Source organism: Streptomyces zagrosensis, assembly GCF_014203645.1.
Classification (GTDB): Bacteria; Actinomycetota; Actinomycetes; order Streptomycetales; family Streptomycetaceae; genus Streptomyces; species Streptomyces zagrosensis.
In genome coordinates this window covers 56,502-113,205 of record NZ_JACHJL010000020.1, presented here as the reverse complement: position 1 = coordinate 113,205, position 56,704 = coordinate 56,502, and the positions used below count along the sequence as shown (strand labels likewise).

General features: G+C 67.2%; 52 protein-coding genes and 7 pseudogenes (1 of these 59 running past the window's edge). 23 read left to right on the top strand and 36 right to left on the bottom strand.

Annotation, left to right across the window (positions count from 1 at the left end; genetic code table 11):
• Positions 1-677: 677 nt before the first annotated feature.
• The 3 genes from FHS42_RS29350 to FHS42_RS29340 form a co-directional block, all read right to left on the bottom strand.
• On the bottom strand, positions 678-1,247 hold the full coding sequence (locus FHS42_RS29350; protein ID WP_184577498.1) for a DinB family protein: 570 nt from the start codon (positions 1,245-1,247) through the stop codon (positions 678-680).
• A 236-nt stretch (positions 1,248-1,483) separates the two neighbouring features.
• Positions 1,484-1,957, bottom strand: a complete 474-nt coding sequence (locus tag FHS42_RS29345) for a hypothetical protein (RefSeq protein WP_184577495.1) — start codon at positions 1,955-1,957, stop codon at positions 1,484-1,486.
• A gap of 656 nt (positions 1,958-2,613) precedes the next feature.
• Positions 2,614-4,011, bottom strand: a complete 1,398-nt coding sequence (locus FHS42_RS29340; protein WP_184577492.1) for a M20/M25/M40 family metallo-hydrolase — start codon at positions 4,009-4,011, stop codon at positions 2,614-2,616.
• Positions 4,012-4,416: 405 nt separating this feature from the next.
• Here FHS42_RS29340 and FHS42_RS29335 point away from each other — a divergent pair.
• Positions 4,417-4,524, top strand: a pseudogene (locus tag FHS42_RS29335) (IS982 family transposase); the annotation flags it as partial.
• A 188-nt stretch (positions 4,525-4,712) separates the two neighbouring features.
• Here the strand turns inward: FHS42_RS29335 and FHS42_RS29330 are convergent.
• Positions 4,713-5,210, bottom strand: a complete 498-nt coding sequence (locus FHS42_RS29330) for a nuclear transport factor 2 family protein (RefSeq protein WP_376772735.1) — start codon at positions 5,208-5,210, stop codon at positions 4,713-4,715.
• A 548-nt stretch (positions 5,211-5,758) separates the two neighbouring features.
• On the opposite strand from FHS42_RS29330, the pseudogene FHS42_RS39265 reads away from it, so the two are divergent.
• Positions 5,759-6,066, top strand: a pseudogene (locus FHS42_RS39265) (hypothetical protein).
• 189 nt (positions 6,067-6,255) lie between these two features.
• The gene (locus FHS42_RS29320) at positions 6,256-8,616 is read left to right on the top strand and encodes an excinuclease ABC subunit UvrA (RefSeq protein ID WP_184577489.1); all 2,361 of its coding nucleotides are present in this window, start codon (positions 6,256-6,258) and stop codon (positions 8,614-8,616) included.
• On the opposite strand, the gene FHS42_RS29315 is transcribed toward FHS42_RS29320, so the two are convergent.
• From FHS42_RS29315 to FHS42_RS39260, 3 genes and pseudogenes are all read right to left on the bottom strand, one after another.
• On the bottom strand, positions 8,541-8,987 hold the full coding sequence (locus FHS42_RS29315) for a hypothetical protein (RefSeq protein WP_184577486.1): 447 nt from the start codon (positions 8,985-8,987) through the stop codon (positions 8,541-8,543). The two genes, FHS42_RS29320 and FHS42_RS29315, sit on opposite strands and share 76 nt — an antisense overlap.
• A 745-nt stretch (positions 8,988-9,732) precedes the next feature.
• On the bottom strand, positions 9,733-10,185 hold the full coding sequence (locus FHS42_RS29310) for a hypothetical protein (protein WP_184577483.1): 453 nt from the start codon (positions 10,183-10,185) through the stop codon (positions 9,733-9,735).
• Between the two features lie 46 nt (positions 10,186-10,231).
• Positions 10,232-10,417 (bottom strand): annotated as a pseudogene (locus FHS42_RS39260) (hypothetical protein); the annotation flags it as partial.
• 661 nt (positions 10,418-11,078) lie between these two features.
• Here FHS42_RS39260 and FHS42_RS29305 point away from each other — a divergent pair.
• A complete protein-coding gene (locus FHS42_RS29305; protein ID WP_184577529.1) occupies positions 11,079-12,107 on the top strand; it encodes a YdcF family protein in 1,029 nt (342 codons plus the stop codon).
• Between the two features lie 213 nt (positions 12,108-12,320).
• Here FHS42_RS29305 and FHS42_RS29300 read toward each other — a convergent pair.
• Positions 12,321-12,548, bottom strand: a pseudogene (locus tag FHS42_RS29300) (hypothetical protein); the annotation flags it as partial.
• Between the two features lie 275 nt (positions 12,549-12,823).
• On the opposite strand from FHS42_RS29300, the gene FHS42_RS29295 reads away from it, so the two are divergent.
• The 4 genes from FHS42_RS29295 to FHS42_RS37660 all read left to right on the top strand — a co-directional run bounded on the left by FHS42_RS29295 (position 12,824) and on the right by FHS42_RS37660 (position 14,451).
• Positions 12,824-13,108 carry a hypothetical protein gene (locus tag FHS42_RS29295; protein ID WP_184577480.1) on the top strand — a complete coding sequence of 95 codons (285 nt, stop codon included), beginning with the start codon at positions 12,824-12,826 and terminating at the stop codon, positions 13,106-13,108.
• Between the two features lie 455 nt (positions 13,109-13,563).
• Complete coding sequence (locus FHS42_RS29290; RefSeq protein WP_184577477.1) at positions 13,564-13,803, top strand: hypothetical protein; 240 nt, start codon at positions 13,564-13,566, stop codon at positions 13,801-13,803.
• A gap of 77 nt (positions 13,804-13,880) precedes the next feature.
• Complete coding sequence (locus tag FHS42_RS37665) at positions 13,881-14,288, top strand: Orn/Lys/Arg family decarboxylase (protein ID WP_246495571.1); 408 nt, start codon at positions 13,881-13,883, stop codon at positions 14,286-14,288.
• Positions 14,266-14,451 (top strand): hypothetical protein, encoded by a 186-nt coding sequence (locus tag FHS42_RS37660; RefSeq protein WP_246495569.1) that lies wholly within the window; start codon positions 14,266-14,268, stop codon positions 14,449-14,451. The genes FHS42_RS37665 and FHS42_RS37660 overlap by 23 nt, the downstream gene beginning before the upstream one ends.
• Here FHS42_RS37660 and FHS42_RS29280 read toward each other — a convergent pair.
• From FHS42_RS29280 to FHS42_RS29240, 9 genes are all read right to left on the bottom strand, one after another.
• Complete coding sequence (locus FHS42_RS29280) at positions 14,414-15,301, bottom strand: MBL fold metallo-hydrolase (protein WP_376772734.1); 888 nt, start codon at positions 15,299-15,301, stop codon at positions 14,414-14,416. The two genes, FHS42_RS37660 and FHS42_RS29280, sit on opposite strands and share 38 nt — an antisense overlap.
• A gap of 53 nt (positions 15,302-15,354) precedes the next feature.
• Positions 15,355-17,076, bottom strand: coding sequence for a RecQ family ATP-dependent DNA helicase (locus FHS42_RS29275; RefSeq protein ID WP_184577474.1), 1,722 nt, complete (start codon positions 17,074-17,076; stop codon positions 15,355-15,357).
• A 41-nt stretch (positions 17,077-17,117) separates the two neighbouring features.
• Positions 17,118-17,426: a hypothetical protein gene (locus FHS42_RS29270; protein WP_184577471.1), complete on the bottom strand. Its 309-nt coding sequence runs from the start codon at positions 17,424-17,426 to the stop codon at positions 17,118-17,120.
• Between the two features lie 93 nt (positions 17,427-17,519).
• Complete coding sequence (locus FHS42_RS38795; protein ID WP_184577468.1) at positions 17,520-18,092, bottom strand: zinc ribbon domain-containing protein; 573 nt, start codon at positions 18,090-18,092, stop codon at positions 17,520-17,522.
• Between the two features lie 117 nt (positions 18,093-18,209).
• The gene (locus tag FHS42_RS29260) at positions 18,210-18,905 is read right to left on the bottom strand and encodes a hemerythrin domain-containing protein (protein WP_246495567.1); all 696 of its coding nucleotides are present in this window, start codon (positions 18,903-18,905) and stop codon (positions 18,210-18,212) included.
• Positions 18,906-18,922: 17 nt separating this feature from the next.
• Positions 18,923-19,087: a hypothetical protein gene (locus FHS42_RS29255; protein WP_184577466.1), complete on the bottom strand. Its 165-nt coding sequence runs from the start codon at positions 19,085-19,087 to the stop codon at positions 18,923-18,925.
• Positions 19,088-19,155: 68 nt separating this feature from the next.
• Positions 19,156-19,548 carry a hypothetical protein gene (locus FHS42_RS29250; RefSeq protein WP_184577463.1) on the bottom strand — a complete coding sequence of 131 codons (393 nt, stop codon included), beginning with the start codon at positions 19,546-19,548 and terminating at the stop codon, positions 19,156-19,158.
• 446 nt (positions 19,549-19,994) lie between these two features.
• Entirely contained in the window at positions 19,995-20,231 is a 237-nt protein-coding gene (locus tag FHS42_RS29245) for a hypothetical protein (protein WP_184577461.1), read from the bottom strand.
• Between the two features lie 180 nt (positions 20,232-20,411).
• Complete coding sequence (locus tag FHS42_RS29240) at positions 20,412-21,629, bottom strand: PP2C family protein-serine/threonine phosphatase (RefSeq protein ID WP_184577520.1); 1,218 nt, start codon at positions 21,627-21,629, stop codon at positions 20,412-20,414.
• Positions 21,630-21,995: 366 nt separating this feature from the next.
• Between FHS42_RS29240 and ctaD the strand changes: the two genes are divergently transcribed.
• Complete coding sequence (gene ctaD / locus FHS42_RS29235) at positions 21,996-23,708, top strand: aa3-type cytochrome oxidase subunit I (protein ID WP_184577458.1); 1,713 nt, start codon at positions 21,996-21,998, stop codon at positions 23,706-23,708.
• 213 nt (positions 23,709-23,921) lie between these two features.
• Here the strand turns inward: ctaD and FHS42_RS29230 are convergent.
• Positions 23,922-24,350 (bottom strand): annotated as a pseudogene (locus tag FHS42_RS29230) (integrase core domain-containing protein); the annotation flags it as partial.
• A gap of 124 nt (positions 24,351-24,474) precedes the next feature.
• Here FHS42_RS29230 and FHS42_RS29225 point away from each other — a divergent pair.
• Positions 24,475-24,810, top strand: coding sequence for a hypothetical protein (locus FHS42_RS29225; RefSeq protein ID WP_184577455.1), 336 nt, complete (start codon positions 24,475-24,477; stop codon positions 24,808-24,810).
• 67 nt (positions 24,811-24,877) lie between these two features.
• Here FHS42_RS29225 and FHS42_RS38790 read toward each other — a convergent pair whose 3' ends face one another.
• Complete coding sequence (locus FHS42_RS38790) at positions 24,878-25,357, bottom strand: hypothetical protein (protein WP_312867087.1); 480 nt, start codon at positions 25,355-25,357, stop codon at positions 24,878-24,880.
• Between the two features lie 45 nt (positions 25,358-25,402).
• On the opposite strand from FHS42_RS38790, the gene FHS42_RS29215 reads away from it, so the two are divergent.
• From FHS42_RS29215 to FHS42_RS29205, 3 genes are read left to right on the top strand one after another with little or no spacing between them, the layout of a single operon-like run.
• Complete coding sequence (locus FHS42_RS29215; RefSeq protein ID WP_246495566.1) at positions 25,403-25,615, top strand: Tn3 family transposase; 213 nt, start codon at positions 25,403-25,405, stop codon at positions 25,613-25,615.
• 5 nt (positions 25,616-25,620) lie between these two features.
• The gene (locus tag FHS42_RS29210; RefSeq protein ID WP_184577449.1) at positions 25,621-25,791 is read left to right on the top strand and encodes a hypothetical protein; all 171 of its coding nucleotides are present in this window, start codon (positions 25,621-25,623) and stop codon (positions 25,789-25,791) included.
• 2 nt (positions 25,792-25,793) lie between these two features.
• Positions 25,794-26,378, top strand: a complete 585-nt coding sequence (locus tag FHS42_RS29205; protein ID WP_184577445.1) for a TIGR03086 family metal-binding protein — start codon at positions 25,794-25,796, stop codon at positions 26,376-26,378.
• 84 nt (positions 26,379-26,462) lie between these two features.
• Here FHS42_RS29205 and FHS42_RS39440 read toward each other — a convergent pair.
• The 9 genes and pseudogenes from FHS42_RS39440 to FHS42_RS29165 all read right to left on the bottom strand — a co-directional run.
• A pseudogene (locus FHS42_RS39440) lies at positions 26,463-26,659 on the bottom strand (IS630 family transposase); the annotation flags it as partial.
• 91 nt (positions 26,660-26,750) lie between these two features.
• Positions 26,751-27,380 (bottom strand): hypothetical protein, encoded by a 630-nt coding sequence (locus tag FHS42_RS29200; RefSeq protein ID WP_184577442.1) that lies wholly within the window; start codon positions 27,378-27,380, stop codon positions 26,751-26,753.
• Positions 27,381-28,239: 859 nt separating this feature from the next.
• Positions 28,240-28,896 carry a hypothetical protein gene (locus FHS42_RS29195; protein WP_184577439.1) on the bottom strand — a complete coding sequence of 219 codons (657 nt, stop codon included), beginning with the start codon at positions 28,894-28,896 and terminating at the stop codon, positions 28,240-28,242.
• 34 nt (positions 28,897-28,930) lie between these two features.
• Positions 28,931-29,071: a hypothetical protein gene (locus FHS42_RS37650; protein ID WP_246495595.1), complete on the bottom strand. Its 141-nt coding sequence runs from the start codon at positions 29,069-29,071 to the stop codon at positions 28,931-28,933.
• A gap of 12 nt (positions 29,072-29,083) precedes the next feature.
• Entirely contained in the window at positions 29,084-29,356 is a 273-nt protein-coding gene (locus tag FHS42_RS37645) for a hypothetical protein (RefSeq protein ID WP_246495593.1), read from the bottom strand.
• Between the two features lie 467 nt (positions 29,357-29,823).
• Positions 29,824-30,825, bottom strand: a complete 1,002-nt coding sequence (locus FHS42_RS29180) for an aldo/keto reductase (protein WP_184577436.1) — start codon at positions 30,823-30,825, stop codon at positions 29,824-29,826.
• 795 nt (positions 30,826-31,620) lie between these two features.
• Positions 31,621-32,625, bottom strand: a complete 1,005-nt coding sequence (locus FHS42_RS29175; protein WP_184577433.1) for an ABC-2 membrane transporter-related protein — start codon at positions 32,623-32,625, stop codon at positions 31,621-31,623.
• Positions 32,622-33,518, bottom strand: a complete 897-nt coding sequence (locus tag FHS42_RS29170; RefSeq protein ID WP_184577430.1) for an ABC transporter ATP-binding protein — start codon at positions 33,516-33,518, stop codon at positions 32,622-32,624. The genes FHS42_RS29175 and FHS42_RS29170 overlap by 4 nt, the downstream gene beginning before the upstream one ends.
• Positions 33,515-33,919, bottom strand: a complete 405-nt coding sequence (locus tag FHS42_RS29165; protein ID WP_184577427.1) for a GntR family transcriptional regulator — start codon at positions 33,917-33,919, stop codon at positions 33,515-33,517. The genes FHS42_RS29170 and FHS42_RS29165 overlap by 4 nt, the downstream gene beginning before the upstream one ends.
• Positions 33,920-35,402: 1,483 nt before the next feature.
• Here FHS42_RS29165 and FHS42_RS29155 point away from each other — a divergent pair.
• The 5 genes and pseudogenes from FHS42_RS29155 (at position 35,403) to FHS42_RS38775 (ending at position 40,666) form a co-directional block, all read left to right on the top strand.
• Positions 35,403-37,217, top strand: a complete 1,815-nt coding sequence (locus tag FHS42_RS29155) for a reverse transcriptase/maturase family protein (protein ID WP_184577423.1) — start codon at positions 35,403-35,405, stop codon at positions 37,215-37,217.
• 128 nt (positions 37,218-37,345) lie between these two features.
• Positions 37,346-38,600, top strand: a pseudogene (locus FHS42_RS29150) (IS110 family RNA-guided transposase).
• Between the two features lie 600 nt (positions 38,601-39,200).
• A complete protein-coding gene (locus FHS42_RS38785; protein WP_312867086.1) occupies positions 39,201-39,524 on the top strand; it encodes a hypothetical protein in 324 nt (107 codons plus the stop codon).
• Positions 39,517-40,104, top strand: a complete 588-nt coding sequence (locus FHS42_RS38780) for a reverse transcriptase domain-containing protein (protein WP_312867085.1) — start codon at positions 39,517-39,519, stop codon at positions 40,102-40,104. Before FHS42_RS38785 ends, FHS42_RS38780 begins: the two co-directional genes overlap by 8 nt.
• A 94-nt stretch (positions 40,105-40,198) precedes the next feature.
• Positions 40,199-40,666: a group II intron maturase-specific domain-containing protein gene (locus tag FHS42_RS38775; RefSeq protein ID WP_312867084.1), complete on the top strand. Its 468-nt coding sequence runs from the start codon at positions 40,199-40,201 to the stop codon at positions 40,664-40,666.
• Between the two features lie 199 nt (positions 40,667-40,865).
• Here the strand turns inward: FHS42_RS38775 and FHS42_RS29140 are convergent, their stop codons facing one another.
• The 3 genes from FHS42_RS29140 to FHS42_RS29130 all read right to left on the bottom strand — a co-directional run bounded on the left by FHS42_RS29140 (position 40,866) and on the right by FHS42_RS29130 (position 45,196).
• The gene (locus FHS42_RS29140) at positions 40,866-42,599 is read right to left on the bottom strand and encodes an amidase (protein ID WP_184577420.1); all 1,734 of its coding nucleotides are present in this window, start codon (positions 42,597-42,599) and stop codon (positions 40,866-40,868) included.
• Positions 42,600-42,758: 159 nt separating this feature from the next.
• Positions 42,759-44,129, bottom strand: coding sequence for a M20/M25/M40 family metallo-hydrolase (locus FHS42_RS29135; protein ID WP_184577417.1), 1,371 nt, complete (start codon positions 44,127-44,129; stop codon positions 42,759-42,761).
• Positions 44,126-45,196: an agmatine deiminase family protein gene (locus FHS42_RS29130; protein WP_184577414.1), complete on the bottom strand. Its 1,071-nt coding sequence runs from the start codon at positions 45,194-45,196 to the stop codon at positions 44,126-44,128. The genes FHS42_RS29135 and FHS42_RS29130 overlap by 4 nt, the downstream gene beginning before the upstream one ends.
• A gap of 973 nt (positions 45,197-46,169) precedes the next feature.
• Between FHS42_RS29130 and FHS42_RS29125 the strand changes: the two genes are divergently transcribed.
• Positions 46,170-46,505 (top strand): hypothetical protein, encoded by a 336-nt coding sequence (locus FHS42_RS29125; protein WP_184577411.1) that lies wholly within the window; start codon positions 46,170-46,172, stop codon positions 46,503-46,505.
• 410 nt (positions 46,506-46,915) lie between these two features.
• On the opposite strand, the gene FHS42_RS29120 is transcribed toward FHS42_RS29125, so the two are convergent.
• From FHS42_RS29120 to FHS42_RS29110, 3 genes are all read right to left on the bottom strand, one after another.
• Complete coding sequence (locus FHS42_RS29120) at positions 46,916-47,284, bottom strand: DUF6508 domain-containing protein (protein ID WP_184577408.1); 369 nt, start codon at positions 47,282-47,284, stop codon at positions 46,916-46,918.
• Positions 47,277-48,449, bottom strand: a complete 1,173-nt coding sequence (locus FHS42_RS29115) for an ADP-ribosyltransferase domain-containing protein (RefSeq protein WP_184577405.1) — start codon at positions 48,447-48,449, stop codon at positions 47,277-47,279. Before FHS42_RS29115 ends, FHS42_RS29120 begins: the two co-directional genes overlap by 8 nt.
• 219 nt (positions 48,450-48,668) lie before the next feature.
• Positions 48,669-49,925, bottom strand: a complete 1,257-nt coding sequence (locus tag FHS42_RS29110) for a phosphatidylserine decarboxylase family protein (RefSeq protein ID WP_184577402.1) — start codon at positions 49,923-49,925, stop codon at positions 48,669-48,671.
• Positions 49,926-52,088: 2,163 nt separating this feature from the next.
• Here FHS42_RS29110 and FHS42_RS29105 point away from each other — a divergent pair.
• The 4 genes from FHS42_RS29105 (at position 52,089) to FHS42_RS29090 (ending at position 56,036) form a co-directional block, all read left to right on the top strand.
• A complete protein-coding gene (locus FHS42_RS29105) occupies positions 52,089-53,210 on the top strand; it encodes a helix-turn-helix transcriptional regulator (RefSeq protein ID WP_246495565.1) in 1,122 nt (373 codons plus the stop codon).
• A 162-nt stretch (positions 53,211-53,372) separates the two neighbouring features.
• Positions 53,373-53,900 (top strand): hypothetical protein, encoded by a 528-nt coding sequence (locus FHS42_RS29100; RefSeq protein WP_184577399.1) that lies wholly within the window; start codon positions 53,373-53,375, stop codon positions 53,898-53,900.
• A 569-nt stretch (positions 53,901-54,469) separates the two neighbouring features.
• A complete protein-coding gene (locus FHS42_RS29095) occupies positions 54,470-54,877 on the top strand; it encodes a winged helix-turn-helix transcriptional regulator (RefSeq protein ID WP_184577396.1) in 408 nt (135 codons plus the stop codon).
• 208 nt (positions 54,878-55,085) lie between these two features.
• Positions 55,086-56,036, top strand: coding sequence for an aminotransferase class IV (locus FHS42_RS29090; RefSeq protein WP_184577393.1), 951 nt, complete (start codon positions 55,086-55,088; stop codon positions 56,034-56,036).
• A 41-nt stretch (positions 56,037-56,077) separates the two neighbouring features.
• Here FHS42_RS29090 and FHS42_RS29085 read toward each other — a convergent pair whose 3' ends face one another.
• Together FHS42_RS29085 and FHS42_RS29080 are read right to left on the bottom strand one after the other, a co-directional pair.
• Complete coding sequence (locus tag FHS42_RS29085; protein WP_184577390.1) at positions 56,078-56,392, bottom strand: hypothetical protein; 315 nt, start codon at positions 56,390-56,392, stop codon at positions 56,078-56,080.
• A gap of 5 nt (positions 56,393-56,397) precedes the next feature.
• On the bottom strand, positions 56,398-56,704 hold the final stretch of the coding sequence (locus FHS42_RS29080) for a DODA-type extradiol aromatic ring-opening family dioxygenase (RefSeq protein WP_184577387.1). The gene runs 512 nt beyond the window's last position; the window shows 307 of its 819 coding nt (coding positions 513-819); its start codon lies off the right edge, out of view; the stop codon is at positions 56,398-56,400.

The following is a 56,704-nucleotide window of genomic DNA, read 5'->3' as shown; positions in this document are numbered from 1 at the left end:
CGGACGCGAAGCTACCCGAGCCGCAAGGGCCTGGGCAACCACGGATTAGTCTTCGAAATAGAGGTAGTTGCGGACAAAAGGGGTGCCCGGCGGCGCGCGGCCCTGACCCCGGGTTATTGGGTACCAGAAAGATTTGGATCTTGATGGTCCGGGAGATTGGAGTCCCTGTGGGGATGAAGCACTGCTCCGCCGGGTTCAAGGCGGACGCGGTCGCGCTGTACCGGGCGCGTCCGGGCACGCAAGTCCGATTGACGGCGCTACCGTGCGGAGCGCGGTTCTCTAGCCATTTCCCGCGTTTTCGTTCCCGGTCCGGTACGGCAGGATCGGCGCTGTCGGGTGTATCGGCGACGGCGAACGAGCGGGGCGCGCGACGCTCGGCGCCCACCGTTTTGCACCCCGTACGGTGTCCCGAGTCCCGGCCGGGGGGTGCGTGATGAGCGAAGATCTCGGTTACGGCAGTTCTTCCCGGCACCTGGCGCTTCCGTGCGGGTGGTATCTCTGCCCCACTCCGGAGGGTCGGCGACCTTCCGCTCGCCCGTGAGCTTGCCCCGCTGGCGGACGTGTACGCCGTGCAGTGCAGTACCCCGGCCGCCAGGACCCTCGTGACGAGGAGTCGGTACGAACCGCGTATCCCTGCGCTAGTGCTGTGACCGGGAGGGTCCGCCGGGGAGGCTCGGTCAGTCCGATCGTGCTGCTTCCCATCTCCATGAGGTTTGGCGAGGGAAGCCGTCGAGTTCCCCGCGGCCGGTGCACCAAAGAAGTACCTGGGTGGGGTCCGCGGGTGGGGCGGCGGGGAAGAGCCGGTTGAGTACGGCTGCGCTCAGCGGTGCTGGTGGTAGCCAGTCCACGGACAGTCCCTGCGTGATGTCGTGGGTGTGCAGCAGAGTTTCGGCGACGCCCATCGCGGCGAACCCCTCGGGGTCGCACGGCCCCCAGTGCCAGGCACGCAGGGCCGGGCTGGCCGTGGCCAACGCGCTGCTGAGCAGCCTGCCGCAGGCGGTGATGGCCTGGAGTACCTCAGCCGGTGAGGCGGTGGGGCGTACGTGCAGGTCAAAGGGAAGGTAGACGTCGGCGGGCTGTGCTGCCAGCTGCCCTGCGTAGGCCAGCAGGTCGTGGCCGATGTGCGCTGCGGTTTGCCAGCAGGTCCATTCAAGCGGTCCCGCCGGCACCGTCCAGTCCTCGGCGGTATGAGGACTGAGCACGTGCAGCATCTGTGCCACGGCGGCGTCAACGTCCCGGTGATCCATGCGGCACTCTCCTTGCGGTCCATGCTGTGCGACTGGGCTGTGCCGGTTGACGTTCCAGGGCCAGTGACGGGCGAGGCGGAACCGCATCAAGATACTCAAGCGCTAGGTGTTGGATCGCGCAGGCTTCGAACTCCTGCGCAAACGAAACCTGTTGGCGTGACCGGGTGTCACCACTTCATAGGAAACGGGCAAGAGCCGTAGATCCATGGCAAAGCCACGAAGCGTGAGTCGGCGCGTCACTGTTCATGTAGGGATGCCTGCCGGGCAAGGAACTCCTCGAACGCTGCCCTCTGCTTCGGGTCCATGAAGCCTTGGCGGACATTGCGGGCCTTGTCCTGGAGCCAGTGAGCCTCGTCGGGGTCTAGTAGCTCGGCGACCACCACGCCTTTGCGAGCAACCGCCGTACGCCCTCCTACGCGACGACGAAAGAGCGTGAACGCGCCGAATTCCTTTGGATGGGCCAGTTCCGGCTCCTGCGCCACAGCCGGGTTCTCGCCCCCAGCTCCACCCGTCGGGTAGGCGGTGGGCGCCCAATGCTCCCAGAGCGCCAGCGTGGCCGCGGGCACCAGCACCGCGCGTTCCGACTCTTCATGCCCCTCCCACATGAACGTGACAGAGACGGGCTCGCCGACCGCCTCGGCCAAGCCGAGCACCCTCTCCATCTCATCGTTGATCGGATAACCCGCCACTACATCAATCTGAATGCCCATGGCGCCTGAGGCTACTGGCCGCTTCCGACATGCCAGGCCGACAGCTCCTGTGGCTCGCGACCACGGCCCACCACGTGGACCGTCCGGAACTGGTGATGTCACCGACGGAGCGCCTGTCCGTGGCAGCACTGTGACGGAGAGCAACCGCTCCACACGATGCGGGCCAGAGCCGGAACCCACGTGCTGTTACTAGACATCAACGAAGCCAACTCGGTCGTGTTTCTTGAGGGCGCCGGCGCCGCCGACCCCGAGGGCATCTCAGACGATCCGCGTGGGTGGAGTAACGCGGCAGCCACGCCCATGAGTTCTACGCTGCCTGACGTCCGAGAGAGAGGCAGCGGACACGTATGTGTCGTAGAGGAACACCAGCCCGCCATGACGAGGTCGATGATGACGGCCGCCAGGCACACCACGGCGGCGTGCACCGACAGCCGGTAGGGCCTGTGACGGCAGCCCCGTGCTGCGCGGGCCGGGCGGCTCGGGCCAAGGCGGGCCGGGGGCGGGGTCATCATCATGCCGAACGGCGCGCGGTCGTCGCGCCGTGGGGCGTGCCCGTGGGGCGTGCCCGTGGGGCGTGCCCGTGGGGTGTGCCACGTCACCGTCTTGGTGGGGACGCCGTTCTTGGGTTGATGGTGTGCGGGGAGCGCGTGGGTTGGTCAGCGCTGTGGGGCCGGGAAGGCCACCGGGCTGCGCAGGCCTGCGCGGTTTACCGCGCGGACGCCGAAGAACACGTTGTCCTTGGACAGGTCGACGGTGTGGCGGGTGGTGTCGCCCACTGGTGTCGTGTGGGTCCACTCCTCTGCGGTGGTCTCGCGCCAGACCACCTCGTAGCCCGCCAGGTCCGGCTCAGGGCCCCGCTCCCACACCAGTTCCGTCTCGTTGGTCAGGGCTGCGGTGAGGATCTTCGCGCCGCGCGGTGTGCCGGGGGCCTGGGCCAGGCTCCACAGGGTCGCGGCGTTGACGCGGGCTACGCGCGCGACGAACGGGAAGTCGCAGAACTCGGGCAGGTCCCCGTACTGCTTGCCGTCGACGACGCGCACGTCCTGGTGCTGGTGGGCGTAGTCCTCGGCGGGCTCGGTGAACCGGGCCGCGGGGTAGGCGCGCTCGAGGAACGGGATGTGGTCGCCACCGCGCAGATAGCGGTCACGGCGGTAGATGACGCGGACCTTCATGCCGCTCACCCCGGGCCCCGCGACGTCCTGGACGAATCGGGCGAGCTGGCGCGAGGGCGAGTCGTTCTCGCCGCCGACGGAGCGTCGTGCCTCGGCCTCCTGGGGGGTCTCGGAGGTGGGCACACCTTCGGCGAACAGCCTGATGGTGTGCGGGTCGCGGCTGCCGTCGTCGGCGGTTGAGCTGCCGATGATGTCATTGGTGAACATCCCCTGCACGTCGGCCCGCCGTTCCCGGTAGCTCTGGGCGAGGTGGGCCGCGCCGTACAGGCCCTGCTCCTCGCCCGCCACGGCGGCGAAGACCAGCGTGGCGCCGGTGCGCCGGGTGGCCATGACGCGGGCCAGCTCCATCACGACGGCTACCCCGGAGGCGTCGTCGTCAGCTCCTGGGGCGTCGCTGGTGTGGTCCATGACGTCACTGGCGCGGGAATCGTAGTGCCCACAGACGACGTAGACGCGGTCGGGTGACGTCGTGCCGCGCACGGTGGCGACGATATTGGAGATCCGCGTCGGGGCCGGAATACGGGGGGCCGGCTGCTGCACGTACGACTGGAGCTCAACCGTCATCCGGCCGCCGGACGCCCGTGCGTACTCGCGCATCCGCGCCATGATCCAGTCGCGGGCCGCGCCGATGCCGCGCTCGGGGTCGTCCTGAGCAGACAGGGTGTGCCGGGTACCGAAGGCGACCAGGCGCCGCACGGTCGCCTCGATGCGGCGGTGGTCGATCTCCCGGAGCAGGGCCCGCAGCTCCGGCGGGGGCGGCTGCGGGGCGAGTTGGACCCGTTCGCCCGCAGCCTCAGCGCCGGTGGAGGTGACAGCCACGGCAGCCGTGGCTGCGGAGGCAGCGAGCAGGGCGCGCCGGGAAGTGCCCGTTGGATTCACCATGCAGGTATCGTCATGCACGCAACAACCGACCCGCAAGACGCGTGCGGCCCTCAGATACCCGAGTGCCAAGATCCACGCGTGCGCCGTTGGAACCCTGGACGCAGCTGCCGGGCGCCACCGAACGCCGGGCCGCGCCGCGCCGCGTGCCGTATCGCTCGCCGAGCTGCTCGCCGCCAACGACGCGACACCCGGAGCTGAATCCGGGGCCGACCGGCGACCACCGCCCCCGCCCCGCGCCCGGGGCCCCACGACGTCCCGGCCGCCCGGGACGCCCTGGTGCTGCGGTGGGCTCAGCGGCCAGCGTCGTTCGGTGCTTTATCAGGTCACGAGTGTGATGTGGGTCTAGGAACGTGAGGCATGTATGTGGTGCGTCAGGCCGGGTCCGTGAGGTTTACGGGCTCCGGCCTCGTGGACTCCACTGCTGTGGAATGCGGACGCTCACGGGAGACCGTCAAGCGCTGCGACCTGGCCAAGTGGGCCGAGTACGGCTACTGCGCCAGCCACAGCCGCTTCTCTTGAGGGGCTTCGACTGCACCTGCTCTGGCACGCTCCAGGGTCTGCCGATCAGAACTCGGGTACTCATCACCCTCATGACTCGCAGGCTCACTCGCCAAGGGCCTCAGTCCAAGTGGACCAGGAAGACCTGACATCTTCCCCATGTCCTGCGGCTAACTGCCGACTTCGGACATCCAGCGCGGCACTCACTCCTTGGCTGTTTCGAGGCGCTCGGTCGGTCCAGCGAAGGCCAGATACAGGGAACGAGGCTTGAGCAGCCAGCAGCCAGCAGCCAGCAGCCAGCAGCCAGCAGCCTTCGGCCTTGAGGAACGTGTCCTCGTAGTGGCCGACCTGCGTCGGGGCCCGCGGGGGGATGAGACCACTGGTATAGCCGCGACACGATAGGTCGTGAAGTAGGTGGTCGCGGTGGCTGTTGCCTCGGATGTGAGGGTGACCAGGACATTCGTGCATATCCGGCGTGAGAGCCGGTCCGCTGGTCGGCCGGCAAAGTACGACCGAAGGGCGTCACGGCCTTGGAGCCGGCGGTCGCCTTCCGCCCACTCCCAGATCCCGGAGTCGATGAACAGATCGGCCACATCACCCGGCTCACCGAGGTCGAGCTTGTGGACAAACTCGACGATGAGGCGCTCGCAAGCTCGCTCAGCAATCAGACGTTCTGTGGGATCCAGTGCTTCAGTGACCATCCCCATGTCGTATCAACGTGTCAGGGGCACCGCTACAGCTTTTGAGGCCGCACCCATCCGCGAACGTGACTCAGCTGGCTGACGGCCCACTCGGGCCTCCTATCCCAACGGGCCGGGATGTCAGACAGGCACTGAGCTTGTTCTTCTTCCGGTTCTCGAACGGTGTCTCGAACTGGGTCGCTCACCAAGGGGTTCGCCGGACATGGGGGCGGCCTTCGTTTGATCATGTGCTCCGACCACGGTGCACGAGCGGTGGAGAGCGGTCGAACACATCCACGGCCCCGAGTGGGCGCAAGCACCTGTGCGAGGACTGCCAAAGCCGGGCCGTCGCAGCAGAGCAGCAGGCAAAAACCGACGAACGTGAGCGCCAGGAGTAGGAGCGACTCCGTCAGCAGGCGAAGGAAGCGGCCCCCGCGCAGAAAGCCAGCCGATGGCGGCCCCGCTTCCGCACCTGCCCCACACGCCGCGGCAACCAGGATGCGCGGGTGAGCCTGGAGGCGGGCACGGGACAAGAGCGCGCTGTCGGTGGTGGCTGGGAGGCTGGTGGGATGAACGACGGTGACGAGCAGCTGCTGCGCGGCCGGGTGTACGACTACGGCTACGGCTACGACCACCCCAACCCGGGCCCGCTCCCGCACCGGACGTACGCCGTGCTCGTCGGCGGGCCACTGGACGGGCCACTGCTCGACATCAGCGGCTGGCGGCCGGAGGAGATCGAGGACCGCGTCGCCCTGACGACCGAGCTGGGGCGGTGGCCCGGCGGCCGGGCGCTGTACGACCCGCCCCCGGCGCACCGCGCCCGCCGGGCGGCCCGGGAGTGGTGTGCCGCTTCCACTACTCCGGCGACACACCCTGATCGCCGCGCACACCGGGCCCGGCCCTCCTCGGAGGAGTTTCTGGTGGGCCTGGTCACCCGGGGCGGCCAGATCTCGATGGGGGATCTGGCCACCGATGCCGCCGGGGCGGGTGGGGCAGGCCCAGTGTGAGTGGTTGACGCAGCACGAGAGCAGCACGAGATCGGCGAGTGAGGGAGACGAGGACGCCCATGCGCAAGGACAGGCAGCACATCGTGGTGACGGGGGCCCGTGCCAACAATCTGAAGGGAGTGGACCTTCGCATTCCGCTGGGGCTTCTGACCGTGGTCACTGGAGTTTCCGGTTCCGGCAAGTCGTCCATCGTCTTCGGCACCATCGCGGTGGAGTCGCAGCGGCAGCTCAACGAGGTCTTCCCCGCGTTCATCCGCAACCGGCTGCCCCGTTACGAGCGCCCCGAGTTCGACCTGATCGAGAACCTGGCCCCGGCGATCGTGGTGGACCAGAAGCCGGTGGGCGGCGGCTCACGCTCGACCGTCGGCACGATGACCGAAGTCAACCCGGTCCTACGGGTGCTGTTCTCTCGGTACGGGGAGCCCAGTGCCGGGCCGTCCAACTTCTACTCCTTCAACGACCCGCAGGGCATGTGCCCGCACTGCGACGGTCTCGGCGCCACCCTCCAGCTCGACGTCGCCAAGCTGCTGGACCTGGACAAGTCCCTGAACGACGGCGCGATCCGGCACGCCAACTTCGCGGTGGGCACCAACTACTGGAAGCGGTACGCGCAGATCAGCCGGTACGAGAAGGGCCGGGCCCGGGAGCAGAGCAGGGAGCTGGTGTTCGACCCGGACAAGCCGCTGTCGCAGTACACGAAGAAGGAGATGGACCTCCTGCTGTACGGGGAGGGCTTCCAGACGATCCGCCCCGACCACTTCGACAACGTGGCCATCAACGACTACGAGGGCATCGTGCCGCGCGTCACCCGGCGGTTCGTGAAGCCGGGTCTGGAGGCGCTCAAGGACAAGGAGCGCAAGTCCACCGAACAGGTCGTCACCGAGCGAACCTGCCCGGAGTGCCGGGGCGCCCGGCTCTCGCAGGCGGCATTGGAGTCGCGAATCGACGGCCGCAACATCGCCGACTACTGCGCGATGGAGATCGGTGACCTGGTCGCCACCCTGGAGGAGGCGGAGCACCGGTGGCCTGGCCCCGTGGTGCCCGCCGCGCTCGCCTCGCTGCGCCGCATCGCGTCCGTCGGCCTGGGATACCTCACCTTGAACCGGCCCACCCGGACCCTGTCCGGCGGCGAGGGTCAGCGGCTGAAGGCGGTGCGCCACCTCGGGTCGGCGCTGACCGGTATGACGTACATCTTCGACGAGCCGAGTGTGGGGCTGCACGCCCACGACGTGGACCGGCTCAACCGGCTGCTGCTGGACCTGCGGGACAAAGGCAACACCGTTCTCATCGTCGAGCATAACCGCGATGTCATCGCCATCGCGGACCACGTCGTCGACGTGGGTCCCGGCGCGGGCGCCGAGGGCGGCGAGATCGTGTTCACCGGCACCGTGGAAGAGTTGGCCGACAGCAAGACGCTCACCGGCCGGCACTTCCGGACCCAGCCCCCGCGCAAGAAGAAACCGCGCACCTCCACCGGAAAGCTGCCGGTGCGCGGCGCCGACCTGCACAACCTGAGCGGCTTCGACATCGACTTCCCCACCGGGGTGCTGACCGTGGTCACCGGCGTCGCCGGATCGGGAAAGTCGACCCTGGTCAGCCGTGTCTTCACCGCCCAGCACCCGCAGGCGATCGTGCTGGACCAGTCGGCGGTCGGCATGAACCCCCGGTCCACCCCGGCCACGTACACCGGTATCTGGGACACGGTCCGCAAGCTGTTCGCGAAGGAGTACGGGTTGGACGCGAGCATGTTCAGCTTCAACTCCAAGGGGGCCTGCCCGGAGTGCAAGGGGCGCGGCACCATCACCACCGACCTGGCCTTCATGGACCCGGTCACCACCGTCTGCGAGTTGTGCGGCGGCACCCGGTTCCGACAGGAGGTGCTGGAGCACCGGCTCAAGGGACGCAACATCGCCGAGGTACTGGACCTGACCGTGACCGAGGCCCGCGGCTTCTTCGACGATCCGGCGATCGTGCGCCGCCTGGACCCGCTGGCCGAGGTGGGACTGGGCTATCTGACGCTGGGCCGTTCGCTGTCGATGCTGTCCGGCGGTGAGCGGCAGCGCGTCAAGCTCGCCGACCGGCTCCACGAGCAGGGCAGCGTGTACGTCTTCGACGAGCCGACCACCGGACTGCACATGGCGGACGTCGGCAACCTGCTGGCCCTGCTGGACCGGCTGGTGGACTCGGGCAACACCGTCATCGCCATCGAACACGACCTGGACGTCGCCAAGCACGCCGACTGGATCGTCGACATCGGCCCCGGCGCGGGTGAGCACGGCGGGCAGGTCGTGTTCGCCGGCACGCCCACCGACATGGTGGACGGCTCCCGGACCACGACCGCCCGCTACCTGCGGGCGTCACTGCCCGGCGCGAAGACGGCCGGTGCCAAGCAGCCAGTTCCGGAGGACCGCGGCGACTGACAGGACCCGGCAGGCGTGTACGCGCGGCGGCCCGGCGCACCGACGGTGCGCCGGGCCGCCGCGTTCTCACCCGACTCCTCCCAACCCGTTGGAGCATTCGGGGCCGCTGCCGCCGGTGTCGCGACGACCGAGCTGACCGGGAGGTCGAAGGCGTCCTCGATGGCGGCCGAGGCCTTGTCGATGTCGCTCGTCGGCCGCCCGCCCACGAGCTGGACGTGCCCGACCCAGCCGTCCCCGTGCTCCAGCACCTGGAGCACCGCCCCCGGCAGCGGCCCGCCAGGACAGGCGATCTCGCGATCCCAGATCTCCAGCGCGCCGGTGCTGTTCTGACTCAACTCGCCTCGCTCGCCCGGGTGTTGGTGGTCCATCATCGGTCCCTCTTTCCGTAGATCGGCCTGCACCTTCAGTTGTACCGATCGCGCCACCATGAGGTACGGCCCCGGGATCTTTGGGCCCCGAAGTTATCCACGGATTCGCGACTGAGGGCTCACTTTTCGCCGGTCCCTATCCAAAGGGCCGCCGTTCCAGGGTCCCTATCTACAGGGCCGCCGTTCCAGAAAGGCGGTGTCCGCTTCCGGGTGTGAGGTGCCTGGACGCATACCGAAGGGGCACGGCCATGGCACAGACGAAGTTCGACAAGCAGGTGGAGAAGGACGCCGAATCCCTCGTGTTCGGAATCGGCAGGGTGTTGGCCGGCCGGGTCCTGGGCGGCGTGAAACGGACCGACGCCACGTTCTGGTGCTTAGGCCCCCGCGTCCTGCCGAAGGTGGAGGCAAGGTCCGGCGCCGCTCCTACAAGCCCGGGTGGCGTCGGCTGTCCTTCCGCCTCCCCCTCGGTGCAGGCGTCGCGGAGACCGGCTACCTGTCCACCCGGGACCTGGACGCCACCGTGCAAACCGTCCAGGAGCTGTGGGAGAACCGGGACCAGGCGCTCGCCGTGCTGGAGTCCGGCGGGATCGGCGCGGCCTCCGTCCTCACTGTGGGCAGCGCGGCGTACATGGTGCTGACCCGCGAGTGCTGGGAGCGGATGCGCGAGTGGGTGGGTCCGCTGCACGACGCACTCCACCAGTCTCTCGGGCTGGCGGAGCAGACCAACCCGTGCCGCTACTTCCATATCTCAAAGATTTCTCCCGACGACGATGCGGAGACTCGCATCGACCCACCCACCCGCCTGGGTTTCTCCCACGGCGTCGTCGCCGACCTCATCACCGAGAAACTCGCCCTTCAGGGCGTCACGTTCTCCTGCCACCCCGAGGGCCACAAGCCGTACGTGCTGGTGAAGAAGACCCGCAAGCCCCCGGCCAAGGCCGTCTTCAAGGACCCCAAGACGCGGGAGCTGGTGGCCAAGGCTAAGAAGTCCGCGCCCATCATCGGGTTCGGAGCCGGCGGCACCATCGGCGGCACGTTCCCGTTTTGGCAGCGCCACCGCTACACCCGATCCCGGCTGAAGCGCGGTGAGCCCGGGTACGAGATCGGCGTCGATGATCCGGACCGGCGCCGCCAGCGCTACCCGAACCGCCCGGCTGCTGAGGCAGAGTTGCCGCCGACCAGGACGGCTTCCCCATGCCACAGCCGTGGGGGAGCGCCCTGGTTGACCACGCCGCGTCGGTCAGGCCCGGGGCGGCCTGCTTCGCCAGCGCGGCGAGTGGGGAGTGCCGGCCTCTCTCCACCGCGCGCAACTGCTCCCAGTCGTCTTCGGGGTGGGCGGGGACGATCGCGTCGATGGAGGCGGTGGTGTAGAGCGCGACGTCGAGGGCCCCGGCCCGGCTGGTGCCGGAGCGGACCTCGATCAACTGCGGGGAGTCGAAGTGCTCCTGTGCTTCGGCTTCCTTAGCGCATGTGGATCTGGAGGAGCACCACCTGGTGAGGATCGAGTCCGTGCAGGCGGACCAGCGGCAGGTGTGGGTGCTGACACGGCGAGGACACAGCGAGGCGGCTCGGCTTCCAGCCGAGATCGGGCACCGGCTCGGCAGCGGCTTCGCGCAGTGGGCGGAACTGGTGGTGCGGGCACCGGAGGCCGGTGTGCCGGTGCTCCTGGTGGAGGCCGACCGCCGCATTGAGGACGCGCACGAGCTGGTCGCCAAGCTGCGCCGGTACTGGGAGTGGGGCCGGCTGCTGCCGAGGGATGCGGACAAGCGAACCGTGGACCTGGTCCGCTCGCGGCCGGACGCGGTCGAGCACGTTGACCACGAGAAGCGGCTGCGGCGCCGGGTCTACCCGCCGACCAGCTCGCGAGGGCCTGGTGCCCCTCGCGTTGGTGCTCGCGGACACCACGACCGCGTAGGTCGCCAACACGGTCGCCGTGCTGGAGGAGGCCGGCCGCCGCCTCGTACAACTCCTCGTCGCACTCTTGGAAGGGCCGCGGCCCGTCCCGCGCTGGGCATGGCGTGGGCGGGCCCGGCGTCGGCCGCCGAGGCCGTCTCGGAGTCGCTTGACCCGCAGCCCGCGCCGTATGATCGGCGCATGGTGGCCTTTGTACCGTCGTTTGTTTGCTTCATCCTGTTCTGTGCTGGTGTGGTACTAGATCGCCGCCGAGTAAGCAACGCGGTTCTGCTGGGCCTGTCCGCCGTCTTCGCGGTGTTCGCGCTCTTGCTGCATGTGGCCTCCGAGCGGGCCCAGTTGGGCCGCGATCTGGCCGTCGTGCTGCTGACCCTGGCGGGCGTGGGGGTCGTCACGCTGGCGTGGTTCCTCATCGCCAACGGGATCACCATGGTTCGCAAGGAGGGCAGGAGCTTGGGGAACCTGCTGTCCTTGGGGGTGGGCATCGCCCTGGTCGCCCTGCTCGCGCTGTTGATCACCGCGCTGGTAATGCACACGCACACGCTTGTGGTGGTGGCGACGACGGCGGTGGCGCTCGCCGGATACGTCGCCTTCCTGTTCCTGTGTTTCCTCGTCTACGGGGGCCTGTACGGGCGTCTGCGCATTCGGCGCCGGGCGGACTACGTAGTGGTCCTCGGCTCGGGCCTGATCGGCGGCACCACCGTGCCCCCGCTGCTGGCCGGTCGCCTCGACCGGGCCCGGAAGGAACACGCCAGGCTGTCCAGGAAGGGCCGGCGCCCGGTCCTGCTCACCTCGGGAGGACAGGGACCCGACGAGAAGCTGCCCGAGTCCCACGCGATGGCCGACTACTTGGTCACCCAAGGTTTCCCCGCCGACCTGATCGAACTTGAGGACCGCTCGACGACCACGGACGAGAACCTGACGTTCAGCAAAGCCCTGATGGAGCGGGCGAATCCGGACTACCGGTGCGTGATCGTCACGAACAACTACCATGTCTTCCGCGCCGCGATCACCGCCCGCCGCACCGGCGTCCGGGGCCACGTGATCGGTGCCCCGACAGCCGCGTACTTCTGGCCGAGCGCCGCGATCCGCGAGTTCGTGGCCCTCTTGGTCGCCTACCGCCGCACCAACGCCGCACTCTTCCTGCTCGTCCTGCTGAGCGGCCTGTTCATCTGGTGGCTGGGGTGGCCGTCGCCGGGGGCTGTCACGTAGAAGTCGAGGTTCTTCAGCGGCACACCCGCCCGGCCCTGACAGGGGAGGGTGGTGCGCCACCAGCTCCCATCGTCGCCGAGCAAGCAGGTCAGGTCAGCAAGCAGGTCAGGTCGCCGCCGCGGCACGGGACGGTGCCGACAGTGGCGGTGACGATCAGGGTGAGACTGTTCAGGTGCCTTCCTGACGGACCGTGCGGGGTGACATCACCACGGTCAGCGCGCGGCCGATGTTCTGCACGATCTCCACCTGTGAACCGCGGGTGTCCGCGAAGCAGATGGCCTCGACTCCCCGTTCGCCGGTGATGTCCAGGCCTTCCCCGAGCACGCGAACGCTGGCGAGGAAGGCGCGGTGGACCCGTCGGCCGGCCGCATCGATGCCGTTGGCGAACTGCCGCAGCGCTTCCCGCCATTCATTGACGAGGTGGTCGCCGCACAGCCACGCCAACCTGCGATGTGCCGGTTTGATGTCAGTGGGTGGGCGCCAGTGACGGCTTGTCAGGCCGGTGCGTTTCCGCTGGTCGGGTGTTGAGGAAGGGCGAGGTCACTGCCGTGGGGCGGTTTCTGTAGCGTGCGGCTGTCATGGTGCGGTACACCCCATTCCTCTCCACTGTCTTGAGAACGGCACCTCTCATCCTGGACCCAGGTGCCCGGCGTCGAAGGCCTGGTGATCCGGGGGAGTGGCCAGCCATACCTCCGGGCGCCCGCGCGCTGTACAAGGTGCACCGCCGGGACACCACCGAGGCCGTGATCGGTGTGATCACCGGAACCATGCACCGACCGCAGACGCTCGTGCTGGGCCGCCTCGACGCGGCCGGGACGCTCCGCCCGGCCGCCCGCGGTACGCCGCTGCGCCCGGAGGCGGCGCGCGACCTGGCCGTGCGGCTGACACCGGCAGAGCCCGACCACCATCCTTGGGAGGGCGGGCGGTTCACGGCCTCCCGGGGGTCGCGCACGCCGCTGGATGTCGTACTGGTCGAGCCGGACCTGGTCGCCGAGGTCTAGCTGTCTGAGTGCCACATCGCGGCGGTCAGCAGAATGCTGCCAGTCCGCGTTGGAGAAAGGCGATCACCACGGTGTCCTGGCCGTTCCCGCACTGCGCCGGGTAGGTCGCTCCGCTGCGACGTAACACGAAGGCGCTTACCTGCCGCGAGCGCATCTGCACCCGCTGCGCCGCGGTCGCGGCCGGCGACCCCATGCCGCCTGGCGACCACTAGCCGGTCCAGTCGGGGCTTCGTGCGGCGCGCGGCCCCCAGGCGTCGGCGGGGCCGCCGTGGTAGTGCCTGCCGCTGACGCAGGCGAGAAGGATGTACTACCGATGATCGGCGCCCTGCGAGGTATGGCTCGCTGTGCGCGCTAGCGTGTTGGGGAGTTGTTCGACCATGGCGGACCTCGCGTAGTGGGCGCGTTATCGTGGAGTCTTCTTATCTGTGGTTTTGTGATCTGGCAGGAGTGCCCGCGTGCCCGAGGACCCCATCGCTCATAGCGAACTGGCTGCTCTGACCCGGCGTTTCGAAGAGGTCGCGGAGAAGCACGACCGTGAGTTCGGGATCGTGAAGTCCGACCTGACTGCGGTGCGCTTGCAGGTCGGCAACCTGGACCAGAAGGTCGAAGCTCTTGGGAAGAAGATCGACCGTAATCAGGCGCAGATCATTGAGTTGCTCACCCAGTTTGTGGGTCAGCGCCCCGACGCCGGTTGATTCTCCTGGGCCCCGGCGCCCGGTCTTGGTTACGTGGTGATGGCTCCGACTAGATCATCTGGTCGGGGCCATCGCGCGTGCCGGAGTCAGTTTCCGGTGAGCAGGTGTTCCTGGCGGGTTTGCACCAGGCCGCGCCATGCGGAGCGGACGTCGTGCTCGCCGGTGGTCCAGCGGGTGGTCGAGGGTTGCGGCAGGGGCAGGGGCAGGGGCAGGGGCAGGGCGGCCATGAAGTGGGCGATGGCGGTGAAGTAGGCATCTCCGTTGGACGCCCTGCGCACCCTCGTCGCGGCGCCGGCTCCATCGAACGCCGGCCGCCGGTCCGGCTGCCCGAGCCTTCGGCGCTGGAGCTGGAGCAGGCCATGCTGCCGCGCGAGACCTTCTTCGCCGAGGTGGAACACGTGTCCGCGGAGCGCGCCGCGGGACGGATCTCCGCAGAGATGGTCAGCCCGTACCCGCCGGGCGGTGCCCGTGACCGCGCCCGGTGAGGTGATCACCGACGAGGTCTGCGACTACCTGCGCAGCGGCGTCCAGCACGGTGTCCTGATCCCGGACGCGGCGGATGCTTCGGTCGAGACCCTGCGGGTGCTCGCGCGGCGCTGGGGACCGCAGGTCAGAAGACCACCGGCGTGGCTCCCGGTGCGGCCGTGATCCGCGCACGCTGTCCGTGGCGGCAGTGCACCAGACGGTCGCCGAGTCCGGCGGCTTCCACCTCGGTGAGGAACGCGGACAGCGGTGAGCGCATCACCGTGTAGTCGCCGTAGTGCACCGGCAGGATCAGGCGGGGGTCCAGGCGCCGGGCGAGTTCCGCGCCCTGCGCTCCGTCCATGGTGACGACGAAGCCGCCGGGCAGGCGGGTGCCGCCCAGGTGCAGAACGGCCAGATCGGCGGCGGGAAAACGCCGGGTGATCTCGTCGAGACCGTCGTACACGAGGGTGTCGCCGGAGACGTACAGCCGGAGCCGGGCGGGGCCTCGGATGGGACCGAACTCCAGCATGCTGCCCATTACCGGCGGCAGCAGACCGCGCAGCACGCGATGGCCGGCGTGCCGGCCCGGCAGGGCCGTGACCCGCACTTGTGCGTCGCCCTGCTGGAGGGTGAGCCCCTGCCAGGTGCGCAGGCCCGCCGTGCGGTGAAAGCCGTGCACGGTCCTGAGACGGCGTGCTGCGTGGGGCGTGGTCAGCACCGGTACCGCGTGGTCGAGGCGGCGGCGGGCCCGGCGATCCCAATGATCTCCGTGCAGGTGTGACAGGACGATCGCGTCGAGGCGGGGAAGGTCGTCCACGTCGAGGGCCGGTTCTGTCAGCCTTCGGCTCAGCAGCCCGTAGCCGAGGTACGCGTACTGGCCGCGGTGCAGGAAGTTGGGGTCGGTGAGCAGGGTGAGCCCGCCGTAGCGCACCAGAACGGTGGCGTTGCCGATGAAGTGGAGTTCGACCGCGCTGTCCGTGGGGTCGTCCATGTGCTGAGGATTGACCATGATCGTGCAGTCCGTTCGCGTCATGCACCGTGTGCTGCGATGCCTGCCGGTGTCGCGTTCCCGGCCCGGTGCGGTACTCAGCCGGCGGGGTCCGTGCGCGTGTCCAGCAGCCCTTTCCCGGCGATCGCCGTCAGGGACAGGGTCCGGTAGCCCATCGAGTCGAAGAGGACCGTGATCCGGTCGCCTTCCTCGCTCATCACCGTGCCGTCGCCCCACTCACGGTGTCGCACCGCGGTGCCCGCCGGGTAGGCGGCGGACGCCGGATGGCCCGGCCGGGGATCGCCCGGGTCCTGCACCCCGTCGATGACCGCGCGGTCGGACGAGTCGGATGAGGCGGACGAGTCGGGCGCGGTGGGCGCGCACACGTCGCAGTTGCCGCAGGGAGCTTCGTACGGCTCGCCGAAGTATCCGAGCAGGAAGCGACGGCGGCAGCCCGTGGTTTCCGCGTACCCGAGCACCATCTCCAACCTCGACCGTTCCAGCCTCTTGCGGGCCTCCGCCTCCTCCGCGGCCCGCGCGGTGGCGTCCTCGGCCGTCACGTCGGGAACGGACCGCACCCGGCCGTCGGCGTCGGTGCGTACGGCTCCCGCCTGTTCCAGGAGGTTGACGGCGGCCGTCACGCGCCGCCGCGACAGTTTCGCCTGCTCGCCGACCTCGTCCGACCCGACAGGGCCGTCGTGTTCCCAAATCCGCTCCGCGACCGCGCCGAGGGTCTCCTCGTCGGGGGCGCGAGCGGCGAAGAGGTGCTGCAGGCCGCTGTCCTGCGACCGGTAGTGCAGGACGGCGAGGGCGGATGCGCCGTCACGGCCGGCACGCCCGATCTCCTGGTAGTAGGCGTCGAGCGAACCGGGCACGGAGGCGTGGAGCACGAACCGTACGTCCTCCTTGTCGATGCCCATGCCGAAGGCGGAGGTGGCGACCACCACGTCGGTGTCGCCGGCCAGGAAGGCGTCGTGCGCCCGGGAGCGCTCACCGGAGGTCAGCCCGGCGTGGTAGGCGGCGGCCGACAGGCCCAGCCCGGAGAGTTCGGCCGCGTACTCCTCGGTGTCCTTGCGCGTCGCCGTGTAGACGATGCCGGGCTTGGGCTCCGCCGCGGCGCGCTCCACCACCGCCCGGCGCTTGTCAGCGTCGTGCCGGAAGCGGCGCACCTCCAAGGCGATGTTCGGCCGGTCGAAACCGGCCACGACCAGCGCGGGTTCCCCCATCTCCAGCCGCTGCACGATCTCCTCGCGCACGGGAGGGGCGGCCGTCGCCGTCAGGGCGAGGACCGGCGGTCTACCCACCCGCTGGACCGCATGGGCCAGGCGCAGGTAGTCGGGACGGAAGTCGTGGCCCCAGGCGGCCACGCACTGCGCCTCGTCGACGACGAACAGCGAGGGCGCGGCCCGGGCCAAACGCTCGATCACCTCGTCCTTCGTCAGCTGCTCGGGGGAGAAGAACAGGAACTCGGCAGCACCGTGCTGCACCTCCGCCCAGGCGGCCTCCGTCTCCCGGGCCGACTGGGCGGAGTTGACGGCGACGGCCTCCGGAGCGTCGTGGCTCAGTAGTCCGGCGATCTGATCCCGTTGCAGGGCGATGAGGGGGGACACCACGACGGTGGGTCCGGGCAGCGACAGCCCCGTCACCTGGTACACCGCCGACTTGCCCGCACCGGTCGGCATGACCACCAGGGTGTCCCCACCCGCCATGACCGCTTCCATAGCGGCCGACTGTCCCGGCCGCAGCTCTCGCCAGCCGAACACGTCGGCGGCCGGCCGCTCCAGACGGTCACGGACGCCGGGCTCCCGTTCCTTCGGCATGTTCGGCCTCACTCCTCGGCGTCGGTTCGCCCCGCCGACGTTCACGGCCGGGGGTTGGTGCGGTGCCATCGCGGGCGCGCGTCGCCGCCACGGCGTCCGGCGACCGAGGCGCAGCGCGGGCACATCCGCTGGACCCGGTCGGCCGCGCCCCCGGACTCCGGGAAGGTCTCGGGCCAGGTGACGTGCGCGAAGCGGATCAACTGAGAGCGGCTGAGAGACAGCCCGCAGACGGTCTGGTTCAGGCCCGGCTCCCAGGCGTGCACCTCACCGGCCGGCAGGCGGCGGCGCCCCTCCTCCTCGTCCGTCCACTGCCCGGAGGCGGCCACGGCGTACTGCTTGGCGCGTGCCATGACGGGCTCAGACGGCGGATCGGCCGGTCGTGATGCCGACGCACCGCGCGGGCATCGTGCAGGAACATACGTACTCGGTCACCGGCACCATCCTCACCTCGGGGTCGTCACCGCACCGGGTGCCCATGCCGTGCATACGCACACCGAGCGGGTGCGCCGGAATTTGCTGTCCACGTGCCCGCAACGGTGGCAGGTCTGAGAGGTGTGGCCGGATCTCACCGCGCTCAGACCGGAGCCGTACCAGCCCGTCTCGTACGCGAGCTGACGGCGAACCTCCCCGAAGCCCACATCCAGCGAGGCCCGGTTCAGCCCGGCCTTTTGCCGCACGTTGCTGCCCGGCTCCTCCAGCGTGCCCTTCGCTGATTTCGACATGTTCTTGACCTTCAGGTTCTCGATCACGACCTGCGCGAACTGGATGGCCAAGGCCTTGGTCGGGTGGTGCTGGGCATCAGCCCGCTGCGCCGCGACCTGAACATGCGACTTCGGCACGCTGCGTGGCCCCCCGCAGGCGGACCGGCTGGAAGGTCGCTGGATGACCTCCACGCCCAAGCCCATACCGGCCGCGCCCCGTCGGCGCTGGGCCCGCGTCGCCACGGCCACGGGCGGCGCTGGCAGCCGCACATTGAACGCCGCGAACCAGCGCGGACCGCTCCGGGAGATGGTCACCGTCTTCACTTCTCCTACCCGGTGCAGCAGGAAGTCGAATTCCGTGAGCGCGCAAGCCGTGGCTAGGTCGCCCGGCGGTGTCTGCTGCGGCAGGGCACTCCTGCGCAGGGCCAGGTCTCATCGCTGTTTGCGTCGTATCACTGCGATGGCTGCGGCGACGGAGAGCACGCTGGTCAGTGTGATGACCTGCGCCTTGCTGGCAGTCGTGGACGTGCTTGGGCGGAGTCCGTCACGAATCCGGTCATAACAGCTCAACGGCACCCCGAGGAGCGCGTTGCCGGGCGGTCGCCAAGGCACGGCAGGGTGCGGGTGAGTGGGGGCGCTCTTTCGTACGGTTTCCCAGGCGGCGCCGAGCCGCCGCAATTGGGAGGTGCCCATGGCGTCCTGCAGCCTGGGTAGGAGTTCGTCCTCCTCGTCCCTGATGTCCTGCCGTATCAGGGAGAAGACCCGTCGTATCTTCTCCTCGCGCTCGCGATCGCCGGGACGCAGTCGTTTGATGTCGGTGGTGAGGTCGTTGATCTGCTGATGTTCGTCCTCGACCTGGGCGGTTAGCTCGTCCCCGCCTGTGACGCAACGCCGCACAGCGGGCCACAACACGGTTTCCTCCGCGAACGCGTGGCTAAAGACAAGCTGGACAAGCTGCTTCAGTGTGCGCTCCCGTTCCGTACCGTCCGGCAGCGACTGATGCCGTGCCATCAGCCGGTCCATCTCAGCATGGTCGCGGCGTTGCCTTGCCAGGACGCTTGCTTCACCGCCCAGTTCCTCGACGGTCCGATGCCTGATACTCGTATCGGCGTTCGCGTTCATGGACATGGTGGCTTTTCCTTTTCTCAGCCTTTTTCGGTGGTCTCGACGCTTTCTTCTGCTGCGTCTTCTCCTTCTGCCTGCGAGGGGGTCGTGCGGGGCGCCTGGTGAGCGTCGGACGTCGGCCGCTCGTCCAGGGCGGTGCTTGGCCCTCGCTCACCCTCGGCCTGTGGCGGTGTCTGCTCGCTCATCTTTGATCTCCATACCGGACGTTTCACATCAGTGGTCATCTGCGCAGGTAGGCACCCTTCACCGGCGCCTACCTGCCTCCGCACGCGCTGTTGCCACGGGTAGTCCGGCGCCATGCCGTGATCCAGCCCGCCTCCATCGCGGCGTCCAGCAGGTACGTGGGGCGGATTCGGCCCTTGGCCACGTAGATGAGATCGATGGCCAGCAGGGTCAGGGCAGTACCCAGGCCCACACGGCGGGCGTGTGCGAAGCCTTGCGGCTCCGTAGCCGCTGCGAGTTGGGCGATGCCCACGGACACCAGCAGTCCGCCGGTCGTCCGTTGCAGCCATACGTCTGTCTTCGGCCCGAAGGCTTTCTCGAAGCTGCCCCGGTGCACCAACGGCCAGAGCCCACCCACGACATCGAACAAACCGTGGGAGACGGTGAGCGCATGCGCGGATTCGTGACACTCCACCTGGTCCATGCAATCCCCTTCGTCCGGCTGCCCGGGTACCCGATCCTGCTGCCTGCATCCGGATGGGATGCCAGGCGCGGTGAGGGCCTTATCGATGTCCGCCTTGAGCGGCCACCAGGACGAGCGGAGGGCGACCGGACGGCAGGCGCTCACCTCTGAGGGAACAGTTCTGCCTGGCCGCACTCCTGCTCGGAAACCCACGGGTGTGACGATCGCCCGCAATCAGAATCTGAAGTTCGATGCCACGGACACGGAAGCTGGCCCACGTGCTTCACGGCTTCGTGTTCGGCACTTGGGGCCGGTCTCCCGGGCGCCGCGGCGCTGCGCTATGGCCGGCAACGCCAAGGACAGGGCCGCCAGCACCATGAACACGATACCCACGGCGACGCGACGACGTGGGCGCCGTCGAACACCTCAGTGTTCTGGTTACCCAGCGCCCATGGGGAGGCGATCAGTCATGCGCCTGCGGCCAGCACCATGACATCGGGCCACTTGCCGGGATTGCGGGCGAACCGGGCCATGGCGATGCACAGGACGACTGTGCCCACGGCCAGCTCGTTGCGGTGTGCGTCCTTGGCCGTGTCGGGATATCCGACGTCCAGCGGGCGACCGATCCAGGGGGCGACGAACAGCACGATGGCGCCGATGATCAGGCAAAGGCCGATGACCTGTTGCCGTTGCGCCTGCATCAAGGGCGGCCGGGTAAAGCCCCGGCTGGACTGGACGGCTTCTGGTTTATTTTCTGCTTTGTTCAGGATTATCTTGCGACCCTCATCGATGGGAACATCCCGTACTGACTGGGTACCCCCATATCTGTACCAGCCCACGCAAATTAGACAGGAAGGACAAGACGGGCGGTTTGCATCCGGTCGCTACGCACCGTCACCTGTCGCGCTCCCCTTCATACGGGCCGAGGCGGCTGTGCCGCTCTCGCCGTGCCATTCGCACAGCAGGACGGTGGCGTCGTCGTTGAGGCGCCCGTTGTGGTGGTCGAGTACGGCGTGAACGAGGCGACGCAGGGTTTCTGGAGTGGCCAGGCCGTCGGCCTGACTGCGGATGATGAAGTCGACGAAACGGTCACGGCCGAACTCGCGGCCTTGGTCGTCGCGGGCCTCGATGATGCCATCGGTGTACAGCAGCAGTTGGTCGCCCGGCTCAAGATGCTCGCGACACAGGGTCACCGGAAGGCCCAGGCCGGTGCCCATGGGGTGGGTCGGGGGACAGTCGAGGTGAGTGGTCCAGCGACGGCCGCGGATCAGGACCGGTGGGTGGTGGCCGCAGTTGATCCAGGTCAGAATGCCGGTGGCGAGGTCGAGGTCGGCCAGGACTGCTGTTGCGTACCGGCTCTGGGTGAACTGTTCCATCAGGTTCGCTTCGATGGCGTCGTGTGTTTCGACGAGGCCCTTGCCCTGGCGGCGCTGACTGCGGCAGGTGGCCATGGCGAGGTTGGCGGTGAGGCCGGCCGAGGTGTCGTGGCCCATGGCGTCGAAGACCGCGAGGTGGGCGGTGTCGCCGGCCAGGGCGTAGTCGAAGGCATCGCCGGCGGTGGCGTACGCGGGTTCCATCGCGGCGGCGATGGTCACCCGCTTGTTCGAAAAGGTGCGCGGCGGCATGAGGGTCCACTGCATCTCGGCGGACACCGACATGGGATTGGTCCGTGTAAGGCGGGCGTGGGAGTCGCTGTGGTGTCGTTTGGAAACCAGCAGCATGCCCAAAAGGGACGCCAGGTCCTCCAGCGCCGCACGGGTCTGCTCACCGGGGGTGTGCATGGTTTCGACGTTTAGGACGCCGAGGCGTTCGGTGCCGTCGAGCACCGGGAGCCAGTGTTGCCAGTGGCCGTCCACGGTCGTCGTGTGTGTGCGCCCGCTGGCGAAGACCCGGCCCGCCAGCGTGGTGTCGATTCGCAGCTCCTGCCCGCCTTGCCCGGCATCGATTCCGCGCCCGGTGACTTCCCGCAGCACTACTTCCTGCAGATCGGCGACGTAGAACCGTGCGCGATGCAGACCGGCCTTGGTCGCGTGGCGGGCGATGAGGGCAGGCAGCTCCTCGAACGCGCAGAGGTGGCTGGAGCCCAGTAGGGCGTGGAACATGCGGGCGGAGTCTTCGAGCGACGTCAATGCGATCGGCCTGTCGGACGGGGACGGCCCGCGTCCGCCCGTCAGCCTCTTGATCGGCAGACGAAAACGAGATGTCCAAGCGGATGTTCACGACCACCATACGGTCGGAGTACCCGATGACACGCCCGGATCACGGCGGTTGCCCGGCGGCACAACTGTCTCCGCCAGCGAGGGCGTTCACAGCACCACCACTGAGCACGATGGCCAGAAAACACCCGTGTGAGTCTCGTGGTTTCGGCAATTCGGCATCTGTCGCAAGACCTCTCAACGCGTCCTGCGGCGTCTTGGCCTGGTAGCCAGGTAGAAATCGCGGCGTTTGCCCTGTACGCAAGGAAACTGATGACTGCTCAAGAGAATCTGGTCACGCTGGTACCGACCGAAGGACGGCGCAGCAAGGGCCGGGTGGTCGTCTCCTGGCTGACGACGACGGACCATAAGAAGATCGGTCATCTGTATCTGATCACGTCATTCGCGTTCTTCATGGTGGGTGGGGCGCTGGCCATGGCGATCCGGGCGGAGCTGACCCGCCCGGGGATGCAGTTGCTCTCGGCCGAGCAGTACAACCAGTCTTTCACCATGCACGGCACGATCATGCTGCTGCTCTTCGCCACCCCGACGTTCGCCGGCTTCGCCAACGCGATCATGCCCCTGCAGATCGGCTCCCCGGACGTCGCCTTCCCCCGCCTGAACATGCTCTCCTACTGGCTGTTCCTCTTCGGCGGGCTGATCGTGCTCGGCAGCTTCCTCACCCCGCAGGGCGCCGCCGACTTCGGCTGGACCGCCTACACGCCCCTGAGCAGCAGTGAGCGCACCCCCTACATCGGCGGGGACATGTGGATCATGGGCCTGGCGCTCTCCGGCTTCGGCACCATCCTCGGCGCGGTCAACTTCATCACGACCATCATCTGCATGCGCGCGCCGGGCATGACCATGTTCCGGATGCCGATCTTCACCTGGAACGTGCTGCTCACCTCGGTCCTCGTGCTCCTCGCCTTCCCCGTCCTCACGGCGGCGCTGCTCGTGCTCGAGGCCGACCGGCGCTTCGGCACCCAGGTCTTCAACCCGGAGAACGGCGGGGCCATCTTGTGGCAGCACCTGTTCTGGTTCTTTGGCCACCCCGAGGTCTACATCCTGGCGCTGCCGTTCTTCGGTGTGATCACCGAGATCCTGCCGGTGTTCTCGCGCAAGCCGATCTTCGGCTACATAGGGCTGATCGGCGCCACCATCGCGATCACCGGCCTTTCCGTGACCGTGTGGGCGCACCACATGTTCGCGACCGGTGCGGTGCTGCTGCCGTTCTTCGCCTTCATGACGTATCTGATCGCAGTGCCCACCGGAGTGAAGTTCTTCAACTGGATCGGCACCATGTGGAAGGGTTCGCTCTCCTTCGAGCCGCCGATGCTGTGGGCGGTCGGCTTCCTGGTGACCTTCCTGTTCGGCGGCCTGACCGGGGTGATTCTCGGCTCTCCGCCCCTGGACTGGCACGTCACCGACACTTACTTCGTCGTCGCCCACTTTCACTACGTACTCTTCGGCACCATCGTCTTCGCCATGTTCGGCGGGTTCAGCTTTTGGTGGCCGAAGATGACCGGGACCATGCTCGACACCCGGCTGGAGAAGATCCACTTCTGGACGCTGTTCGTCGGCTTCCATACCACCTTCCTCGTCCAGCACTGGCTCGGCGCCGAAGGCATGCCCCGCCGCTACGCCGACTACCTGGACGCCGACGGCTTTACCGCCCTCAACACCATCTCCTCCATCGGGGCCTTCCTCCTCGGCCTGTCCACGCTGCCCTTCCTGTACAACGTTTGGAAGACCGCCAAGTACGGCAAGCGCGTCGAGGTGGACGACCCCTGGGGCTTCGGCCGTTCTCTGGAGTGGGCCACCTCCTGCCCGCCGCCCCGCCACAACTTCGTCACCCTGCCCCGCATCCGCTCCGAGTCCCCCGCCTTCGACCTGCACCACCCTGACGTCGCCCAACTCGACCAGAAGGAGAACACCGGCCAACGCGACGTCATCGACGCCGAAGGACACGAGGGCGACCGGTCGTGAGAGGGAGCGCCGACCGACGTTCGCACCCGCCCGAGACCACGGCGATCGCGGCCGAAGCGGAGGGCTTCCTCATCGCGCACCGCCATCGCGCGAGGAGGCGCACCGCGAAGCACAGACGCTGTACGAAAAAGCCGCCGTGGCTGACCATCGCCCAGGCCGAGGACCTCACACACCACTACGTGAACCACCGCGTGGCCCTGACACGGCAGCTGCTCACGGCCACATCCAGGTGACGCTCGAGGTGTACTGACCCGTGAGGTTGTGGACGCGGCTGGCGGGTGGCTGGCCATTGAGTGCGGTGTGTGCGCGGCGGTGATTGTAGGTGTGGAGCCACTGTGGGTAGGCGTCGCGTCGTTCGGCCTCGGATCTGTAGGGCCTCGCGTAGGCCCATTCGTCGAGGAGGGTGCGGTTGCAGCGCTCGACCTTGCCGTTGGTCTGAGGCCGGTACGGCCGTGTGCGCTTGTGTGAAATGCCTTGCCCTGCAAGGGAGTTGCGCCATAGGTGTGCTGCGTAGCAGGAGCCGTTGTCGGTCAGGACACGTTCGACGGTGATCCCGGCCTGGGTGAAGAAGGCGTGGGCGCGGGTCCAAAACCCGACGGCGGTCTCCTTCATCTCGTCGGCGAGGATGAAAACGTGAACTTCCCGGCGTTGGGCCAACGCCCGTCAAGCCGAAGTGGCGGTTGTCGATGCCTGAAGTGTCCCTCACCTTCGACTGGACCCAGGGGAAGGCCGGGGCAGTACAGTCCGAGACGGGGGAGGGGGCGTGATGGCGCTGAACAAGAAGGGCTCGCGACGGATCACCGTTGATGGGACCGAGTACCACTGGCGAATCCGCAGGAAGCCCTCCTACATGCAGGGACTGTGCTGGGCACCGCTGACCTTCGCGGTGGAGATCGCCGATGGCGACCAGCCCGGCACGACCTTGGCCGTCACCAGCGGTCAGCCGCACCCCAGCAACTGGATCGACATCAAGGCAGAGCCCATCCGGCCGGCCGACGTCGCTGCGAGCATCCGCGAGGCACGAGTCCAGGGTTGGAACCCGACGAGCCCTGGTGCACCCTTCATGCTCGACCAATCAGCGGAGTTCACCTCCGTGCCATGAGCCTGAGACAGGTGCGAGAAGTCTTCGAGGCTGCACAACTGCAAGTTACAGCTTGCCGAAGGACGAGTCACACGGAGTCGTCGAGCTGCTGAAGGATTCGGTGAAACTCGCCGTTGTCGAGCAAGCCCATGATGACTTTAGCCATCGGTATCACCCCGGGCTCTTTAACTATCAACTCGCCCGAACACCAGAAATACCGACCGCTCAGTGCTTCACCAGTACCAACCCATCGGGTCATCAGTCGTTCGACCTCGGCGACCGTGAAGATCGTTGCGCTCCAGCGTGAACCGTCCGGCAGACGGACCTCCGCATCGACGTTGCACACTTCGTCCAGTGCCTCGTTCGGACCTGGAAGGAAGAGCATCTCCAGTGCTCCGGCGCGAACCCGGTAATACGCACCGTCCCGACTGACACTGATTTGGGCGTTGTCTTCTCTTTCTGTCACCCCAAGTTCGTGGTGAGGCCGGAAAGGAACATGATCCTCTCCGGCCAGATTCCACGTAACTAATACGTCCAACGGGTTCTCCCAGTGGATCGGCTTCGGCACCGCGGCGTCATCGCCGACAACGACCCCATCGAGCAGGAGAAGGCGATGAAATACGATGCTCTGCTCACGAACGCGGTCATTTTTCACAACGTCCTGGACATCGCCGAGATCGTCTGGCAACTGCTGAGAGAGGGCTGGGCGATCGAGCCGGAGGACCTGGCGCACATCTCGCATCTCGCCCTACCTGACCGAGCACATCAAGCACCGCTGGCCTCGGCCAAGCCGCCTGAGCCGGCCTCGGGCGGGTCGGCATCATGAGGGTCATGGACGAGACGCGCGAGCTCACCGAGGACGAGGTGAATGACCTGCTCGACGGCGACGACCGCGACGCCGGCGGGGAGGACGACAACGATGCACTGACCTCTGGTAGGGATTACTCCGTACCGTTGTCCTGCCGATCGTTGCCCTGTCAGTGTGTCCTTGTAGGCTCCTGATCATGACAGCAGAGCTGGCCCGTGACCCGCGTCCGATCTTCGCCCAGGCACTTGATCAGGCCGGGAAGCAGGTCGCGGCGGTAAGTCCCGATGAGCTAAGTAACCGCACTCCCTGTGCCGATTACGACGTTCGCGCGCTGCTCGGGCATGTAGTCTCCGTGCTGCACAAGCTCGCCCGTGTCGGCACCGGAGGCGATGCGCGCGACGTCCCCGATGTGATCGACGGCATAGCCGACGACGGCTGGGCAAGCGCATTCACCAGGGCCCGTAGCGAGGTCGAGCGGGTGTGGGCCGACGACGAGAGGCTCGACCGAATGGTCGAGCTACCGTGGGCCACGCTGCCCGGCCGGCATGCTCTCGAGGCATACACCCACGAGTTCACGGCTCATTCCTGGGATCTCGCACATGCCACCCGGCGGCTCGCCGAACTCGACCCCGACCTTGCCGCGCAGGCACTCGAGGCATTCTCGACGTTTGCGCCGCCAGAGGAGCGCAGCGAACAAGGCCCGTTCAGCCCGGTCGTGCCGGTACCCGACGACGCCGACATGTACACCCGGCTGGCCGCTTACCTGGGGCGCCAACCATAGTCAACAGCACGTCTAGTGACCGTGGGTCGGCAGACAGACGGCTACTGATCTTTGCGGATCGGGGTGACGACAGGAGGGGGATGGGATCCGTCCGGCCTCGGTGATGAATCCGTCGAGGAGACCGAGCTGATACTGCATCGGTTTGAGGCGGGTGCGGGCGCCGGCGCGTGCGGCGAGTTCGTCGATTTCCGCACGGCGGCAGGTTGCCCAGGCTGTTCTTCAGGTGTGCCCACACACCCCTCGTCCGGGTCCAGGTCAGGGGTGTACGAAGGGAAGCTGAAGGCCCCCATCGCGTGGGGGCCTTCAGCGTTGATCAGTGAACGCGCACGACGGTCAGTGCTTCCTGGGCGGCCTTTTGACATTTCGCGTGGTCTAACTTCCTCCGGCTTCTGCCGATCGCAGGCGGGCGCCGCGTTCTCGCAGGAGTTGTTGACCGGGATCTGTTGTGGTGGTGATCCGGGGAGGGCGCGGTGGCATCTCGGTGGTGTTCTCTCGGTGCTCTGCTCCGCATTGGTCGGTGGCGCGCAGCACGGTTACTGGTCGTGTCAGGGCAGGCCACACCTGGATCAAATACTGTTCGGTTGTTTTCTGTAGGGCGTTGTCCGTCGCGGTGTCTCTGCCTCGGGCGTGGACTCGCAGTCGATATGTGCCGGGCCCATGTGGGGACAGGAGGGCGGGTTCCCCTTCTGGCAAGGTGGGCGAGTTCATCCACAAATAGAGTTTTCCAGACACGGTCTCCACCGGCACTTCCACCACCTCCTGCCACACCGCATCTACTGCGGTGGCCGTCAAGGCTGAGGGGTGGCAGGTTACCTGCACTTCCACGTCACCGGTGTGGATGCCTGTGATGATCCGCGCCTGGCCGTCCTCGATTTCGACCAGGCCGGTGGTGTTAAGAGGCAGATTTTCTGCCCCTAGGTTCTCCTCAGCCTCCTCCACGATGCTGAAGGTGTGGTGTTGGATAAACACCGTCCCTCGAATGGAATCGCTCGCGTTACTCATGCTAGCCCCGCACGGTAGATATGGTCAGGGTTTTGTCCAGGTCAGATACTTGTCCTTGTTGAGGATGCGATTGTGCGTGTAGGATTTTCCTAGGGTTTTACCGTCTTTGTGATTTTGGGCTTCGTCGATCATGCGACGGCTAAGTGCAACGTCATGGTATCTCTGCATAGTCGTTCAGGTATTCACGTTTCACTGCCGCACGTCAACACGCCTCGAGTGCAATCGAAGCTCTATGTCCGAAAACATCTACGTCGGCGGAATCTATACACTTCCTGCGCCGTCACCTTGAGCAAGGACACACCCGGCACGCAATACTGCCTGACGGTCGGCCATGGATTTTGTAGGTGCCACCCACTACTGTGGCTGGTTGCTCGTCTTCGGTGACGCAGGCAGCGACGAACGATTCGATGGCACCACCCCGGGGGAGCCGGCCGTCCCCTGGAACGCAGGACAGATCGCATCCGACGCCGTGAGCGGCGGCTATGAACAAGCGACTGAGGCCGGGCGACTCTCGCCCGGCCTCAGTCGCACAAAGGTGGTATCCGTGCCCACATTAGGCTGGTCCATGGAACAGCGTGCTGCCGCGAAGCGGTGGTTACTATTCATTTGCAGCTTCACAATTGCAGGCGTTGCCTTTTCTGCCTTCTTGATAATGAAAGGCAATAGCGGAGGCTGGGTCCTACTTGCCATCAGCCTATGCATATATGTTGGGACGCATCTCCATGCGCGTTATGCGCAGCGACGATGAAGTTTCAGCGACTCCAGCCTGATGGCGAGTCGGCCGACTGCCGCCGCGCCGTCGCAGCCGGCGCCGTGTCGTTGCAGTAGTAGGCGAAGCGGAGAAGACACCCATCGCACGTCATGACGGGGGCGACGTGCGGGTGATGACCGCCGGGAGACGCCCCTCCAAGATGGTGAGCCGGGGCAGGGAGAGGTCGAAGTATTTCCCCACGGCGCCCAGCAGCCGCCGGTCGGTGTCGGCGGGACCTTTTTTCTCCTCGTCAAAGCCGGCTAGCATCCCAGCCTCGGTGAAGGCGTCCCTGAGCGGGCCCTCGGTATCTCCGTAGGCATCGAACATGCAGGTGGACAGGCCGCGGCCGTCTTTGGAGTAGGTCATGATGTGCGGCGGATTGTCGGGCTGCGGGTCGAGCACCAGCACCTCTACCCCGTCGCGGGACACCTCCGCAGGCAGATCCCAGCCGGGGCACCAGCCGGTCTCCACCAGGTAGGACCACTCGCCGCTGGTGCCGATACGGCCGACCGAGCTGACCGTCTCCCCGTTGACGATTGCCCCTGCCTCGCGGGCCTTCAATGCGGGCAGGACATGTATCGGCCCGCCAGCGACACGGGCGGCAAGCTCCTGCGGCCCGATACCCCGGGCGCAGGTGAAGTACAGGTTGCCGTCGTCGGCCATGCTGCGCCAGACATATTCGATCCAGCCAAGACCATCGGACACCGCGTCCTCCGTTCGTGCCGTGGTGATCAGGCGGGTGGGGCGGGAGACAGCCAATGTCACCCCTGCCCCACCCGATCATTCGATCAGGCCAACGTTATGGCTTGGGCACGGTGCACGCCACGTTCGTCTTGCTGGCGTCGCAGTACTTGAATTCGGGGAAGTCCACCCAATACTCGTCCCCGTTCAGCAGCCGGTTCGCCGTGGGGCCGGAGAAGTCGTTGCTGAACGGCTGCATTGACTGGGTGTTCTACCAGTTCGACATGGACGACCGGCCGCAGACCGTTTTTTCCCAGTTCGGGGTGGCGAAACGGGTGTCGTCAAACAGCTGCCACACGCCCTTGCTGTACCGGGTGCCATAGGTTTGCACGCAGTTATCACCGGATGTGGTCGGGTTCTTCCCGCCGAATTGCGAGGGCGTACCGGCACTGTTGTAGCTGCCTGCATAGGCGAACTCGTCACACGACTTGGGGTCCTTGTTGCTGGGGGTGAAATCCGGAGGGGTGGTGGGTTCTTGTTCCACTCGTTGATCCAGCCGCGGATGTCCCGTTCGAGTTCGACGACGCTGCGGCGGGTCGAGCGGCGGAGTTTGCGGCAGGTGAGCTCGGCGAACCAGCGCTCGACGAGGTTGAGCCAGGACGCCGAGGTAGGCGTGAAGTGCAGGTGGAAGCGGGGATGCCGCAGGAGCCCCGCAGCACCCGGCGTCCGTGATCGGACAGTTCCAACGACAGCGGCTACGGACCCGGCATTACCCCACCCCACTGCCGCCAGCGAACTCACGACTCAGCACACTAGTCAGCACCTGCCGCACAGCGGGGGAAGCTTAGCCAGGTCGGCCTGGCGCATGAGACGCTCGACACGCTTGCGGCCGGCGGACGCCCTCACGCTTGAGGACGGCGTGCACGCGGGCTGAACCGTATATTCCGCCGGACTCGTGGTGGACCCGCCGGAGATCCTGCCACTTTCACTTCGTGTAGCCGGGCCGGGTGTTCAGTGGCCTAGCCGTGTGAGCGCTTGGTCGGGGTATCGCTTCCCCGAGACAGAGTTGGCAGGCACGGCGTGGCATAGCGAGTCGATTTGTTCTGTGCTCAGGGTGATGTCGGCCGCCGAGGTGTTCTCGGCCAGGTAGCGCCGTTTCTTGGTCCCGGGGATTGGGACAATGTCGTCGCCCTGTGCGAGCAGCCATGCCAATGCTGCTTGGGCGGGTGTGCAGCCTATCTGTGTCGCGATGCGCTGTACTGCATGTACGAGGGTCAGGTTGTGGTGGATGTTTCCTTCGGCGAAGCGTGGCCAGCGCCTGCGGTTGTCCTGTTCGTTAAGATCTTCCCGCGATACGACGGTGCCGGTCAGCATGGCGCGGCCGAGGGGGGAGTAGGCAACGACACCGATGCCCAGTTCCCGGCAGGTATTGAGCATCTCTCCTTCCACCACGTCCCGGGTGAAGAGCGAGTACTCCAACTGCACGGCGCTGATGGGGTGCACGGCATGGGCGCGGCGGAGCGTTTCGGGGTTGACCTCGCTGAGGCCGAGGTAGCGGACGCTTCCTTCCTCCACCAAGGCTGCCATGGCCCCCACCGTTTCCTCGATCGGCACCGCGGGGTTGCGGCGGTGCACGTAGTAAAGGTCGATGTGATCGGTGCCGATGCGGCGCAGCGACGCGTGACATGCCGACCGGACGTACGGTGCTGATGTGTCAACTTCGCCCACGCGCCCTGTGGCCGCGTCGTGGCGGAGGCCGAACTTGGTGGACACCACCAGGCTTGCGCGGTGGTTCCTTCGTTTGTGCAGCCAGCGGCCCAGCAGTTCCTCGTTCGCGCCACGTCCGTAGGCGTCTGCTGTGTCCAGCAGGGTGACTCCCAGGTCAACGGCGAGGTCGAGCGTGCGAAGAGACTCGGCTTCGTCCGGCTCTCCGTAGGCGATCGACATCCCCATGCAGCCAAGGCCCAGGGAAGACACTGTCGGCCCGCTGGCGCCCAGCGTGCGGTATTTCATTGGTTGCTCCTCTTTTCGGTCGGAAGGGTGGAGTAGGCCCGGGCGACTCTTAGCAGCCAGGCGACCTCTGCCGCATAGTCACCGTATTGGGTCGGCTTGATGTACCCGGGGCCTTCCTCCAACGGTTGGTTGGACTCTTTCGCTCGAAGGGAATAGCCGCGGCTTGCAGGCTCGCCTGGACCTTCTCTCCGGTCAGTACTCGACCGGGAGGTAACTTGGCTGTCCCGCTGGTTTTCGCCGTATTGATATGGGGCCGTAACGTGAGCAGGCCGTCCTGGACGACGACGCCGCCGGCCTGGGCTGCAAGCGCGTCAAGCTTGTGTCACACCTGGCCGGGCAGTAAGTCACTTTGCGTCTTGACGGCCAGGTGACGCATGCGTCATCGCCAACGGCAGAGTGGTGAAGACGCTGCCGGCCCCGGCACCGATTGAGCGTCGGGCCGAGATCAGTGGTGCTCGCGCCCCCTGCACCGCCGTCATCCTCGCCATCTCGTCAAGCCGTGCGTCAGATCACATCCACTGACTTCGAGTTGCAGATGTATCGCCCAGATTGGTCGCATCGCCTGGTGAGGACCACGCCGAGTAGGAAAGGGAGTCGCGCGGTACGTCGATGACGTCGATCTCCCCCTACCGACCGAGGGTCCGCCGAGCGCATTGAGGAACTGACAGCCCACGCCTGACCGACGCCGCTGGCGTCCCGACCAACAGACCAAGCCCGTGGGCCCCGCGACGCCGCGAGGGGCAGCCGGGCCCCGGCTGCCCCTCGCGCTTACTCCCGTAGTGGAACTGGTGTCCGTCAGGTCACTCGGTGGCGGATCCACCAGGCGCAGAACCCGGCCAGGGCCAGGGCGGGGCCGAGGTAGAGCGCGGTCTCGGCCCATTGAAGGGCCCAGAAGTTCCCGGCGGGCTGGTACGTCACCTGCTGCTGGTAGCCCTGGGCACCGAGGTCGGCGATGCAGCCGTCGATTTGCTGCGCGGTGGGCAGGCCCGACTCGGTGTGCAGGCACTCGGCGAAGGACGACGGCACAGGAGCCGGCCGGCCGGCGGCGTTCAGCGTCTGTTGGGAGGTTTCCCAGGCACCGGGCACTTCAGGATGGGCAACGATTTGCTTCGCGCCCTCCTGGATATTGATGGGGATACCGGCCGTGATCGGCACGGTGGTCTGATCCGGGGCGATCAGATGAGGCCGGACCCACATCGGCACAGCGAGCTGGACGGTGGCGTAGACGACGAGCGTGGTTGCCATCGCGGCTAGGGTGCGGCGGATGACGAGGCCGAGGGCGACGCCCAGGACGAAGGCGAAGGCGGCATGAGCCATGGGGACGACACCGCGTGCGGCGAACACCACGGGGTCGAGTCGAGGGAAGTATGTGTCCGTCGCGGCACCGCCGTTGACAGCACGGTCGATGGGGCTGCTCCACCAGCTCACCGCGAGTGCGGCCAGTCCGGCAGCGGTCATGGATGCCGCCGCGCCAAGACCCAGCTTGGTTGCCAGCCAGCGCGTGCGGGTGATGCCCTGGTTCCACGCGAGGTAGTGGGTGCCGGTCTCCAGTTCACGGCAGACCAACGGGGCGCCCCAGAACATCCCGATGGCCGCCGGCACGGCGAGCACGACCAGCAGGCCGGTGTAGTAGAGGGTCTGGTCCGAACTGGAGACCTGGTCCACCAGGCCGCTGCCAGCAGCTCGGTAGAGGTCGGCCAGCTGCGGTCCGGTTACCGCGAGGGTGGCGGCGAGGGCAGCCACGGCGGCGAACATCACGGCGGCCTGGGTGCGAAACTGGCGCCAGGTCAGCCAGATCATCGGAGTACCTCCAGTGCGGGTCGGGTGTCACGAACCGCATTGGCGGGCCGGGTCATGTAGGCCAGAACAATGTCTTCCAGATCGAGCGGGCTGACGGTCCAGGACGGATCGTGGACCGCGGTGTCGGTGCGCACCAGGAGGGTGGTCTGCCGGTCGGTGTGGCTGGCGGTGATGACGTGCTGACCGGCCGGGAGCGTGTCCGGGGCCCGGCGCGGTCCGGTGAGCCGGTGGTGGCAGGCGACTAGGTCATCGATGTCGCCGGCCACCTGCACCCGGGAGTCGACCAGGACGATGACGTAGTCGCAGGTCCGCTCCACGTCGGAGACCAGGTGGGAGGAGAGCACGACGCTCAGCTCGTGTTCGGCGACGGCCTCCATCAGGTCCTGCATGAACTCCCGTCGGGCGAGCGGGTCCAGCGCCGCGACCGGTTCGTCCAGGACGAGTAGTTCTGGGCGCTTGGCGATGCCCAGGGTGAGAGCGAGCTGCGCGCGCTGGCCGCCGGACAGCTTGCCGGCCCGCTGCTTGGGGTCGAGGCCCAGGCGACGGATCCGGTCGCGCGCCAGTTCGCCGTCCCAGTTCGGGTTGAGGCGCTTGCCGAAGTCGAGGTGGTCGGCGATGCTCAGCGCGGAGTAGGTCGGGGTGTCCTGGGCGACGAAACCGACCTTGGCCAGCTGTTCCATGTCTTCAGCAGGACGGCCACCGCACACCTCGATGGTGCCGGTCGTCGGGGTCAGCATGCCGGAGACCAGTTTCAACAAGGTCGACTTGCCGGCCCCGTTGGGGCCGACCAGGCCCACCACTCGGCCGGCGGGGACGTCCAGGTCGCAGTTCTGCAGCGCCCAGCGCTGCTTGTACTTCTTGCCCAGTGCCTGGGCTCGTAAGACGGCGCTCACGCTACGTCCTCTCTGGCGGCGTTACGGAAGGTGTTCACGAACAGCGCCTCGATGCTTTCGTCGTCGAGCCCGGCCAGGCGGGCCTTGGTCAGCCAGCGCTGTAGGTCCTTCTGGAGCGGTCCGTGCGCGGCGAGCGAGGCATCAGCCAGCGTCCGGGTCACGAACGTGCCGACGCCGGGACGGGCAGCCACCAGACCGTCGTGTTCCAGCTCCCGGTACGCCTTGAGCACCGTGTTCGGGTTGACTGCCATTTGCCTCGCCACCTCCTTGACCGTCGGCAGTCGGTCCCCCTCCTTCAGCAGTCCCAACCGCAGTGCATGCCGCACTTGCTGCACCAACTGCTGGTACGGGGACAAGCCGGACCGGCTGTTTAGGTGGAACTCAATCACCCATTCCTCCATTTAGCTAGTTGCCTAGCACTATAGACCTCTACGCCGAGCATCCGGCAAGGCACACACTGCGGGCGCCAGCCGCCCGGCACCCGGGGGAGCCGATCGCGAACTGCTCGCCCAACTGCGCGCCGACAAGCGCGCGAGCACGTGGGCGCCGGCCTTCGAGCGGGAGTGAACGGCCGCGCTTGAGGAATCGCGGCGCGCGTTCTCCCTCGGCGGGCCGTATGAGGTCGTCCAGGACTGGCAGGGCCGCTTCGCCCACGCCCCGGCCGTCGCACGTTCGTCGCCTCCGGCTACGACCACAGCGAGTTCGTCGACATAGCGGAGCTCCGCGGGCGGCGCCGGTGGCCGCACAACAGCCGTACGCGGTCCGCTTCTCCGCCCCGGCCGCCAAGGTCCTCGAAGCCCTGCCCGAGGCCGTCGAAGACATGGTGTGAGACGTCCTGGACTCCGCTTCGGCCGATCCGTGGGGCTTCCAGCAGTGGAACGCGGAGGACCTCAAGGGCGAGGACGTCCGTCACGCCTCCGTCGGCCAGCTCTCCCTCACCTACTGGGTGAACCGGCCCCTGCGCCGCCTGTCTGTCCTCACCAGTCGTCTGGCTTGGGTAGCTCCCGTGACCACTTCCTGCCCCCGGCATCGCAGCTGTCGGGGCAGGACGTTTCGCATCGTAGCCACCCCTGGCCCCTGGCCGGGCCGGAGCGGTTAGCTATCTCTTCCGCTAGCTGATTAGTAGATCGCTCGCCTTTAGTTGGCCAGTCCGCCCGTTATGTTTTTCGTGGTCCTGCAATGGGGCCGCTAGCCTCCGGGCCCGGCATGACTGTGTCCCCCTGTCGAAGGCATGAGAAGGCATGACCTGGGAGGTGCCGTCAAAGTCGCTGATGAGAGGTCCGGCCACCGTCCGGTCCGGCGCAATGCCGGACGGTTCGCGGGCGGCAGGTCTGCATAACGTGGATGCGCGCGGTGCGCCGTGCGGCGCTTTGTTGTATCCCCGACGCAGTCGGGAAGAACTTGGAGGGATGTTCTTGAGTCGCCTGGCTTACCTGGACGCGAAAGCGCGAGGGGACAACAGCATGCCAGGGAAGCGGGGGCCGTCTGGAGGCGTCCAGGACACTGCCCCGCGAGACTCGTTCGATATGGCCAAAGCTGGATTGCCTGAAGCCCAATCTCCAGCGGCGTCTACCACTGCCGTCGGAACGACGCCTGTCACCGACATCTCGTCCTGCCCGCCTTTGGCTCGCGTTGGCAAGGCAACCTCCGGGACGAGGAGCGCCTCCCAGCGAGGGTGGTCAAGGAGATGAGTGGGCGGCCTACGTCGAGCTCGATACGTACAACGAAGACGCACCACGGGATCGCCTACGGGAGGCGAGTCCTAAGGCGACGGAGTGCTCGTAGTAGTCGCAGGAGTAACGACCTGCCAAGGGGGACGGGAAGTCCGTCCACAGGGCAAAGGAGCACAGGAGATCAGGACATTGCGGCCGGGAGGCATGCGTAATGCAGAACGCTGAAACGGTCTTACATGTCATTCGGGAGCGCGGCAGACGTGGTCTGCCGCTGGAGAGGGTCTATCGGCAGCTGTTCAATTCGAGCCTGTTCCTCATGGCCTACGGGCGAATCCAGTCCAATGCAGGCGCAATGACGCCTGGGGTCAACGGGGAGACTGCGGATGGAATGTCACTGGCAAAGATCGACTCGATCATCGGAGTCCTGCGCTCGGAATCGTATCGGTGGGCGCCAGTAAAGCGGGTCTACATCGAGAAGAAAGGGTCATGCAAGAAGCGCCCGCTGGGACTGCCCATCTGGTCTGACAAGCTGGTTGCCGAAGTAGTGCGCCTTCTATTGGAGGCGTATTACGACGTCCAGTTTTCTGACCGTTCTCACGGGTTCCGTCCCGGGCGAGGATGCCATACGGCATTACGTGACGTGGCGGAGACCTGGAAGGGCACGCATTGGTTCATCGAGGGTGACATCTCCGACTGTTTCGGCAGTCTGGATCACGAGATGATGCTCAGCATCCTTTCGGAGAAGATCCCCGACGGTCGATTCTTGCAGTTGATCAGCAGGATGCTAAAGGCTGGATATTTGGAGGACTGGCGGTGGAACTCTACGCTCAGCGGTGCCCCGCAGGGTGGAGTGGCTTCACCGATCCTGTCCAACATCTATCTGGACCGGCTCGACCGATTCGTTGAACAGTGTCTGCTGCCGGAATACAACCGAGGTGATACGCGACGGCGTCACCCCGAGTACCAGCGAGTGGCCACCCAGATCGCCAGGGCTAGAAAGCGGGGTGACACCGAAACCGTGCTGATGCTGCGGCAGGAGCAACGGAGCAGGCCAAGCCTCGACCTGAACGATCCGGGCTATCGGCGTCTCCGGTATGTGAGGTACGCCGACGACTGGCTTCTCGGTTTCGCCGGGCCCAAGAGCGAGGCCGAGCAGGTGAAGGAAAGGATTCGGATCTTCCTGCGGGAAGAGCTCAAGTTGGAGCTGTCCGAGTCCAAGACCCTCATCACGCACGCTGCCACCCAGGCGGCGAGCTTTCTCGGTTACTCAGTAAGGGCTCAACGCAGTGACACGAAGATATCCGGAGGGCGCCGTGCAGCCAACGGCGTGATGGGACTCTATGTGCCGCAGCAAGTCATCCGGCAGAAGTGTGCGATCTACATGAAGCGCGGGAAACCAGAATCCCGCGGGGGGCTAATCCACGACAGTGATTACTCAATCGTGGTGAAGTACCAGGCGGAGTACCGAGGTTTGGTGCAGTACTACCTTCTCGCTCAGAACGTTCACCGTCTGGGTGTTTTGCGATGGGTCATGGAGACATCGATGCTCAAGACCCTCGCGAACAAGCACAAGTCAACCGTCCGCAAGATGGCCCGTAGATTTCATGGGGCCATTGAGACCCCGGACGGTCCGCGCTGGTGCTTGCAAGTCACTGTTCCACGTGACAAAGGAAGGAAACCACTGATCGCCACCTTCGGTGGGATACCACTCAAGCGTAAACGCACAGCCGAGATCAGGGACCGAGCACCAGCCACCAATCGTACTCGCGGCAATGAACTCTTGCAGCGGCTGCTGGTTGGCGAGTGTGAGATGTGTGGGGAGAAATCGAATCTGCACGTCCATCACATCCGGAAAATGGCTGATCTGAAACGGCCTGGACGGCCGGACCGTCCTTCGTGGGTGACTCTCATGGCGAGCAAGAAACGCAAGACGCTCATTGTCTGCCAGACCTGCCACCATGACATCCACGCTGGTCGGGCTACTTCCTCCACCCGGAAACGAACTCTGGAGAGCGACGTGCGGTGAAAGCCGCACGCGTCGTTCGGGAAGGGGCCGTCGGAAAAGGACCCGCACCACGGGCACCTCGCCGGCGGCCTACTTCACTACGACACCACCGCCGAGGCCGGCACGTTCGACTGCGCTGGAAGGGTGCGATGTTCAACACCGAAAACGTAGGCGTGTTCCTCGGCCTGGACGTCGGTAAGAGTGCCCACCACGGCCACGGACTCACCCCGGCCGGCAAGAAGGTCTTCGACAGGCAACTGCCCAACAGCGAGCTGAAACTGCGGGCCGTGTTCAATAAACTGGCCGCGAAGTTCGGCACCGTACTGGTGATCGTGGACCAGCCCGCATCCATCGGAGCCCTCCCGCTCACGGTCGCCCGGGAAGCGGGCTGCAAGGTCGCCTACCTGCCCGGACTCGCGATGCGGCGGATCGCCGACCTGTACCCGGGCGAGGCCAAGACCGACGCGAAGGACGCTGCGGTCATCGCGGACGCAGCCCGCACCATGCCGCACACCCCGCGCTCGCTGCACCTCACCGACGAGATCACCGACGAACTCACCGTCCTGGTCGGCTTCGACCAGGACCTCGCCGCCGAGGCCACCCGCACCTCCAACCGGATACGCGGCCTGCTCACCCAGTTCCACCCGTCACTGGAGCGCGTTGTGGGCCCCCGCCTGGACCACCAGGCCGTCACCTGGCTGCTGGAGCGCTACGGCTCCCCGTCCGCCCTGCGCAAGGCCGGCCGCCGCAGGCTCGTCGAGCTCATCCGCCCGACAGCCCCCCGCATGGCAGCCCGACTCATCGACGACGTCTTCGACGCGCTCGACGAGCAAACCGTCGTCGTCCCGGGCACCGGCACCTTCGACATCGTCGTGCCCTCCCTGGCCGCCTCGCTCGCCGCGGTCCACACCCAGCGCCGGGCGATGGAAGCGCAGATTCAACGCCCTGCTGGAGGCCCACCCTCTTTCCCCGGTCCTCACCCTCGATGCCCGGCGTCGGCGTCAGGACCGCCGCCGTCCTGCTGGTCACCGTCGGCGACGGCACCAGCTTCCCCACCGCCGCCCACCTCGCCTCCTACGCCGGACGACGAAATCCTCCGGGACCTCGATCCACGGCGAACACGCACCCCGAAGCGGCAACCGGCAACTCAAACGCGCCATGTTCCTGTCCGCCTTCACCTGCATGAACGCCGATCCAGCCTCCCGCACTTACTACGACCGCCAGCGAGCCCGCGACAAAATCCACACCCAAGCCCTCCTCCGCCTGGCCCGCCAACGCATCAACGTCCTGTTCGCCATCCTCCGCGACGGCACCTTCTACCAACCCCGCCCCCCTCAAGGACGTCCAACTCGCCGCATGACCCCATCAAGCCAAACCAGCCAAAACCGAACTCAGACACCTTGACGAAACACATAGGTGCGCCGTGAGGCGCGAGTTGTTCGAGTGGCGGTGACAGGACGCCACCGCCGCCCTGTCGCAGCAGGGCGGTCGAAGCTGAGGGCAGCCCGACCCGGGAGGTGCCGGGGAGGGCGGCAAGCGGCCCTGACAAAGCCGGGACGTATCAGCACTGCCAGATGGTGCGGGTCCGGCAAGCAAGACGGAAAGGAGTACGCGAGGAACCGGCGTTGACGCCTCCTTACTCGTCACCAGCTCGAACCTGGCGGATCTGGGCTGGATGCGGTGCGTTTCTGCCTCCTTGGAGGCAGGGAACTTCCCGGGCGGTTGCTATGTGTCTCCCGGGGAGGCCACGACGAAGTGCTGCGGGGTAGTCGTGGCGATGCCGCGGGGGTATAGCCGGGCTCCTCCTCCGTCGATCGAACAACACGTGAACACGGGAACCGTTCCGGTCCTGACCTGGGACAACGCCTCCAGCGTTATCGCAGGCTGGGCCCATCGTCGGCCGAGCGGGCCGGGACGGGACGGAGCCGCCGTAGTACTCCGAGCCGGGGAAAGCCCGGCACATGGGGAAGGGCGGCAGCGGAATCGAGAAGAGAGGAGGCTGCAATGCTGAAAGAAGCACCGCTGAACAGCGGTGCCCCGGAGGCCCCGATGGGGTCTCACCAGCGGGTATCGGGGATGCAGGCCAAACTTCACCGTTGGGCGGCGGCCGATCAGGGCCGCAGGTTCGACGATCTGTTCAACCTCGTGTGCGATCCGGCGACGCTCCTGGTGGCGTTCGAACGGGTCGCGGGAAACAAGGGGGCCAAAACGCCCGGGGTGGACGGCGTCACCGCCGTCAACATCGAGCGTGAGTGGCCCTCAAGGGTTCTTGGAGGATCTCCGGCACGTACTCAAATCGGGTGGCTTCCGCCCGCTGCCAGTGCGTGAACGCAAGATTCCCAAGCCCGGTGGCAGTGGAAAGGTGCGCAAGCTCGGCATCCCGACCATCGCCGACCGGGTGGTCCAGGCGGCCCTCAAGCTGGTGCTGGAGCCGATTCTCGAGGCCGACTTCAAGCCGGTCTCCTACGGCTTCCGGCCCCTGCGGCGGGCGCACGACGCGATTGCCGAGATCCACTTCCACGGCACCCACGGCTACCGCTGGGTCCTGGACGCGGACATCGAGGCGTGCTTCGACTCGATCGACCACACGGCCCTGATGGACCGAGTGCGACACCGGGTCAAGGACAAGCGCGTGCTGCGGCTGGTCAAGGCGTTCCTCAAGGCCGGCGTCCGCACCGAGGACAACAACCGCGAGGACACGCTCACCGGCACCCCGCAGGGCGGCATCCTCTCCCCACTCCTGGCGAACATTGCCCTGTCGGCGCTCGACGAGCACCTGACGCGGCCCGGGGAACCGGGCGGGGAGATGGTCACCAGCCACCTGCGCAGGCGACGCCGTGCTACTGGAAGTCCGAACTGTCGAGTCGTCCGCTACGCGGACGACTTTCGTCGTCCTGACCGACGGTGAACGCGACGACGTTGAAGCGCTTCGCGAGGACATCGCCGACGTGCTGCAACCCCTTGGCCTTCGTCTCTCACAGGCAAAGACTCAGGTGGTGCACATGTCGGAAGGGTTCGACTTCTTGGGGCTCCGCATCCAGTGGCGCCGCAAGCGAGGAACGGACAAGTGGCACGTCTACACCTTCATCGCTGACCGGCCCATCCGGCAGCTGAAGGACAAGATCCGTGCCCTGACGAACAGAACGTCGCAGCAGAACCCCAGGGACGTGCTGATCAGGCTCAACCAGATCATGCGCGGCTGGGCCAACTACTTCAAGCACGCGGTCTGCAAAGCCACCCTGACCTCCCTGGCCAGCTTCACATGGCACCGGATGATCAGTTGGTGGATGGCACTGCACCGCTGGCAGTGGAAGGACGTCCGCCGACGCTTCACCGACCACACCGGCCGGTGGCACAAGCTCTCGGCAGATGGGACCGAACTGTTCGACCTCCAGGCAGTGGCGGTCACCCGCTACCGCTACCGAGGCAACACGATCCCCAACCCCTGGACCCATCTCAACCACGCCTGAACGACAGAGTTCGTGGAGAGCCCGGTACTCGGAGACGGGTACGCCGGGTTCGGCGAGCGGCACGGAGAAACGGACCGGTGGCAACACCAGCACCGCGCTCCGTGCCGACTCAACAGGCCCCCCGACTACATCTACGCTATCGGGGGCCCACGTCACGGCACCGCTCGGCGGAAAGACCTGTAAGCGGTGCCGAAAGCCCCTACAGCCGCGGCGTGCGGGGTGGTTCGGTACGTCGCTGTCCGGTTGCCTCGAAGGCCGCGGCCAGACGCAGCAGGGAGGAGTCGGAGTAGGCGGGCCCGGCGAAGGTGAGCCCCATCGGCATGGCGAGGTCCGCCATGGTGCCTATGGGCACGGTCACCGTGGGTACCCCGAGGTGGCGAGGTACGAGGTTGCCGTTGGCCACCCACACACCGTTGGCCCAGCCGTGATCGGCGGTGCGAGGGTTGCCGTCCATGTCCGCGGCTCCGACGTCGGCCACCGCCGGGAAGACCACCGCGTTCAGACCCAGCCCCGCCATCCAGTACTCCATGTCCACACGGCCCGTGAGTTCCAGCCCTTTGACGCCTTCGGCGACGAACGGGAGGTGTGTGAAGGGCTTCCCTCGTACCTCGCGGGCCAGTTGCGGATAGTCGGCGATGCGGTCGTCCATGTGGTCGTAACGGTCGGGCAGTGTGCCCGGCGGGTGCGGAAAGATGCGAGTCCCATCCACGTCGACGATGGTGTTCAGCCTCGGGTCGTCGTTGGCCGCGACAAAGTCCTCCCACGCCCAGGCCGCGAGCTCAGCCACCTCGGTGTGCAGGTATTCGGCCGGCACCAGGCCGCGGTCGGCGATGGTGGGGGCTCCCCGGCGGTCGCCCTCGTAGTTGGTCACCGCCGGGAAGTCGACCTCCACCACGGTGGCCCCCGCGGCCGTCAGGTCGGCGCGGGCCGCGGCCCACAGATCCAGCACGGAGGCGGGAGTGAAGATGCGGCGCCCCATGGGCCCGCCCATACCCACTGCCGTGCCTGTACCCGCTTGCGGATCAGCGTTGATGTACATGCGCGGCACACCCACCGTGGTGCCGCGCAAGATGGCACGCGCCTCGTCGGCGTCCTTGGGCGCTAGCGTCAGGTAGGACTCGGGACGCACGGCGCTGGCCGGTGGGATGGGCACCCACGGTTGGACGCGCCAGAAGTCCCCGCGCGCATCAGTGTCGTCGGCGACCACGACATCGAGGACTTCGAGGAGGTCGGCCATGGTGCGGGTGTGCGGTACCACCACGTCCATGCTGGGCACCAGGGGCCAGTTCCCGCGCACCGAGATGACCCCGCGCGAGGGGGTGTAGGCGCAGAGACCGTTGTTGGAGGCCGGACCGCGCCCGCTGGACCAGGTTTCCTCGCCCAGGCCGAACGCGCAGAAGCTCGCCGCGGTCGCGGTGCCCGAGCCGTTGGAGGAGCCGGAGCCGAAGGGCGCCGTGAGGTAACGGGCGTCGTAAGGGCTCTCCGCACGTCCGTAGAGGCCGCGCTGCATGCCACCGTTGGCCATGGGTGGCATGTTGGTCAGCCCCAAGCAGATCGCGCCGCCGGCGCGCAGGCGTGCGATGGTGAACGCGTCGCGTTGGGCCACCAACCCCGCGAACGCCGGTGATCCGGCGGCGGCGGTGAGCCCGCGCACCAAGTAGCTGTCCTTGGCGGTGTACGGGATTCCGTCCAACGGACCCAGCGTGTGCCCGGCTGAGCGGCGCGCGTCAGCGGCCTCCGCCTCCGACAGTGCCAGAGGGTTGGGGACCACGAGGGCGTTCAGGGCTGTGGGTGTGCTCGTCGAGTCGTAGGTCGTGATGCGCTCCTGGTAGGCACGTACCAGCGAGGCGGCGGTGGTACGCCCCTCTTCCAGGGCGGTTCGGAGCCCACTGATCGTTGCCTCGACCACGTCGAAGGATTCGGTGGATGTCATGGGGTGACCTCCCTGCCAGGGGCGCGAGACGATCGGATGGTTTCCGGGCGGTCCGCGAGGGGTTCGCGGGCGGCTCACGAGCGGCTTGGCGAGCAGTCCGCCGTCGCGGGGCCGTGTGTTCCTGGCCTGCGGCCGGCCCGAGGACCGGTCAGGGGCGGGTCACTGTTTCGGGGCCAGGAGCCGTAGCAGGGAGCACTCGGCGAGGGTCATGGCCGCCAGTTCGTCGATGTCGACGCTCTCGGGTGAGGAGTGGATGTTGCACAGCGGCTCCTCGCAGCCGATCAGGAGCACCGTTGCCTTGGGGTTGATCTGCTGGAGCTCGGTGACCAGCGGGATCGCGCCCCCGTCTCCGATGTACACGGTCTCCTTGCCGGGATATGCCTTCTTCATGGCTTTCTTGGCCACCGTGTAACCGGGCTGGGTGGTGTCCGCCTGGAATCCCGCACCGGAGTCTGCCTTCTCGACAGTGACCTCGGCGTTCCAGGGATTCAGCTCGGGCTGCTCGATGAACCGCTCCAGTTTCGCGATGGCGTCCTCCGGATTCTGCGACGGAGCGATGCGCAAGCTCACCCGGGCCCTTGCCGTATCGGTGAGTTGGTTGACGGGTTTGGAGTACGGTTGCGGGCCGCTCAGCCCGGTGACGTTGACGGCTGGTCGGACGTAGAGCCGGCTGCCGAGCGTGTCGCTGCCGATGAGATTCACCTGCGGCAGGATGCCCACCTCGGTGCGGAAGGCGGTTTCGTCAGGTTCCTTGCCGCTCCAGTGGTCGCGCACCAGGTCCGGTATCGCGACATCGCCCTTGTCGTCGAGGAGGGCCGTGAGGATGCGCGTCAGCGCCATGAAGGCGTCCGGTGGCGGGCCTCCGTACACGCCGCTGTGCTTGGGCTTTTTCAGCGTGCTCAGAGTGACATCCACGGCCACCACGCCGCGCAGGCTGGTTGTGAAGGTCGGTTCGCCGAGCTTGTAGTTGCCGGTGTCGGCGATGATGATGACGTCTGCCTTGAACAGATCCTTGTTCTTGCGCACGTACCCTTCGAGGGTGTCGCCGGACTCCTCCTCGCCCTCCAGGACGATCTTCAGGGAGACCGGTGGCTTGCCCTTGAGGGCACGGAGCGCACCAAGGTGCATCATGACCCCCGACTTGTCGTCAGCCGCTCCCCGACCCTGCACACGCTTCTTGTCGTCAACGAGCTTCGGGTTCCATGCCTCTTCCCACCCGCCGTCCTCCACCACGTCGTAGTGGGCGTACAGCAGCACCGTGGGCGTGCCTATGGGGACGTCGTCGGGCCCGCACGTGGCATAGACCAACGGCGCGTTCTTGGCGGGGTCGCCGATGCACTTCTGCTCGACATGTTCGGGTTTGACGCCCGCGTCCGTCAGCTTCTTCTGGCACCAGTTCGCGGCGTCCTTCACCGGTTGCAGGTCCTTCTCGTCGTAGACCGACCGGATCTTGATGAAATCCATCAGATCCGCGACCGTACCGTCGCTCAACTGACCGATCTTGTCGGCCAGGTCATCGCTAGTAGTCATGTTTCCTGCTCCTTGGAACCAGGGGCGGGCCACGGCAGCCGTGGTTGCTGCTGGGTGATGCAGTGGGCGCCCCCGCCGCGTGCGAACAGGGGCCTGGCGTCGATCGGGAAGACGTCCCGCTGGTAGGCGTCACGAAGGATGTCGTTCGCACGTTCGTCGTGGTCGTCGCCGAAGTTGCACGCGATGATGGCCTGGTTACAGACCACATGGTTGATGTAACTCCAGTCGAGCCACTCGCCGGACTCGTCGCGTACTTGCTTGGGCGCCGGCACCCTGGTCACCGTCAGTGGCTCCCCCTGAGCATCGGTGCTGTCGCTCAGGAGCTTCACGACACGTTCCGACACCTCATGGTCAGGGTGATCGCTGCTCTCCTGGCTGTGGACGAGAACTCGCCCCGGCCCGGCGAAGGTCGCTACGAGGTCGATGTGTCCACGCGTGCCGTAGGGCCCGTAGTCGGCGGTCAGGCCGCGGGACAGCCAGATCAGCTTGCACTCGCCGAAAACGCGCTCGAATGCCTCTTCCACGCGCTCCCGTGTCCAGCCCAGGTTCCGGAAGGGGTCCAGCTTCACCGTCTCGGTGACCAGGAACGTCCCCTGCCCGTCGGTGTGGATGTCGCCCCCTTCTGTCACCAGCTCCGAAGGGAGGATCTCAGCCTGGACCTGGTTCGCGATCGCTGTCGCCACCCGGGCATCCCAGGCCCACCTGGTCCAGGGCTGGGCCCCCCAGGCGTTGAACACCCAGTCGACCGCGCCCAACCGCTGACCAGTGGCATCGACAACGAAGGTCGGCCCGCTGTCCCGAACCCAGCCGTCGTCGTGCTGGATCACCACCAGTGTCGCGTCGGGGACCCGTATCTTCGCCTGTTTCTCCTCGTCCTTCGTCACCAGGATCGTGACGGGCTGGCCACCGTGATGCAGGATCGCATTGGCCACGGCGGCCCAAGCCGCCCTCGCCTCGTCCGGGTCCGCATCGGGTGGGTACCACTGAGCGGGCCACGCCAGCCAGGTACGCGCCTGGGTCTCGGTCTCGGCGGGCATCCGCCACGTCCTGCTCTTCCGGGTACTCATCGCTTCTCCGTCCCGCTCGGTGACACCAGGCGGGCGGCTCTCAGCGGGCAGCCTCATGCGGGCGGTCTTTCACACCGACGTGGAAGGAGTGGCCGGGAGAATCGCCGAACCTGGAATCTTCGTTGTGTCCGCCCCCGACGCCCCCTACTCCCATCGTAGGAGTCCCGCTCATCGGCGCATGACACGTCACCAGTTCTGGTCCGTTCGGGTGAAGCCGACAAGCACGCACCACTGCGGTGATCACCGCATGGGAATGAAAGAGACACTTCCTGCGCGGCTTTCCCTCAGTGTTCCGCAACCCTCTTCGCTGGCTGCGCGTCGATTCCCTCGCACGTGTTCCGTCAGCGGCGCCTCGCTCCACCGCGGATGCCTCGCCTGGCGACAGGCCCACAAGGTCCGGACCACCGCGCTCGCGGGCGCGGACTTCCTGGTGCTGCCCACCCGCGCAGAGCCTGAGATCCACCCTCGCCGGTCAGGCGTCACACACTCGGCGCGAGCACCGCGAACCTGTCGCTGAGGGAAGGGCGCCGAGCAGAGCAGCGAGTTGCCGGCGAGCGAGGGCCATGGCCCAAGGTGCCCGACGTCAGCCGGAACGAGTTACGGCGCCGTTCGGACCGAGCCTGGCACGCGAACTCACTCGCAGCCAGCCCGTACTGTCCCTTGCCTCGGTGAGGGCGCCGCCCGCCACTTTTCAGCTTCCCCCGTCTGCCCAGCCCGCTGGATTACCACTCGCCTGGCCGAGGTCGCCCCTTCCGCACGCATCAAGGGCGCCTCATAGGCCGCGCCGTTCCTCTGAAGAGGTGATGTCGGCCCTGGACGTGAGATTGCCGTGCATGGGCGGACAAGAGAGATGGCATCGGCTTTCTGTCGGGCGACAGTTACAAAGCCTGATGGTGGGAGTCAGCTGTCCCCTCGGGCGGCCCCAGCGCGAACGCTGCTCCCGAGACCCCCCTCGCGACAGATGGAGAAGAACATGAAGAACCGCCCAGTCACCCGCCTCGCAGTTGCCCTCGCCACCTGTGCTATCACCTCAGTGGCTGCCCTCACCCTCAGCGCGCCTGCTGCGTACGCGTCCGAGTACAGCTACTACAGCTACTACTGCGACGTCCTACACGTGGACGCTCGTGTCCAGGATGCACTCCACATCACCGGAAGCTACTGCGGCGTGGACTGGGGGGACAGCAAAAACCCGAAGACCGAGGTCGTTCTCGACTCCCGGCCGCGCCAGGTGGGGTTCCTCTGCGACGACGTCTATCCGAGCAGCGACATGAAGACTCTCGTCGCCACCGGCTGCCAGCCTGTGTCGTGAAAACGCGTTGCTGGCCATGCCCGCTTCCTCTGCTCGGTGCGGTTCACGGAGAAGCGGGTGGGCGGAGCGTGAACAGGCCAGAACCAGGTATAACGTCGGGATGTGCGCCTGTCGTGAGGGCACCGCGAACCGGCTTCTGGAGGGTAACCCGCGAGTGTGATGTGGCCCTCCCTGCTCGGTGAGGACCAGGCGGGTAGATCCCGCCGACCGAGTAAGCCGTCTCCGTCAGCACCTCATCTTCATCGCCCGCCTGTCATACGTTTTCCATCACGCTGCCCGGTGCTCGCCAGGCAACTGTCCGAGTGGCGCCAGGCGGTCGTTGGCGTGCACGGTCCGCTATTTGGAGAGGAGCGCGAGGCAGGCGCGAGAGAAGGGGTTCAGGGTCAATCGGCGCTCGCGTCGTATGCGCCTCAGAGCTCGCCATGGTCTACCAACGTCTGGAGACGATCGACGACCGCATCGAGAACACCCTCCCTCTCGATCTGTTCGAGGTGACCGCCGACGAAGCGGTCGATGCGCAGGTGCGCGGTGGTGATCCGGCGAAGTGTTTCGGTGTCGGCCGAGGCGATGAACGCCGGATCGGAGATTCGGCCGTCCTGGTACGGGCCCCAGTTCGCCCAGTCGAAGCCCTGCTCGGCCAGGCCGCGAGCCGAGGCCATGACGGCGAAGTACTCGATGGGAGTCATGCCCAGGGGCGGCGGGGCGGCCGTGGCGGCCCTCGGCGCGGGTCGGTAGAGGGCGATGATCTCGCGGGCCGATTCTTGTGTCAGCTCAGGCATTGCGCGACCCTCCGCACCAGTTGGTAAGGATCTCGTGAACGGTGAAGTTCCAGAAGGCTTTGGGGTCTTCCTCGCGGGTAGCCACCTGGTAGGTGAAGTCGCGCTGGAACAGCACTTCCTCTTCTGCGGGGAATACCGAGTAGTCCCACACCTCGACACCGGTTCGGCCGTCGATGTCGAGAAAGGCGTTCTTGGCGAATTTTTCGGCTACAGAGCGGAGCCTACTCGTGCTCGTATAGGCGCGGTTGGCGATCTTCGCGCCCACCTGGTGCTTGCCGAGACGCTCTGAACTCATCTTGTCACCACGGTAGGTTTTGCCGGGATAACGCTTCATGTTCCACAAGCCCGAGTCGATGGCCTCGATCAGCGGCAACATCTCGCGGTACTCCGGATCGGTCGGTTTCTTCTTGTACAGAACGGAATTGATCGCTTTGTAGTAGTCGGTCGTGTAAATGCAGACCGCCAATGCCTGACGGTAGGTCAACCCGGTCGGCAGTTCCTTATGGTCGATCTTCTCTTTCGCTTGGTCGACGAACGTGTCGTATTCGCCAGGCAGGTCCAGAAGGAACACGTGGCCGTATCTGCCCTTGATGTCCCTGAACGTGGGGACCAGTTGCTTGCCGAGTTTCTCGGTCAACGTCACGATGTTCACAGCGGTAACCTTTGTGGTGTTCGATGATGCGTAGCGGGCCGCCGCCCAGGCGAGTTCCGATAGTGCCACCTTCGGTTCCGCCTTGCGGTATCCGGTGCACACCAACGGCGTGGCGACGCGTACCACTTCATTGGAGTAGAAGCACGCCAGCGCCTGAAATATCGCAGGGACAGAGGCGACCGCCTCGGCGACTGGCTCCTTCGGCTCGAAGACCAAGATTCGCTTGAACTGGGTCCCGGGGCCGCCCTTCACTGGTTTCGAGATCCAACAGGGCAACTGGGGCCTATAATCCTTGGCCTTGTCCTCTGCCAGCTGTTTGAGAGAGATGCCCGCCTTATCGAGCGCATCGACGAGGGTCCCGGGTGACGCGGCGTAGTCGTCGGGCAGGCAGGACACGACGAGGATATCGACCGCATCAGCTGCTGCCATTTTCGTCAGGTCCCCCCACAGGAATCTGACGGTAGGTTTATCCGTACCGCGACGGTCGACCTGGAAGCTGTCAATTTTAGCCACAGTCATAGTTGAATCCCGCCTTAATCTGCTGGAAGTGCGCCATGGGAAGGAAACCCACGGCGATGAGGGCGTCATGGTCGCCAAACCGCAGAGGGTTGGTCGGGGAGACCTTCAACCCCCTCCCCCGAGGACGTTTAGGACTCGCGCGAGCGATTCCAGCGGCGGGAACCGCGTACCCGTGGCCCGATAGCCGGGCCGAGGCGAGCCGTCAGGGGCGGGTCACGTCTCCAGTTTCGCGAGTGGGGCGTTGACGAGGACGTTGGATTTCCCGGGGAACTCCGTGGGAACGAACTTCAGGTTGACACCTGGTTTGAAGACCAGACAGTGGGTGGAGCCGCCGTAGTGGAACGTACCGAGCGGGTCGCCGCGTTTGACATCCTCGCCAACCTTCGCGGTCACCTCGCAGGAGGAGACCTCGGCCATCCCGATGGCGATAAACGCCATCAGGCCGACAGCCGGTTGCGTGGCCTCGATGTAAACCACCGCGCGGGCGGCGAGGTGGGCTATGTACCCCTGCGACAGGTCGGGGGCGGCGACGTCACACAGGGCGGCGGGCGTCTGGGAGTAGTACGTGCCGGGGATGTTGCGGACGGCCTTGATCTTGCCGTCGACGGGGCTGTGCCACCGGTGGTAGTTGAGGGCGCTGAGGAACGCCTGGTAAACGGTGCCTCCGACGAAGTCTTCGGGCTTCGGTTCGGCCGTGCCCTTGTTCGCGGAGTCGAGCAGGTACGCAAGGGCGTACGGCTGGCCCTTGAGCCAGAACGTGTCCCGCAACTGGACGTTGCGCGACAGCCGGTAGGGGACGGACTCGGCAGCGCTCGTGACCGTCTTCGAATCCGTGGCGACGGGGCGTACGCCGTCCTGAAGCTCGCGCGTGAAGAAGCCGTCCCACGACTTGAAGCCGTAGTGTTCGGCCTTGGGGTCGCACACGAAGGTTTTCGCGAAGTCGGGCATAGCGTCGAGGGCTTCCTTGCTGAACCAGTGGTTCTTCTTCGTGTCGAGCACGTAGGCCGACTCGGGGCTCGCCAGGTACACGCTCCACTCGTTGAGCATGTCCTTGAGGGCCTTGTTGACGTCGCTGTTGAGGAATGCGGCGAAGCCGGCCTGGGTGCCCATCGCCCAGTTGAGGATGGCGTTGATCGGGAAGCCGACAAGTCCGGATTTGTTGAACTCGGGAGCGCTCTGGATGGCATCGTTGAACAGCAGGAGCAGTTGGTCCACCGTTTTGACCTGTGGCGAGCCGGTCGGTGTCTCGCGGTGGGACAACTGCCACAGCATGTCGTTGAAGAGCATGTGGATCTTCGGGTCTTTGCCGATCAGGTCACGAAGGGCGGCGACGGAGGGTTTGAGGTCCACCGTCTTGCCCAGTCGGGCGTCCTCCTCGATCCTCGCGATGCGTTCGTCCAACCAGTCCCGCAGAAAGCCTTGATCCGACGGAAGCCAGCCGCCCTCGCGCACGGTGGAGTAGAGTTCCATGATTTTCCCTCACCTGTGGATGTCTCGTCTCGCCCGAACGGATTTCGCGCCTTCATAACGACCGTGGGCCACGGTCCCGGCCAGCGTCCGGTGGAGCGCGGCGTGCGGGCAAGCCCTGCTGCTTTCACCGTAGCCACCGGTGTCGGCGGGCACGAACGCTCGTCCGCTGGGGCGGTAGGACGACAGAGCGCACTCGCCAGTAGAGCGCTAGCAGCCAGCACTCTGCGTCATTGGGTCACCCTGCGGCCCCGTCCGAGCCGTTGGTGCACACGCTCGGCGGCGGCCATCGTCAGTTGCCACCAGCTGGCGCCAGTCACCCTGTGCATTCGCCAAGGCGCTCACTCGGATGGAGTAACGCCCGAAATCTCGGCGACCAGTGGTGTGCTGCGCTAACCAAAAACTGCCAAGACCGGCCGCGTCGTTACGAAGTCCATCGAGCCTACGAACAGGTCGCCTTCAATCGCCTGGCCGTCCGCGAGGCATCTGCCGCATACCGCTCTTCCCGGCCCCTCGCCGCTCGTCCGCCTCGCCCGGCGACACCAGGCGGGCGTTGTCAGCGGACGGCCTGGGAAGTCGAAGCGCTACGCAAGCACGTCGCCTCACTCGGTCTCGGCGGCCTGCCAGCCCCCGGCCTGCTGCGCCCGACTTCGAGGGGCTGATGAGATGCGAGACCCCGTGCGCGGCTGGCTGATCCCGGGGGAATTGCGAGCCCTCCAGGGCTGATGACGACGCCGTCCGCCCTGCTGGTTGTGGACGCGAGGCAGCTTAGGCAGACGCATGACCCGGTCGGAGCGGACGCGGCCGACTATGCCAAGTGAAAGCGGTTGATAAACTTTCAAACGGCATGTTCTAAATCACTTTTCACGGCAGGGAGGGCTGCTGGCCGCTTGTGGCCTTGCCGTTTGGGTTCGGGCGTGAAACGGGCACTCCGGGACGGCGAAACCCACGGGATCACCGACGAAATGCTGCCCAACGGTCGGTGCTCCGCACGTTTTTTCGGCCCTCCCTCTTCCCTTGTGCCTATGTCAAGGCCCTCGGCACAGTTAAACGGCACGCAGTTGTCCGCGGGTTGATGGAAGGCGCTTTCCCGGCCCCCTCCGGATCGACCGATGTGCCGGGAGGAGGGACCTGACCAGTGCTTCCCATTCGTCTTGGCCGTATGAAGGGCCCAGGGGATACGCACGTGGGACGTGCCCTGTTCGGTGGTGCGATACGCCGCACCGCAGCCATCCGCCTCGTTCTGCGGCTCGCGCCCGCCCGCGGGTCCATCCACCGCGTGGGGCCTCGGCGGACGCGCCGGCCAGCCCCCGACCGGGCCCATATCGGGCATCAAGGACATATCGGGTGCGCGCCTCGCGCGGGGTGCCCGGATCGCGCCCACCCGAAGACGGCCCCACCGCCGAGGTGGTGGCCGCAGCACCGCGCACCGCGGCCGGCTCACGGCCCGGTCCGCGTCGGCGCGGCGGCGGGTCGGGGCGCCGCCAACCATACCGGCGCGCTCGGGGGCCGCCGAGCGCGCAGCTGCGGGCCGAACGGAGACCGAACGCGCGGCCGATCTACTCCCGGAGCCCGAGCACCGGACGCGAGGCGGGCCGCGCCGTCCGGCGCACTCCCGCGCGGCGCGGCCGGCACCTTCCCTTCGCCGACCGGCCACTGTGGGGAGGCGGCGGGCTGCCCGGTGCGTGCGCACCCTTCCGGCGCGGCGGTGGGCCAGACGTACCGGACCCCGGCGACGACGCATGGCTCCTTCGGATGGCCCCACTGCGCTGGTGGACGCCGGAGTCGGCGCCACGTCGGGTGGTCTCCCGAGGAGGACGCCGCGCCGTCCGGCTCGCTCCCGCCCGCCGCCGGGCCGCCGGCGCGCCCGCTGTGCGCGGCCTGTCGCGCGTGGCACTTCGTGGAAGGGAACGCTGCGCCCGCCCCGCGCGCGCCTTCGGGCCCTCTCATCGGGCGGAGTGCCGATATTCCGGGGCGACGCTCGGACGAGACGGCTTCCCGGGAAGCACTGCGCGACCGGCGTCGGCGGCCGAGTGGCGGCGTAACGGCGGGGAAGGCGGGGCGCGCGGTGCCCCCGGGGTGCCGCGCGGGGCGCGGGGCCTCGCCTCGCGAATGTGTACACGGGGGTTTCTCTGGCAGCGGGACGGATGATGGGCCATTGACGTCATGAAGAGCCAACGCGAGACCAGGGCGTGCCGGGAGATGCGGGCGGCGAGGGTCGCCTCGCCGAACATCCCCACCGTCCACCACCTCAGCCACGACGACGTCCAGGTGTACGTGTGGATTCTGGAGCGGCAGCCGGTGACGAAGAGGGGGTGTCTGGCGGCGGCCGGCGAGATGGGACTCACCAGTGAGGGCGCGGGCTGTGTGCTCGACGAGTTGACCGCGCTCGGCCTGCTGCACTCCGGCGGCGTGGATGATCCCCTGGTCCCCCTCGACCCCGAACTGGCGGCCGGCGCGCTGGCCACCCGGTTGCAGGCTGACATGCTGGCGCAGCAGCAGCGACTGACCCGGATAGAGGTCGAGTTCGGGCGGCTGCGTGAGCGCTTCCTGCAACACCGGCCGCAGCGCGGCGAGTCCATCGAGGTCATCCCAGACGTCGCCGATGTGAGGGCCGCGTTGAACGTGGCGTCGGCCGAATGCCGGGATGATGTGCTGAGCAGCCAGCCCGGCGGCGTCCGGCCCCGAGAGGTGCTGGAGGAGGCGCTGACCCGGGACACCGAACTGCTCGCTCGCGGTGTGCGGATGCGCACGCTCTACCACCACACCGCCCGCTTCAACGCCCCGAGCCAGGCGTACGTGTCGGTGATGACCGGACTGGGCGCCGAGTACCGCACCAGCCACGAGCCGTTCGGCCGACTCATCGTCTTCGACCAGGCGCTGGCCGTCATCCCCGGCGAGCCAGGCACCCCGGAGGCGGTGCTGGTGCGCGACCGCGCCGTCGTGTCCTACCTACGGTCCGTCTTCGAGAGCGCCTGGGCCTACGCCAGACCGTTCTCGGAGGCGGCTGCCGAGGGCCTTGAGGAGGTGGCGCGAGAGCTCAACGGCACCATCGTGCGCCTGCTGGCCGCGGGGTGCAAAGACGACACCATCAGCAGGCGGCTGGGGATGTCGCTGCGGACCACGCGCAAACACGTGGCCGCCATCATGGAGAGCCTGGGCGCGGTGAGTCGGTTCCAGGCGGGCGTGCTGGCCGCGCGGGCCGGGCTGTTGACCGAGGACGACGGCGCGCCCGGGGGATTGGGCGGGGCCGGCCCGGCGCCGTCACCCGGCGACGCGCTGGCGTGACCCGCCCCGGCCCACCGCACCGCGCGGCGCGCCGGGCCTCCGGTCCGGACGTGTCACGTGATCACGGGACCGCAGATACGTGACTGACGCGGCCGCGCCGACTGCGCGACGATGGGCTCCCGGCCGCCGGTTGCGGGGCCGCGTGGCGGAAGGGCGTGCGGATTGCGATATACGGCGGCGTCCGACGGGGAGTGGAAGACCTTCCTCCAGGACATCGCGCTGTGCGTGGCGACCTACCGGCGGCGCGGCCTCGCGCTGGTGTGGCCGGAGGGCGCCCACCCGGTGGTGGACGAGCCAGCGGCGGCGTGCCGCGCGGTAGTCGAGGCGGACCCCGCGTACGCGCCGGGCGACCCGCGGCCCGCCGCCGGCTGGCGGCCCGTCCCGCCCGGCGCCGCGTCGGCCCGAATGGTCGCCGGTCTGGACGCCACCACGGGACGCTGGGCGCGCCTGTCCCTGCGTGCTCTAGCGGCCGGGCGGGTGGCGGGTGACGCGTCGCGCGCCGACTGCCTGCTGCTGCCGCTTGAGGGAACCGTGCGCTTTCGCGTCGGGCCCCGCACGAGCGGCATCCCCCACGTCGAGCTGTGGCTGCGCCCTGGGGAGGTGCTCTACCTCTCCCGGTGGTGCCACTGCCGGTGCGAGGCGCCCCGCAGTGCGCGGGTGCTGCGGGTACTGCTCCCGCCCGCACCCTGAAGCGCCCGCCGCCCGAGAAGCTCAAGCGTCCGCGTATGCGGCGTTTTGCCGCGCTATGTGCCTCGCTCGCCTTCCTGTGCGGCACTTTGGTGAACAGGGAGCCCCATGGTGCCCCCGGCCGTGGCGGGCGACGCTGAAGGAGCAGGCAGACACGGTCGGCTCCGCTTCCGGCCATTCGCAAAAGAGGGGAACCACGATGACCGTATCCGTTCCGGCCCCACTCTCGTTCACACCGACCGGGCCGGGCGAAGACGACACCGGCTGGGGATGAACCGGGCCGAGCACGATCACCGCCAGGGCGCCGTACAGCGCCCGGCCGGGCCGCGTCCGGGAAGACGCCGCCGACGGTGGCTGTCGCGACGGAACCCGCGCCCGCGACCGGCGGCAGCGCGCGATCCGCGGTCCGCGCCGCGCCCGGTGCCGACGGCCGGCGTGCGGGCGGACCCGGTGTCGCGCCCCACGAGGGCACGGCCTGGCGGCTCACGCCGGGCGGGAGGTGCCCGGTCCACCAAGCGAGAGTGATTCGGATGGGAAGAACCGGAAGGGTGCCCGCTCCCGCGCTTCAGCGAATGGCCGCCCGCCCGCTGGCGAGGGTCCTGGACACCCTGTCCGGGCGCTGGTCGGTGCTGGTGATCAGCGCGGTGGCGGCCGGTCGGTGCCGGTTCAATGACCTGCACCGCCACCTGGAAGGCATCAACCACAAGGTGCTCATCGAGACGCTGCATCGTCTGCAGCACGACGGATACCTCAACGGCCCGCTGACCTCGTCGAAGAGACCGGAGCGGGGCGGCTTCGTGCCCTACCGGCTGACGGAACTGGGCCGGTCCCTGCACGAATTAATCAATACCGTCGACGAATGGAGCGAGGCGCACGCGGAGTACCTCATCCGCACCCGCGCCGAATTCATTTCGCGGCACGCTGCGGAAAGCCCGGTGCCGGCTGGGGCGCACCCTGCCGACGTTTCCGCCTCCGGGTGACCCGGCGCGAAATTCCGAACTCGGGTGTTACGCCGGCGCTCTTTGACCCGATAATCGGCCGGCGTCTTCGTGCCCGCGAACACGCCGACTTTCCCTCATCCAGAGGACCGGCCCCGCCCGTCGGACCGCGAACCTTTCATATCCGGTGGCGCCCGTCCGCCGCTCCCCAGCCGGGAGACGTATTGGCGCTCAGAGAGTGGGGATCTTCATGACGATGCCAGCCGAGCGACCGGGCCGGGTGATCTGGCGGAACGGCACCTTCATGCCGTGGGACGACGCCGTGGTCCACGTCAACGCCGTGGGACACGCCTCGGTCTCCGCCGCCTTCGAGGGCGTGCACTCCTACTGGAGCCCAGACCGGAGCCAACTGCTCGGGTTCCGCTTCCGCGATCACATGCGGCGGCTGGTCGACTCGCTGCGGATGAGCCGGCTCCAGCCGGCCTTCGACGCGGACGAACTGACGGCCGCCGCGGCCGAACTGCTGTCCCGGGTAAGCGTCCCTGGACGAGACGTGTACGTCAGGCCCTGGGGCTTCGCGGTCGGGTTGCACCGCGAGCAGATGGTGCCGGCCGGCACCCCAGCCGAGGTGGTCATCGATAGCTGGGACTTCACCAGCAAGTTGGGCCGCGGCACCACCTGCACCCTCGCGGTGAGTTCGTGGCCGCGGACCAACGCCAACGCCTCGCCGGCCACCATGAAGGTCTTCTCCAACTACCACAACGGCCGCCTCGGCACCATCGACGCCCGCAGCCGCGGCGCCGACTGGCCGGTGTTCGTCAACGGCAACGGAGAGGTCACCGAGAGCTCGGGCGCCTGCCTGGCCGTGGTCTCCGACGGCGTGCTTTCCACGCCCGACCTGGCGAGCGGCGTGCTAGACAGCATCACACGCCGCACCGTACTGCGGCTGGCGGCCGAAGCCGGCGTGGAGACCCTGACCCGGCGGATCGAGCGTACCGAGCTATACCTGGCGGACGAGGTCTTCCTGATGGGCACCGCGGCGGAGATCCTGCCCGCGGTCGAAATCGACGGCATTTCGGTGGGGGACGGCCACCGGGCGGGGCCGATCACCCGACAGCTTGAGGAGCTCTACCACCAGGTGGTACGGGGCGCGGTCACCTCGTACGAGGAGTGGCTCACGCCCATCAAGACCGGTGCCTGACCGGTCGCACCGGACGGCCGGGCCCGGCCGGACGTGCGGCGCTACCCGGCCCCCGGCCCCGCGGACTCCGGGCCGTCGTCGCACTCGTCGATCGGTCGGGTGGCGAGCCTGATCCGCTCCCCGTACAGCTCGGGCGTCAGCCCGAACAGGCGGTGGGTGCCCAGGCGTACCAGCAGGACGGGGTGGGCGCCGCGCTCGTACAGCGCCCGCACGTCGCCGGCGAGCATCTGCGCCCGCTCCTCGGGCGTCAGCCGGGACCGGGCCAGCAGGCCGACGGGGTCGGTGCGCAACTCCCGGCAGAACTCCCGGTCGTGGGAGGCCAGGTAGCAGATGTGGTTGATCTCGTAGACGGACACCGGCCTCAGCTCCACGCGGCGAAGGCGTGCCCCTCGCCGGCCCGGTGGTCCATCACCGCACAGGAAAGCTCCCGGCAAATCTCGGCCATGGTGATCCACGGCAGGATCTCGCCGGCCACTGTCCCGGCGTGGGCGATCCGCTCCGGGCCCGCCTCGCTGGCCAGCCGTTCCACGCGCCCGGCGCGCAGGTGCGCGGCGGCCCGGGCGGCCCAGTCCGGGTCCGGCACCCCGTAGAGCCGGCCGGGGTCCATCCGTGGGCCGCCGACCTCCAGGGAGAAGCTGCCGCTGGCCACCACGGCCACCCGCCGGGCC

Coding starts and splice junctions, on each gene's coding strand:
- FHS42_RS29350 (WP_184577498.1), bottom strand. CDS start 1,247: ATGGATCACCGGGACGTTGACGCCGCCGTGGCACAGATGCTGCACGTG.
- FHS42_RS29345 (WP_184577495.1), bottom strand. CDS start 1,957: ATGGGCATTCAGATTGATGTAGTGGCGGGTTATCCGATCAACGATGAG.
- FHS42_RS29340 (WP_184577492.1), bottom strand. CDS start 4,011: ATGGTGAATCCAACGGGCACTTCCCGGCGCGCCCTGCTCGCTGCCTCC.
- FHS42_RS29330 (WP_376772735.1), bottom strand. CDS start 5,210: ATGGTCACTGAAGCACTGGATCCCACAGAACGTCTGATTGCTGAGCGA.
- FHS42_RS29320 (WP_184577489.1), top strand. CDS start 6,256: ATGCGCAAGGACAGGCAGCACATCGTGGTGACGGGGGCCCGTGCCAAC.
- FHS42_RS29315 (WP_184577486.1), bottom strand. CDS start 8,987: ATGATGGACCACCAACACCCGGGCGAGCGAGGCGAGTTGAGTCAGAAC.
- FHS42_RS29305 (WP_184577529.1), top strand. CDS start 11,079: ATGGTGGCCTTTGTACCGTCGTTTGTTTGCTTCATCCTGTTCTGTGCT.
- FHS42_RS29280 (WP_376772734.1), bottom strand. CDS start 15,301: ATGACGCGAACGGACTGCACGATCATGGTCAATCCTCAGCACATGGAC.
- FHS42_RS29275 (WP_184577474.1), bottom strand. CDS start 17,076: ATGCCGAAGGAACGGGAGCCCGGCGTCCGTGACCGTCTGGAGCGGCCG.
- FHS42_RS29270 (WP_184577471.1), bottom strand. CDS start 17,426: ATGGCACGCGCCAAGCAGTACGCCGTGGCCGCCTCCGGGCAGTGGACG.
- FHS42_RS29260 (WP_246495567.1), bottom strand. CDS start 18,905: ATGTCCATGAACGCGAACGCCGATACGAGTATCAGGCATCGGACCGTC.
- FHS42_RS29255 (WP_184577466.1), bottom strand. CDS start 19,087: ATGAGCGAGCAGACACCGCCACAGGCCGAGGGTGAGCGAGGGCCAAGC.
- FHS42_RS29250 (WP_184577463.1), bottom strand. CDS start 19,548: ATGGACCAGGTGGAGTGTCACGAATCCGCGCATGCGCTCACCGTCTCC.
- FHS42_RS29240 (WP_184577520.1), bottom strand. CDS start 21,629: ATGTTCCACGCCCTACTGGGCTCCAGCCACCTCTGCGCGTTCGAGGAG.
- ctaD (WP_184577458.1), top strand. CDS start 21,996: ATGACTGCTCAAGAGAATCTGGTCACGCTGGTACCGACCGAAGGACGG.
- FHS42_RS29225 (WP_184577455.1), top strand. CDS start 24,475: ATGGCGCTGAACAAGAAGGGCTCGCGACGGATCACCGTTGATGGGACC.
- FHS42_RS29215 (WP_246495566.1), top strand. CDS start 25,403: ATGAAATACGATGCTCTGCTCACGAACGCGGTCATTTTTCACAACGTC.
- FHS42_RS29210 (WP_184577449.1), top strand. CDS start 25,621: ATGGACGAGACGCGCGAGCTCACCGAGGACGAGGTGAATGACCTGCTC.
- FHS42_RS29205 (WP_184577445.1), top strand. CDS start 25,794: ATGACAGCAGAGCTGGCCCGTGACCCGCGTCCGATCTTCGCCCAGGCA.
- FHS42_RS29200 (WP_184577442.1), bottom strand. CDS start 27,380: ATGAGTAACGCGAGCGATTCCATTCGAGGGACGGTGTTTATCCAACAC.
- FHS42_RS37650 (WP_246495595.1), bottom strand. CDS start 29,071: ATGCAGCCGTTCAGCAACGACTTCTCCGGCCCCACGGCGAACCGGCTG.
- FHS42_RS29180 (WP_184577436.1), bottom strand. CDS start 30,825: ATGAAATACCGCACGCTGGGCGCCAGCGGGCCGACAGTGTCTTCCCTG.
- FHS42_RS29175 (WP_184577433.1), bottom strand. CDS start 32,625: ATGATCTGGCTGACCTGGCGCCAGTTTCGCACCCAGGCCGCCGTGATG.
- FHS42_RS29165 (WP_184577427.1), bottom strand. CDS start 33,919: ATGGAGGAATGGGTGATTGAGTTCCACCTAAACAGCCGGTCCGGCTTG.
- FHS42_RS29155 (WP_184577423.1), top strand. CDS start 35,403: ATGCAGAACGCTGAAACGGTCTTACATGTCATTCGGGAGCGCGGCAGA.
- FHS42_RS38785 (WP_312867086.1), top strand. CDS start 39,201: ATGCTGAAAGAAGCACCGCTGAACAGCGGTGCCCCGGAGGCCCCGATG.
- FHS42_RS38775 (WP_312867084.1), top strand. CDS start 40,199: ATGTCGGAAGGGTTCGACTTCTTGGGGCTCCGCATCCAGTGGCGCCGC.
- FHS42_RS29140 (WP_184577420.1), bottom strand. CDS start 42,599: ATGACATCCACCGAATCCTTCGACGTGGTCGAGGCAACGATCAGTGGG.
- FHS42_RS29135 (WP_184577417.1), bottom strand. CDS start 44,129: ATGACTACTAGCGATGACCTGGCCGACAAGATCGGTCAGTTGAGCGAC.
- FHS42_RS29130 (WP_184577414.1), bottom strand. CDS start 45,196: ATGAGTACCCGGAAGAGCAGGACGTGGCGGATGCCCGCCGAGACCGAG.
- FHS42_RS29125 (WP_184577411.1), top strand. CDS start 46,170: ATGAAGAACCGCCCAGTCACCCGCCTCGCAGTTGCCCTCGCCACCTGT.
- FHS42_RS29120 (WP_184577408.1), bottom strand. CDS start 47,284: ATGCCTGAGCTGACACAAGAATCGGCCCGCGAGATCATCGCCCTCTAC.
- FHS42_RS29110 (WP_184577402.1), bottom strand. CDS start 49,925: ATGGAACTCTACTCCACCGTGCGCGAGGGCGGCTGGCTTCCGTCGGAT.
- FHS42_RS29105 (WP_246495565.1), top strand. CDS start 52,089: ATGAAGAGCCAACGCGAGACCAGGGCGTGCCGGGAGATGCGGGCGGCG.
- FHS42_RS29095 (WP_184577396.1), top strand. CDS start 54,470: ATGGCCGCCCGCCCGCTGGCGAGGGTCCTGGACACCCTGTCCGGGCGC.
- FHS42_RS29090 (WP_184577393.1), top strand. CDS start 55,086: ATGACGATGCCAGCCGAGCGACCGGGCCGGGTGATCTGGCGGAACGGC.